At 69.2% G+C, this 55721-nt stretch carries 53 protein-coding genes and 1 tRNA gene (2 of these 54 only partly in view); 34 read left to right on the top strand and 20 right to left on the bottom strand.

The features are described from left to right. The 6 genes from hemA to BUE42_RS01520 all read left to right on the top strand — a co-directional run. Positions 1–75: the 3' portion of a glutamyl-tRNA reductase gene (gene hemA, locus BUE42_RS01545; RefSeq protein WP_073462327.1), read on the top strand. It extends 1218 nt beyond the left edge of the window; 75 of the gene's 1293 nt are visible here — the last part of the coding sequence; its start codon lies beyond the left edge, outside the window; it ends in the stop codon at positions 73–75. A gap of 95 nt (positions 76–170) precedes the next feature. Next, positions 171–1256 (top strand): peptide chain release factor 1, encoded by a 1086-nt coding sequence (gene prfA, locus BUE42_RS01540; RefSeq protein ID WP_073462326.1) that lies wholly within the window; start codon positions 171–173, stop codon positions 1254–1256. Continuing rightward, the gene (gene prmC / locus BUE42_RS01535; RefSeq protein ID WP_073462325.1) at positions 1253–2098 is read left to right on the top strand and encodes a peptide chain release factor N(5)-glutamine methyltransferase; all 846 of its coding nucleotides are present in this window, start codon (positions 1253–1255) and stop codon (positions 2096–2098) included. Before prfA ends, prmC begins: the two co-directional genes overlap by 4 nt. Positions 2099–2254: 156 nt before the next feature. Then, positions 2255–2833, top strand: coding sequence for a hypothetical protein (locus BUE42_RS01530; protein WP_073462324.1), 579 nt, complete (start codon positions 2255–2257; stop codon positions 2831–2833). Positions 2834–2956: 123 nt separating this feature from the next. After that, the gene (gene grxD, locus BUE42_RS01525) at positions 2957–3274 is read left to right on the top strand and encodes a Grx4 family monothiol glutaredoxin (RefSeq protein WP_047500156.1); all 318 of its coding nucleotides are present in this window, start codon (positions 2957–2959) and stop codon (positions 3272–3274) included. An 11-nt stretch (positions 3275–3285) separates the two neighbouring features. Beyond that, a complete protein-coding gene (locus tag BUE42_RS01520; RefSeq protein ID WP_073462401.1) occupies positions 3286–3849 on the top strand; it encodes a UbiX family flavin prenyltransferase in 564 nt (187 codons plus the stop codon). Positions 3850–3861: 12 nt separating this feature from the next. Here BUE42_RS01520 and BUE42_RS01515 read toward each other — a convergent pair whose 3' ends face one another. Together BUE42_RS01515 and BUE42_RS01510 are read right to left on the bottom strand one after the other, a co-directional pair. Next, complete coding sequence (locus tag BUE42_RS01515; RefSeq protein ID WP_073462323.1) at positions 3862–4521, bottom strand: lytic transglycosylase domain-containing protein; 660 nt, start codon at positions 4519–4521, stop codon at positions 3862–3864. Further along, on the bottom strand, positions 4518–6263 hold the full coding sequence (locus BUE42_RS01510; protein WP_073462322.1) for a proline--tRNA ligase: 1746 nt from the start codon (positions 6261–6263) through the stop codon (positions 4518–4520). The genes BUE42_RS01515 and BUE42_RS01510 overlap by 4 nt, the downstream gene beginning before the upstream one ends. Before the next feature lie 134 nt (positions 6264–6397). Here BUE42_RS01510 and BUE42_RS01505 point away from each other — a divergent pair, with 134 nt between their 5' ends. After that, positions 6398–6997 carry an RNA pyrophosphohydrolase gene (locus BUE42_RS01505; RefSeq protein WP_083613793.1) on the top strand — a complete coding sequence of 200 codons (600 nt, stop codon included), beginning with the start codon at positions 6398–6400 and terminating at the stop codon, positions 6995–6997. Between the two features lie 3 nt (positions 6998–7000). Here BUE42_RS01505 and proB read toward each other — a convergent pair whose 3' ends face one another. The 4 genes from proB to rplU form a co-directional block, all read right to left on the bottom strand. Next, on the bottom strand, positions 7001–8119 hold the full coding sequence (gene proB / locus BUE42_RS01500; protein WP_073462321.1) for a glutamate 5-kinase: 1119 nt from the start codon (positions 8117–8119) through the stop codon (positions 7001–7003). A gap of 18 nt (positions 8120–8137) precedes the next feature. Beyond that, a complete protein-coding gene (gene obgE, locus BUE42_RS01495; protein WP_073462400.1) occupies positions 8138–9229 on the bottom strand; it encodes a GTPase ObgE in 1092 nt (363 codons plus the stop codon). Between the two features lie 132 nt (positions 9230–9361). After that, positions 9362–9622 (bottom strand): 50S ribosomal protein L27, encoded by a 261-nt coding sequence (gene rpmA / locus BUE42_RS01490; RefSeq protein ID WP_073462320.1) that lies wholly within the window; start codon positions 9620–9622, stop codon positions 9362–9364. A 42-nt stretch (positions 9623–9664) separates the two neighbouring features. Then, positions 9665–9976, bottom strand: coding sequence for a 50S ribosomal protein L21 (gene rplU, locus BUE42_RS01485; RefSeq protein WP_073462319.1), 312 nt, complete (start codon positions 9974–9976; stop codon positions 9665–9667). 306 nt (positions 9977–10282) lie between these two features. Between rplU and ispB the strand changes: the two genes are divergently transcribed. From ispB to BUE42_RS01440, 9 genes are all read left to right on the top strand, one after another. After that, positions 10283–11224 carry an octaprenyl diphosphate synthase gene (gene ispB, locus BUE42_RS01480; protein ID WP_073462318.1) on the top strand — a complete coding sequence of 314 codons (942 nt, stop codon included), beginning with the start codon at positions 10283–10285 and terminating at the stop codon, positions 11222–11224. Positions 11225–11298: 74 nt separating this feature from the next. After that, positions 11299–11375 (top strand) — tRNA-Pro (locus tag BUE42_RS01475). Positions 11376–11544: 169 nt separating this feature from the next. After that, positions 11545–13272, top strand: a complete 1728-nt coding sequence (gene pilB, locus BUE42_RS01470) for a type IV-A pilus assembly ATPase PilB (protein WP_073462317.1) — start codon at positions 11545–11547, stop codon at positions 13270–13272. Between the two features lie 76 nt (positions 13273–13348). Next, positions 13349–14572, top strand: coding sequence for a type II secretion system F family protein (locus BUE42_RS01465; protein ID WP_073462316.1), 1224 nt, complete (start codon positions 13349–13351; stop codon positions 14570–14572). 9 nt (positions 14573–14581) lie between these two features. Beyond that, the gene (locus BUE42_RS01460; RefSeq protein ID WP_073462315.1) at positions 14582–15433 is read left to right on the top strand and encodes a prepilin peptidase; all 852 of its coding nucleotides are present in this window, start codon (positions 14582–14584) and stop codon (positions 15431–15433) included. 28 nt (positions 15434–15461) lie between these two features. Beyond that, positions 15462–16079, top strand: a complete 618-nt coding sequence (coaE, locus tag BUE42_RS01455; protein WP_073462314.1) for a dephospho-CoA kinase — start codon at positions 15462–15464, stop codon at positions 16077–16079. A 64-nt stretch (positions 16080–16143) separates the two neighbouring features. Further along, positions 16144–16902 (top strand): cell division protein ZapD, encoded by a 759-nt coding sequence (gene zapD, locus BUE42_RS01450; RefSeq protein ID WP_073462313.1) that lies wholly within the window; start codon positions 16144–16146, stop codon positions 16900–16902. Continuing rightward, positions 16899–17105, top strand: coding sequence for a DNA gyrase inhibitor YacG (locus BUE42_RS01445; protein ID WP_073462312.1), 207 nt, complete (start codon positions 16899–16901; stop codon positions 17103–17105). The genes zapD and BUE42_RS01445 overlap by 4 nt, the downstream gene beginning before the upstream one ends. Positions 17106–17248: 143 nt before the next feature. Then, the gene (locus tag BUE42_RS01440; protein ID WP_143171240.1) at positions 17249–17893 is read left to right on the top strand and encodes a hypothetical protein; all 645 of its coding nucleotides are present in this window, start codon (positions 17249–17251) and stop codon (positions 17891–17893) included. A gap of 16 nt (positions 17894–17909) precedes the next feature. Here BUE42_RS01440 and BUE42_RS01435 read toward each other — a convergent pair whose 3' ends face one another. Continuing rightward, positions 17910–18485: a TetR/AcrR family transcriptional regulator gene (locus BUE42_RS01435; protein WP_073462310.1), complete on the bottom strand. Its 576-nt coding sequence runs from the start codon at positions 18483–18485 to the stop codon at positions 17910–17912. A 92-nt stretch (positions 18486–18577) separates the two neighbouring features. On the opposite strand from BUE42_RS01435, the gene BUE42_RS01430 reads away from it, so the two are divergent. Further along, on the top strand, positions 18578–19789 hold the full coding sequence (locus BUE42_RS01430) for an MFS transporter (RefSeq protein WP_073462309.1): 1212 nt from the start codon (positions 18578–18580) through the stop codon (positions 19787–19789). Positions 19790–19793: 4 nt separating this feature from the next. On the opposite strand, the gene soxA is transcribed toward BUE42_RS01430, so the two are convergent. Genes soxA through BUE42_RS01400 form a run of 6 tightly spaced genes read right to left on the bottom strand, consistent with a single transcriptional unit; the run spans position 19794 to position 24444 of the window. After that, complete coding sequence (gene soxA / locus BUE42_RS01425) at positions 19794–20549, bottom strand: sulfur oxidation c-type cytochrome SoxA (protein WP_073462308.1); 756 nt, start codon at positions 20547–20549, stop codon at positions 19794–19796. Between the two features lie 3 nt (positions 20550–20552). After that, a complete protein-coding gene (gene soxZ / locus BUE42_RS01420; protein ID WP_073462307.1) occupies positions 20553–20873 on the bottom strand; it encodes a thiosulfate oxidation carrier complex protein SoxZ in 321 nt (106 codons plus the stop codon). 7 nt (positions 20874–20880) lie between these two features. Then, positions 20881–21330, bottom strand: coding sequence for a SoxY-related AACIE arm protein (locus BUE42_RS01415; protein ID WP_073462306.1), 450 nt, complete (start codon positions 21328–21330; stop codon positions 20881–20883). After that, on the bottom strand, positions 21327–21743 hold the full coding sequence (soxX, locus tag BUE42_RS01410) for a sulfur oxidation c-type cytochrome SoxX (RefSeq protein WP_083613792.1): 417 nt from the start codon (positions 21741–21743) through the stop codon (positions 21327–21329). Before soxX ends, BUE42_RS01415 begins: the two co-directional genes overlap by 4 nt. Beyond that, positions 21743–23944: a xanthine dehydrogenase family protein molybdopterin-binding subunit gene (locus BUE42_RS01405; protein WP_073462305.1), complete on the bottom strand. Its 2202-nt coding sequence runs from the start codon at positions 23942–23944 to the stop codon at positions 21743–21745. Before BUE42_RS01405 ends, soxX begins: the two co-directional genes overlap by 1 nt. After that, on the bottom strand, positions 23941–24444 hold the full coding sequence (locus BUE42_RS01400; protein WP_073462304.1) for a (2Fe-2S)-binding protein: 504 nt from the start codon (positions 24442–24444) through the stop codon (positions 23941–23943). Before BUE42_RS01400 ends, BUE42_RS01405 begins: the two co-directional genes overlap by 4 nt. A 135-nt stretch (positions 24445–24579) precedes the next feature. Between BUE42_RS01400 and BUE42_RS01395 the strand changes: the two genes are divergently transcribed. The 4 genes from BUE42_RS01395 to BUE42_RS01380 are packed head-to-tail and all read left to right on the top strand — an operon-like array spanning position 24580 to position 28864. Continuing rightward, entirely contained in the window at positions 24580–24897 is a 318-nt protein-coding gene (locus BUE42_RS01395; protein WP_200798884.1) for a c-type cytochrome, read from the top strand. After that, positions 24894–26171: an NAD(P)/FAD-dependent oxidoreductase gene (locus tag BUE42_RS01390; RefSeq protein ID WP_073462303.1), complete on the top strand. Its 1278-nt coding sequence runs from the start codon at positions 24894–24896 to the stop codon at positions 26169–26171. The genes BUE42_RS01395 and BUE42_RS01390 overlap by 4 nt, the downstream gene beginning before the upstream one ends. Further along, positions 26168–26818 (top strand): hypothetical protein, encoded by a 651-nt coding sequence (locus tag BUE42_RS01385; protein ID WP_073462302.1) that lies wholly within the window; start codon positions 26168–26170, stop codon positions 26816–26818. The genes BUE42_RS01390 and BUE42_RS01385 overlap by 4 nt, the downstream gene beginning before the upstream one ends. Positions 26819–26860: 42 nt before the next feature. After that, positions 26861–28864, top strand: a complete 2004-nt coding sequence (locus tag BUE42_RS01380; protein WP_143171239.1) for a TFIIB-type zinc ribbon-containing protein — start codon at positions 26861–26863, stop codon at positions 28862–28864. Here BUE42_RS01380 and BUE42_RS01375 read toward each other — a convergent pair. Beyond that, the gene (locus tag BUE42_RS01375; RefSeq protein ID WP_073462300.1) at positions 28861–29238 is read right to left on the bottom strand and encodes a hypothetical protein; all 378 of its coding nucleotides are present in this window, start codon (positions 29236–29238) and stop codon (positions 28861–28863) included. The two genes, BUE42_RS01380 and BUE42_RS01375, sit on opposite strands and share 4 nt — an antisense overlap. Before the next feature lie 306 nt (positions 29239–29544). On the opposite strand from BUE42_RS01375, the gene BUE42_RS01370 reads away from it, so the two are divergent. The 5 genes from BUE42_RS01370 to BUE42_RS01350 all read left to right on the top strand — a co-directional run bounded on the left by BUE42_RS01370 (position 29545) and on the right by BUE42_RS01350 (position 36472). Continuing rightward, a complete protein-coding gene (locus BUE42_RS01370) occupies positions 29545–29835 on the top strand; it encodes a co-chaperone GroES (protein WP_047500101.1) in 291 nt (96 codons plus the stop codon). Between the two features lie 51 nt (positions 29836–29886). Continuing rightward, the gene (gene groL, locus BUE42_RS01365; protein WP_073462299.1) at positions 29887–31539 is read left to right on the top strand and encodes a chaperonin GroEL; all 1653 of its coding nucleotides are present in this window, start codon (positions 29887–29889) and stop codon (positions 31537–31539) included. 82 nt (positions 31540–31621) lie between these two features. Further along, positions 31622–33808 carry a DUF1631 family protein gene (locus tag BUE42_RS01360; protein WP_073462298.1) on the top strand — a complete coding sequence of 729 codons (2187 nt, stop codon included), beginning with the start codon at positions 31622–31624 and terminating at the stop codon, positions 33806–33808. Between the two features lie 31 nt (positions 33809–33839). Next, positions 33840–36095 (top strand): patatin-like phospholipase family protein, encoded by a 2256-nt coding sequence (locus BUE42_RS01355; RefSeq protein ID WP_073462397.1) that lies wholly within the window; start codon positions 33840–33842, stop codon positions 36093–36095. A gap of 119 nt (positions 36096–36214) precedes the next feature. Continuing rightward, positions 36215–36472: a hypothetical protein gene (locus BUE42_RS01350; protein ID WP_073462297.1), complete on the top strand. Its 258-nt coding sequence runs from the start codon at positions 36215–36217 to the stop codon at positions 36470–36472. On the opposite strand, the gene BUE42_RS01345 is transcribed toward BUE42_RS01350, so the two are convergent. Both BUE42_RS01345 and yihA read right to left on the bottom strand, forming a co-directional pair. Continuing rightward, positions 36457–37368 (bottom strand): alpha/beta fold hydrolase, encoded by a 912-nt coding sequence (locus tag BUE42_RS01345; protein ID WP_073462296.1) that lies wholly within the window; start codon positions 37366–37368, stop codon positions 36457–36459. The two genes, BUE42_RS01350 and BUE42_RS01345, sit on opposite strands and share 16 nt — an antisense overlap. After that, the gene (yihA, locus tag BUE42_RS01340; RefSeq protein ID WP_083613791.1) at positions 37365–38072 is read right to left on the bottom strand and encodes a ribosome biogenesis GTP-binding protein YihA/YsxC; all 708 of its coding nucleotides are present in this window, start codon (positions 38070–38072) and stop codon (positions 37365–37367) included. The genes BUE42_RS01345 and yihA overlap by 4 nt, the downstream gene beginning before the upstream one ends. Positions 38073–38155: 83 nt before the next feature. On the opposite strand from yihA, the gene BUE42_RS01335 reads away from it, so the two are divergent. The 5 genes from BUE42_RS01335 (at position 38156) to BUE42_RS01315 (ending at position 42777) form a co-directional block, all read left to right on the top strand. Beyond that, entirely contained in the window at positions 38156–38782 is a 627-nt protein-coding gene (locus BUE42_RS01335) for a c-type cytochrome (RefSeq protein WP_073462295.1), read from the top strand. 113 nt (positions 38783–38895) lie between these two features. Further along, on the top strand, positions 38896–39255 hold the full coding sequence (locus tag BUE42_RS01330) for a hypothetical protein (protein WP_073462294.1): 360 nt from the start codon (positions 38896–38898) through the stop codon (positions 39253–39255). A gap of 87 nt (positions 39256–39342) precedes the next feature. After that, positions 39343–40335 (top strand): protein-methionine-sulfoxide reductase catalytic subunit MsrP, encoded by a 993-nt coding sequence (msrP, locus tag BUE42_RS01325; protein ID WP_073462293.1) that lies wholly within the window; start codon positions 39343–39345, stop codon positions 40333–40335. 13 nt (positions 40336–40348) lie between these two features. Further along, positions 40349–41002, top strand: coding sequence for a protein-methionine-sulfoxide reductase heme-binding subunit MsrQ (locus BUE42_RS01320; RefSeq protein WP_073462292.1), 654 nt, complete (start codon positions 40349–40351; stop codon positions 41000–41002). 83 nt (positions 41003–41085) lie between these two features. After that, positions 41086–42777, top strand: a complete 1692-nt coding sequence (locus BUE42_RS01315) for a tetratricopeptide repeat-containing diguanylate cyclase (protein ID WP_159445352.1) — start codon at positions 41086–41088, stop codon at positions 42775–42777. A gap of 254 nt (positions 42778–43031) precedes the next feature. Here the strand turns inward: BUE42_RS01315 and uvrA are convergent, their stop codons facing one another. After that, positions 43032–48770 carry an excinuclease ABC subunit UvrA gene (uvrA, locus tag BUE42_RS01310; RefSeq protein ID WP_073462290.1) on the bottom strand — a complete coding sequence of 1913 codons (5739 nt, stop codon included), beginning with the start codon at positions 48768–48770 and terminating at the stop codon, positions 43032–43034. A gap of 264 nt (positions 48771–49034) precedes the next feature. Between uvrA and BUE42_RS01305 the strand changes: the two genes are divergently transcribed. From BUE42_RS01305 to BUE42_RS01295, 3 genes are all read left to right on the top strand, one after another. Next, on the top strand, positions 49035–50948 hold the full coding sequence (locus tag BUE42_RS01305) for a PAS domain-containing hybrid sensor histidine kinase/response regulator (RefSeq protein ID WP_073462289.1): 1914 nt from the start codon (positions 49035–49037) through the stop codon (positions 50946–50948). 152 nt (positions 50949–51100) lie between these two features. Next, positions 51101–52204, top strand: coding sequence for an ABC transporter substrate-binding protein (locus tag BUE42_RS01300; protein WP_073462288.1), 1104 nt, complete (start codon positions 51101–51103; stop codon positions 52202–52204). A gap of 129 nt (positions 52205–52333) precedes the next feature. Beyond that, a complete protein-coding gene (locus tag BUE42_RS01295) occupies positions 52334–53449 on the top strand; it encodes an ABC transporter substrate-binding protein (RefSeq protein ID WP_073462287.1) in 1116 nt (371 codons plus the stop codon). Here BUE42_RS01295 and BUE42_RS01290 read toward each other — a convergent pair whose 3' ends face one another. The 3 genes from BUE42_RS01290 to BUE42_RS01280 form a co-directional block, all read right to left on the bottom strand. Beyond that, positions 53450–54226 carry a DUF1295 domain-containing protein gene (locus BUE42_RS01290; RefSeq protein WP_073462286.1) on the bottom strand — a complete coding sequence of 259 codons (777 nt, stop codon included), beginning with the start codon at positions 54224–54226 and terminating at the stop codon, positions 53450–53452. Continuing rightward, entirely contained in the window at positions 54223–55299 is a 1077-nt protein-coding gene (locus BUE42_RS01285) for an SAM-dependent methyltransferase (RefSeq protein WP_073462285.1), read from the bottom strand. The genes BUE42_RS01290 and BUE42_RS01285 overlap by 4 nt, the downstream gene beginning before the upstream one ends. Before the next feature lie 79 nt (positions 55300–55378). Continuing rightward, positions 55379–55721, bottom strand: the 3' portion of a protein-coding gene (locus tag BUE42_RS01280) for a wax ester/triacylglycerol synthase family O-acyltransferase (protein WP_235002009.1). The gene runs 1097 nt beyond the window's last position; 343 of the gene's 1440 nt are visible here — the last part of the coding sequence; the start codon falls outside the window, past its right edge — the gene reads right to left on this strand; it ends in the stop codon at positions 55379–55381.

Genomic DNA, 55721 nt, shown 5'->3' with positions numbered 1-55721 from the left:
GCTGCGCTCGCGCAGACGGTGTCCCGCCTGTTCCTGCGCGGTGCCCCCCGCAAGCCGGGCGACGGCCACCACTAGCGACGCGCCGTCGTCCGCCGCATGACGGCGGGGCGGGCGCATCCTGTTGCGGCTTCGGCCGCGCGCCGGCTCCGCGAAACTTTTCCGGAGCCCCGATGAAAGACACCCTCCGCCAGCAGTTCGAACGCCTCGCGATGCGGCTGAGCGAACTCGACGCGACGCTCGCCGACCCATCGGTGGTCAGCGACATGAACCGCTTCCGCGGCCTGACCCGCGAGCACGCCGAGGTCGACAGCGTGGTGCAGCGCTTTCGCCGCTACCAGCAGCGCGAGCGCGACCTGCTGGCCGCGCGCGACATGCTGGGCGACGCCGACCTCGCCGAGATGGCACGCGAGGAGATCACCGGCGCCGAGAGCGATCTCGAGCGGCTGCAGAACGAACTGCAGACCGCGCTGCTGCCGCGCGATCCGGACGACGGCCGCAACGCCTTCCTCGAGATCCGCGCCGGCACCGGCGGCGACGAATCGGCGCTGTTCGCGGCCGACCTCCTGCGCATGTACACCCGCTACGCGGAGCGCTGCGGCTGGCGCACCGAGCTGATGTCCGAGAGCATGTCCGACCTCGGCGGCTACAAGGAAGTGGTGCTGCGCGTCGACGGCGACGATGTGTATGCCCGGCTGAAGTTCGAATCGGGCGGCCACCGCGTGCAGCGCGTGCCGCAGACCGAGACGCAGGGGCGCATCCACACCAGCGCCTGCACCGTCGCGGCGATGCCGGAGCCCGACGAGGCCGAGGAGATCCAGCTGAACCCCGCCGACCTGCGCATCGACACCTTCCGCGCCAGCGGCGCGGGTGGCCAGCACGTCAACAAGACCGACAGCGCGATCCGCATCACCCACCTGCCGACCGGGCTGGTCGCCGAATGCCAGGACGACCGCTCGCAGCACCGCAACAAGGCCAAGGCGCTGGCGGTGCTGGCCGCACGGCTGCGCGAGAAGGACCGCAGCGAGCGTGCCGCCAAGGAAGCGGCCACGCGCAAGGGACTGATCGGCAGCGGCGACCGCAGCGACCGCATCCGCACCTACAACTTTCCGCAAGGGCGGCTGACCGATCACCGCATCAACCTGACGCTCTACAAGCTGCAGTCGGTGATGGAGGGCGAGCTCGACGACGTGGTGGCCGCCTTGCAGGCCGCCAGTGCCGCGGAGCAGCTGGCCGAGCTGGAAGGGCGCGGCGCGTGAGCGCCTCCACCGTCGATGGCGCGCTCGCCGGCGCACGTGGTGCGGGGCTGGACCGGCTCGACGCGCAGTTGCTGCTCGGCGCGGTGCTCGGCCGCGAGCGCAGCTGGCTGATCGCCCATGGCGACGATGCGCTGGCGCCTGGGCAGGCCGAGCACTTCGACGCGCTCGTCGCGCGCCGCAGCGCCGGTGAGCCGGTCGCCTACCTGCTGGGCCGCCAGGATTTCCATGGCCTGACGCTGCAGGTCTCACCCGCCGTGCTGGTGCCGCGGCCCGACACCGAGACGCTGGTCGACTGGGCACTGGAGTTGCTCGCCACCGAACTCGCCGGCACGGCCGCGCCACGGGTACTCGACCTGGGCACCGGCTCCGGTGCGATCGCGCTCGCGCTCAAGCACCGGTGCCCGCGCGCGGACCTGACCGCCGTCGACGCCAGCCCCGAGGCACTGGCGGTCGCCGAAGCCAATGCCGGCACCCTCGGCCTGGCGCTCGCGTTGCTGCCAGGCCACTGGTGGACGCCGGTCGCGGGCCGGCACTTCGACCTGGTCGTCAGCAACCCGCCCTACATCGCGGGCGACGACCACCACCTCGATGCGCTGCAGCACGAGCCCCTGCTGGCGCTGACCCCGGACGGCGACGGCCTGGATTCGCTGCGCGAAATCGTCGCTGGTGCCAGTGCCCACTTGCGCGACGGAAGCTGGCTCTTGCTGGAGCATGGCCACGACCAGGCCCGCGACGTGCAGGCCTTGCTGGCCGCAGCCGGCCTGCACCAGGTGGGCACCCGGCGCGACCTGGGCGGCAACGAGCGCTGCACCGGCGGCCGTTGGCGGCAAGCCACGCGCTGAGTTTGTTACTGGCACGACTGCACGCGCTGACGACTGTTGCCACTGGGTCACGGGGTGTCGGCCCCCAACGCGGCGCGGCCGGCGTAGCATGGTCTCGAGGCCTTCAGCGGGCCGCAGGTTCGTCTCCCGTCACACCCGTCGCAAGGAGAGGTCGCCATGTGGAACCCAAGGTGGAAGTGGATCGTCGCGGGCGCCCTGGCGCTCGTCGGCGCACAGGCTGCGATGGCCCTCGACGCCGGCGGCAACGGGCTGGGATGGCGCAAGCTGCAAGGCCGCATGAGCCTGGGCACCGCCAGCACCAGCCCCGGCCTGCGCAGCGAAACCCCCGGCTTCGACTCCACCAGCCTGAAGCTCAGCAGCCTGAGCCTGATGGCCGACTACTACCTGATGCCGGCCTTCAGCCAGGGCGCCCCGGCCGGCGGGCTGCGTGCCACCAGCGGCGTGCTGTTCGGGCCGCGCTCGTCGCCCTGGAGCGGCCCCGGCAGCGGCGCCCAGTTCAGCATCGACCGCCGCACGAGTCCCACCCCGCCCGACGGCAGCACCGACAGCGCCACCTCGCCCTACGTCGGCATCGGCTACACCGGCCTGTCGGTCAAGGGAGGCTGGGGCTTCTCCGCCGACGTCGGCGTGCTGGCCGGCCGCTTCGGACGCAGCCTCGGCCAGAGCCTGGACGACCAGGTGCGCGAACTGCGCCTGCAGCCGGTGCTGCAGCTCGGCGTGTCGTACTCGTTCTGACCGGGGCTGCGAAGTCGCATTTCTCCCGGGGGCATGCCGACCGCCGGCACGGGCGGCCTGCGGTTTGCCGTATAACGTCGGTCCTTCCACCCTGAACTTTGCCGGGCCCGCCGGCGCCAGACCATGAGCGACGTACAGCAACGCATCGATGACCTCGTCAAGCAGAACCGCGTGGTTCTGTTCATGAAGGGGACGGCGCAATTTCCGATGTGCGGTTTCTCCGGCCGCGCGGTGCAGGTGCTGAAGGCCTGCGGCGTGACCGACCTGAAGACCGTCAACGTCCTCGAGGACGAGGGCGTGCGCCAGGGCATCAAGGACTACGCGAACTGGCCGACCATCCCGCAGCTCTACGTGAACGGCGAGTTCGTCGGCGGCTCGGACATCATGATGGAGATGTACCAGGCGGGCGAGCTGCAGCAGGTGCTGGGCGCCAAAGTCTGAACCGCGTGACCGTGCCGCAGCGCATCGTCGTCGGCGTGACCGGCGCCAGCGGCGCGGTCTATGCCGTGCGGCTGCTCGAGCGCCTGAAGACGATCGGCTGCGAGACCCACCTGGTGGCGAGCTCGGCCGGCGTGCTGAACGTGCACCACGAGCTCGGCCTCGACCGGCGCGAACTCGAAGCGCTGGCCCACACCGCCTACAACCCGGCCGACATCGGTGCCGCGATCGCGAGCGGCTCGTTCCCGAGTTCGGCGATGGTGATCGCGCCATGCTCGATGAAGACGCTCGCCGCGGTGGCGCACGGCTTCTCCGACAGCCTGCTGGCCCGCGCCGCCGACGTGACGCTGAAGGAGCGCCGCCGCCTCGTGCTGATGGTGCGCGAGACGCCCTTCAACCTGGCGCACCTGCGCAACATGACCGCGGTGACCGAGATGGGCGGCGTGATCTTCCCGCCGCTGCCGGCGTTCTATCACCGGCCGACGACGATCGACGAGCTGGTGAACGAGACCGTGGAGCGGGTGCTGTCGCTGCTGGGGGTCGATGCCGCAGCACCCCGGCCGTGGACCGGCCTCTGAACGATCCCTCGATCAGCCGGGTTTGTAGTCCCAGTATTTCTTGGCGCCGAACACCAGGTTCGGATACTCCGGCTTGCCTCGGCTGCCGTTGTAGCGGCCCAGCGCCATGTACAGGTCGCCGCGCTCGACGTCGAGGTAGTGCCGCATGATCACGCAGCCGAAGCGCAGGTTGGTCTGCATGTGGAACAGCCGGCTCACGTCACCGTTGCCGATCACCCGGGCCCAGAACGGCATCACCTGCATGTAGCCGCGCGCACCGACGCTGCTGATCGCGTACTTGCGGAAACCGCTCTCCACCTGCACCAGGCCCAGCATCAGCGCCGGCTCCAGCCCGGCGCGCGTGCTCTCGTACCACAGCGTGTCGAGGAACTCGATGCGCGTGACGTGCTCGGCCTTGCGCTTCTTCAGGCGCGTGCTCATCTCGCCGAGCCAGCGCAGGTAGGCCAGGCGGGCGTCGGTGCTGACGAAAACAGGTTTCGGCGGCGCGCTGTTCGCGATGGCGGCCGCCAAGGCGCCGCGCACCGCATCGGCCAGCGGCTCTTCGACCTGTGCGCCCGCCCGGGCCTCGCGCATCGGCAGGGCGAGCCACGGGGCGGCCGCGGCAGCCAGCAGCCATCGCCGCCGCACGGCTCCCTCCACGCGGGGAGCCGCCGCGGGCCACTCGGCGGTCATGGCGCCAGCTTCGCCTTCACGAATTCGAGCACCTCGGCGGCGGGCACCGCCGTGGCCTGCGCGTCGGCGCGGCCCTGGTACTCGACCTTGCCTTCCTTCAGGCCGCGGTCGGACAGCACCACGCGGTGCGGCACGCCGATCAGTTCCCAGTCGGCGAACATCGCGCCCGGGCGTTCGCCGCGGTTGTCGAGCATCACGTCGATGCCGAGCGCTTCCAGTTGGTCGTGCAGCGCGTCGGCGGCGGCTTGCACCTCGGCCGAACGGTCGTAGCCGATCGGGCAGATCACGACGCTGAACGGCGCGATCGCGGTCGGCCACAGCATGCCGCGCTCATCGTGGCGCTGCTCGATCGCGGCGCCCAGGATGCGGGTGACGCCGATGCCGTAGCAGCCCATCATCATCAGCTGCGGCTTGCCGGACTCGTCGAGGTAGGTGGCGTTCATCGCCTTCGTGTAGTTCGTGCCGAGCAGGAACACGTGGCCGACCTCGATGCCGCGCTGGATCGCCAGCACGCCCTTGCCGTCGGGCGACGCGTCGCCCTCGAGCACGTTGCGGATGTCGGCCACCAGGTCGGGTTCGGGCAGGTCGCGGCCCCAGTTGACGCCGGTGAGGTGCACGTCGGGCTCGTTGCCGCCGCAGATGAAATCGCTCATGTTGGCGACCGTGCGGTCGGCGACGATCTTCACCGGCTTGCGCAGGCCGATGGGGCCGAGGAACCCGGGCTTGCAGCCGAAGTGGTCCTCGATCTCCGACACCGTGGCGAAGCGGTAGCCTTCCTTCAGGCCCGGCAGCTTGCCGGCCTTGACCTCGTTCAGCGAGTGATCGCCGCGCACCAGCAGCAGCCAGATCGTCGTCTGCTTCAGGTCGCCGGCGTCGTCTTTCTCGTCGGTGGCGAGCACCAGCGATTTCACCGTGGTCTGCAGCGGCACGCCGAGCAGCGCCGCCACATCGGCGCAGGTGCTGGCCTTGGGCGTGGGCGTGCGCTGGAGGGCGGCGCTGGCAGCAGCGCGCTGCGCGATGGCGGGCAGCGCTTCGGCAAGTTCGATGTTGGCGGCGAAGTCGGAGGTCGGGCAGTAGACCAGCGCGTCTTCGCCGGTGTCGGCGATGACCTGGAATTCCTGCGAGACCTCGCCGCCGATCGCGCCGGTGTCGGCAGCGACCGCGCGGAACTGCAGGCCCAGGCGCTCGAAGATGCGCACGTAGGCATCGAACATCGCCTGGTAGCTCTTGCGTGCGGATTCGAGGTCGCGGTCGAAGGAGTAGGCGTCCTTCATCGTGAACTCGCGCCCGCGCATCACGCCGAAGCGCGGGCGGCGCTCGTCGCGGAACTTGGTCTGGATGTGATAGAAATTCTTCGGCAGCGCCCGGTAGCTGCGCAGCTCCTGGCGCGCGATGTCGGTGATGACCTCTTCAGAGGTCGGCTGGATGATGAAGTCGCGGTCGTGCCGATCCTTCACCCGCAGCAGCTCCGGCCCCATCTTCTGGAAGCGCCCTGTTTCCTGCCACAGCTCGGCCGGTTGCACGACCGGCATCAGCAGCTCGATGCCACCAGCCCGGTTCATCTCTTCGCGGATGATGCCCTCGACCTTGCGGATCACCCGCAGCCCCATCGGCATGTAGGTGTAGATGCCCGCGCCCAGGCGCTTGATGAAGCCCGCACGCAGCATCAGCTTGTGGCTCATGACTTCCGCGTCGGCGGGCGCTTCCTTGAGGGTCGAGACGAAGAACTGGGAGGCTTTCATGGGGATGCGGGGGAGAACGCCGAAAAAGAACGCTGAAGAAAACAGCAGTCGGCAAGGCTTGAGGGAAAGCCACGGGGTTGATTCCCGTCATGCCGGTGCAATAATGAATTCAACTAAGGAATTTGAGGTTGATTATGCTCGACCGAGAAGGGTTCAGACCCAACGTCGGCATCATCCTGCTCAATACGAAGAACCAGGTTTTCTGGGGCAAACGGATCCGGACCCACTCCTGGCAGTTCCCGCAAGGGGGCATCAAATACGGCGAGACGCCCGAGCAGGCGATGTTCCGCGAGCTTCACGAGGAGGTGGGGCTGACGTCGGACCATGTTCGCATCATCGCGCGCACGCGTGACTGGCTGCGCTATGAAGTGCCCGACCATTTCATCCGGCGCGATGCCCGCGGCCACTACCGCGGGCAGAAGCAGATCTGGTTCCTGCTGCAACTGGTCGGCCGCGACACCGACATGAACCTGCGCGCCACCGACCACCCGGAGTTCGATGCCTGGCGCTGGAACGAGTACTGGGTGCCGCTCGAGGTCGTGATCGAGTTCAAGCGCGACGTCTACCAGATGGCGCTGACCGAACTCGCGCGCTTCCTGCCGCGCGGGAACCACCACAACCGCTACCTGCGCTCGGGCATGCGCCCGCATCACCGTGACGACGGATTCGAGGAATCGCGGCCAGCGACCGAACCGCAGGCGCTCGACGAGGAACCCGGCGCGCCGAAGGACTGAGCCTCAGCCGAGCACCAGGTTGTCGCGGTGGATCATCTCCGGCTCGCCGGTGAAACCGAGCAGCCGCTCGAATTCGCTCGACGGCTTGCGCGCGATCAGGCGCGCCTCCGAACTCGAATAGTTCGCCAGGCCACGGGCGATCTCGAGGCCCGCTCCAGAGCGCACCGCGATCACATCGCCACGCGCGAACTCGCCATGCACCTCGACCATGCCGATCGGCAGCAGGCTCTTGCCGTCATCGCGCAACTTCGCGACCGCACCGTCGTCGATCACGACAGCGCCACGCAACTGCAGGTGATCGGCCATCCATTGCTTGCGCGCGGCCATCTTCTGCGTCGGCGCGTTGAGCGCGGTGCCGATCGCCTCGCCCTGCACCAGGCGCATCAGCACGTCGGGCTCGCGGCCCCAGGCGATGACGGTCGAGGCGCCGCTGCGGGCCGCCCGCTTGGCCGCCAGGATCTTCGTGATCATGCCGCCGCGGCCGAGGCTGGAACCGGCACCGCCGGCCATGCGCTCCAGTTCGGGCGCCCCGGCCTGCGCTTCGTGGATGAAGATTGCTGATTCGTCCTTGCGCGGATCGGCCGAGTACAGGCCCTTCTGGTCGGTGAGGATCACCAGCGCGTCCGCCTCGATGAGGTTGGCCACCAGCGCACCCAGCGTGTCGTTGTCGCCGAACTTGATCTCGTCATTGACGACGGTGTCGTTCTCGTTGATGACCGGCACGACGCGCAGGCGCAGCAGCGTCAGCAGCGTCGAGCGTGCGTTCAGGTAGCGCTCCCGGTCGGCCAGATCGGCATGCGTCAGCAGCACCTGCGCGCTGCCCATGCCGTAGGCCCGCAGCTGGGTCTCGTAGATCTGCGCCAGGCCCATCTGCCCGACCGCGGCGGCGGCCTGCAGTTCATGGATTGCCTTCGGGCGCGCCGCCCAGCCGAGGCGCTTCATGCCTTCGGCGATCGCGCCGCTCGAGACCATCACGATCTCGCGGCCCTGGCCCGCGATGTGCGCCATCTGCCGGCACCAGTTGCCGACCGCTTCGGCATCGACACCCCGGCCTTCGTTCGTCACGAGGCTGGAGCCGACCTTGACGACGATGCGGCGGGCGTTCTTCAGCGCTTCACTCATGGGCGTCACTCATGCTGGTCACTCGTGGGCGGCGGCGGGGGACCCCTGGTCTTGCACGGGTGTGTCGAAACGAGGATCGGGATCGTCCGGCACGACGTTTTTCAGGGCCGCCACATGCTTGTAGATCGCATGCACCAGGTGCTCGCAGCCTTCGCGCGTCAATGCGGAAATCTGGAACACCGGGCCCTTCCACTTGAAGCGCTTGACGAAGTCTTTGACGCGCTTCTCGCGCTCGTCGAGCGGCACCATGTCGAGCTTGTTGAGGACCAGCCAGCGCGACTTGTCGTACAGCGACTGGTCGTACTTCTTCAGCTCGGTGACGATGGCCTTGGCCTGCGCGACCGGATCGACCGCGTCGTCGAACGGCGCCATGTCGACCATGTGCAGCAGCAGGTGGGTGCGCTGCAGGTGGCGCAGGAAGTAGTGGCCGAGGCCGGCGCCTTCGGCCGCACCTTCGATCAACCCGGGGATGTCGGCCACGACGAAGCTCTGCTCCGGCGCCACGCGGACCACGCCCAGGTTCGGATGCAGGGTCGTGAACGGGTAGTCGGCGATCTTCGGCTTGGCATTCGAGATCGCGGCGATCAGCGTCGACTTGCCGGCGTTCGGCATGCCGAGCAGGCCGACGTCGGCCAGCACGCGCAGTTCGAGCTTCAGCTTCTTCTGCTCGCCGGGCCAGCCGGGCGTCTTCTGGCGCGGCGCGCGGTTGGTGCTGGTCTTGAAATGCAGGTTGCCGAAGCCGCCATCGCCACCCTTGACCAGCAGCACCCGCTCGTCGGGCACCAGCAGCTCGGCCACCACCTGGCCGCTTTCGGTGTCGGTGATGATCGTGCCCATCGGCATGCGCAGCACGATGTCTTCGGCAGCGGCGCCGTACTGGTCGGAGCCGCGGCCGTTCTCGCCGCTGCGCGCTTCGTGCCGGCGTGCGTAGCGGAAATCGATCAGCGTGTTCAGGTTGCGGTCGCCGACGGCGTAGACGCTGCCGCCGCGCCCGCCGTCACCCCCGTTCGGCCCGCCGAAGGGAATGAACTTCTCGCGGCGAAAACTCATGCAGCCGTTGCCGCCATTGCCCGCCGCCACATCGATGGTCGCTTCGTCTACGAATTTCATGATCTCGCCCACAGGCCGCCGCACCGCCAGAGGCAGCATGGTAGGCCACCGGTCGACCGGCGACCGGAAAAAACAAAAGCCCCGGGTGACCGGGGCTCGGGATCAACGCCAGCTGCACGAGGCAGCCGCAGCTCACGCTGCCGTCTTGACGCTGACCGTCTGGCGGTTGCGCGGGCCCTTGATGGCGAAGGTGACTTCGCCATCGACCAGTGCGAACAGCGTGTGGTCCTTGCCGATGCCGACGTTCTGACCAGCGTGGAACTTCGTGCCGCGCTGGCGGACGATGATCGAACCGGCCGGAATCATCTGGCCACCGAAGGCCTTGACGCCGAGCATCTTGGGTTGGGAATCGCGGCCGTTCCGTGTGGAACCGCCGCCCTTTTTCTGTGCCATGGTTTAACTCCTGGAAGCTTGGGGAAGCAGGTCAGGCTTCGATCAGGCGGAGACCGCGCTGATCTCGATCTCGGTGAAGTTCTGGCGGTGACCTTGCCGCTTCTGGTAGTGCTTGCGACGACGCATCTTGAAGATGCGCACCTTGTCGTGCCTGCCTTGCGCCACCACGGTGGCCTTCACGCTTGCGCCCGCAACCAAGGGAGTCCCGACCTTCAGATCTGCGCCGTTTCCGACAGCAAGCACCTGGTCGATCGTGATCTCTTGGCCAACATCCGCAGCAATCTGTTCTATCTTGATCTTTTCGCCTGCAGCAACTTTGTATTGTTTGCCGCCGGTTTTTATGACCGCGTACATATCAGCCCTTTCGATGAATTCCGCCAGGGGCCTCGGCTCTCGATCTGCTGGATCTTTCGATCTGCTCGATTGCCATTGCCGGCACCCATGGGCGAACCCTGCAGGAAATGCAGAGCCCGCGAGTCTAGCACGCACTGCCAGACCTGGGAAAGCCCGTGCGGGCTGACGCGGCTTCGTCGGGGCCGGCAATCCTGCACAAATCGGTCGCGCGCCCTCGCTTCCTATAATTTCGCGCAAACACCCGAGCCCTCCGTGCAGACCCCCACCACTCATCCCACCAGTCCCGCGCCCGGTTTTGCGCAACTCATGGCTCCGGAAATGAGCGAGGTCGATCAGGTGATCCGGCAGCGCCTGTCATCGGACGTCGTGCTGATCAACCAGATCTCCAACTACATCATCAGCGCCGGCGGGAAACGGATCCGCCCGATGCTGGTGTTGCTGTTTGCCAACGCGCTGGGCTTTCGCGGGCCGGAGCGATTCGATCTGGCGGCCACCGTCGAGTTCATCCACACGGCCACGCTGCTGCACGACGATGTCGTCGACGAATCGGCGTTGCGTCGCGGGCGGGCCACGGCCAACGCATTGTTCGGCAACGCCGCCAGCGTGCTGGTCGGCGACTTCCTGTACTCGCGCGCCTTCCAGATGATGGTGTCGGTCAATCGCATGCGGGTACTCGAAGTGCTGGCCGATGCGACGAACGTGATCGCCGAAGGCGAAGTGCTGCAGCTGATGAACATGCACGACCCGGACCTCGCGGTGGAAGATTACCTGCGCGTCATCCGGTTCAAGACGGCCAAGCTGTTCGAGGCCAGCGCCAGACTGGGCGCCGTGCTGTCGGATGCGCCGCCACACATCGAGGATGCCTGCGCGAGCTACGGTCGCGCGCTCGGCACCGCCTTCCAGCTGGTCGACGACCTGCTGGACTACGAGGGTGCGACCGAGCAACTGGGCAAGAACGTCGGCGACGATCTCCGAGAAGGAAAGCCGACGCTGCCGCTCCTGTTGGCGATGGAGCGCGGCAGCGCCGAACAACGCGCCGTGGTGCGCCATGCCATCGAGCATGGCGAGGTGGCTCGCCTCGCAGAAATCGTCGAGATCGTTCGCCTCACCGGGGCGCTCGATGCCACGCGGCAAGCCGCTCGCGATGAAGCCGACAAGGCGCGCACGAGTCTCTTGTTGCTGCCGGACTCGAAACACCGCGAAGCTCTGCTAGAATTGTGTTTTCGATCGATCGACAGGTCGTTCTGAGACCCCCGAATCAGAACACTGCGGCTTGTTGTCATCAGGTGCCTCGCGATGCTCGCGGGTTCGCACCGAAAGATCGGGGTGTAGCTTAGCCTGGTAGAGCGCTACGTTCGGGACGTAGAGGCCGGAGGTTCGAATCCTCTCACCCCGACCAGTTTTTCCCGCAGTTCATTCCTTGCCCTCGCCGTCCGGACGCAATCTGTTGCAAGCCATCAGGTGGCTGGTTGTGACTTCTTGACCGCTCCAGGGCCGGCTTCGGTTTACAGTGCCACTCGAATCGGCGATCATCGTTTGATCGTCGACTAGTCTTTTTTGCACGAAACCTGCCTGTGGACACTCTTGCCGAAGCCCCTCACTCTGCCCTCTCCGGCGTCGCGCGGGTCCTGGTGCATGCAGGCAAGCTGAATGCGAAGACCGCCGAGGACCTGGTCAAGTCGTCGAAGGAGAAGAAGGCCAGCTTCGTTTCCGCGGCCATCGCCGCCGGCGCGGTCTCTTCCTCGGATCTGGCGCACACCCTGTCCACCGCGCTTGCGCTGCCGCTGCTCGACCTGAATGCGGTCGACCCCCAGAAACTGCCGAAAAACGTCATCGACGTCAAGCTGACGGTCCAGTACCAGGTGCTGGTACTCGGCAAGCGCGGCAACCGGCTGTTCATCGGCGGCGCCGATCCCACCGACCAGGAAGCGGCCGAGCGCATCAAGTTCGCGACGCAGCTGTCGCCGGAATGGATCATCGTCGAGCACGACAAGCTGGCGAAGATTCTCGAGAGCAGTGGCACCAGTGCCACCGAATCCCTCGAGAACATCGTCGGCGGCGAGTTCGAGTTCGACGTCTCCGACGAAGACACGACCGCGGCCCCCGAGAGCCAGGAAGTCACGACCGATGTCGAAGACGCCCCGGTCGTGCGCTTCCTGCAGAAGATGCTGATCGACGCGATCAATGCGCGTGCCTCCGACCTGCACTTCGAGCCCTACGAATACCACTACCGCGTGCGCTTCCGCGTCGACGGCGAGTTGCGTGAGATCACCCAGCCGCCGATCGCGATCAAGGAAAAGCTCGCGTCGCGCATCAAGGTGATCTCGCGTCTCGACATCTCCGAGAAGCGCGTGCCGCAAGACGGCCGGATGAAGCTCAAGTTCGGCAACAAGGCGATCGACTTCCGGGTCAGCACGCTGCCGACACTGTTCGGCGAAAAGATCGTGATCCGGATTCTCGACCCGTCCAGCGCCAAGCTCGGCATCGAGGCCCTCGGCTACGAAAAGATCGAGAAGGACCGCCTGCTGAAATGCATCGGCCGCCCCTACGGCATGATCCTCGTGACCGGTCCGACCGGCAGCGGCAAGACCGTGTCGCTCTACACCTGCCTGAACATCCTGAACCAGCCGGGCGTCAACATCTCGACCGTCGAAGACCCTGCGGAAATCAACCTCCCCGGCATCAACCAGGTCAATGTCAACGACAAGGCCGGGCTCACCTTCTCGGCCGCGCTGAAGTCGTTCCTGCGCCAGGATCCGGACGTGATCATGGTCGGCGAAATCCGCGACCTCGAAACCGCCGACATCGCGATCAAGGCCGCGCAGACCGGCCACATGGTGATGTCGACGCTGCACACGAACGACGCCCCCACCACGCTGACCCGCTTGCTGAACATGGGCGTCGCCCCGTTCAACATCGCGTCCAGCGTGTTGCTGATCACCGCCCAGCGGCTGGCGCGCCGCCTCTGCGAGGTCTGCAAGACACCCGCCGAGTACCCGCGCGAGGCAATGCTGAAGGCCGGCTACGCTGAAAAAGACATCGACGGCAGCTGGAAGCCGTACCGGGCTGTCGGCTGCTCGGCCTGCAGCAACGGCTACAAAGGTCGTGTCGGCATTTACCAAGTGATGCCCATCAGCGAAGAGATTCAGCGCATCATCCTGTCCGAAGGAACGGCGATGGACATCGCGGACCAGGCTCGCAGAGACGGCATCCGCGATCTGCGGCAGTCCGGCCTGATCAAGGTCCGCGCCGGCTTCACCACGCTGGAAGAGGTCATCTCCGTCACCAACGAGTGATGCAATCCGTGCCGCCGGCGGCACGTGTCGAACAACTATTCAACGGGACGAGGACCGGTGTGTCCTCGCAGGCATCATGGCAACTGCAACTGCGTCGAAAAGCAACGTCCGCGAATTCGTCTTCGAATGGGAAGGCAAGGACAAGAACGGCAAGATCGTCCGCGGCGAGATGCGCGCGGGCGGCGAGGCCGTGGTCAGCGCCAGCCTGCGCCGCCAGGGCATCCTCGTCAGCAAGGTCAAGAAGCGCCGCATGGGCGGTGGCCGATCGATCAAGCAAAAGGACATCGCGATCTTCACGCGCCAGCTGGCCACGATGATGCGTGCCGGCGTGCCGCTGCTGCAGGCCTTCGACATCGTCGCGCGGGGCAGTGCCAATCCCCGCCTGACCAAGCTGCTGACCGACATCCGCAACGACGTCGAGACGGGTACCAGCCTGTCGTCCGCCTTCCGCAAGCACCCGCTGTATTTCGACGCGCTCTATTGCAACCTGGTGGAGGCCGGCGAAGCCGGCGGTATCCTGGAAGCACTGCTTGATCGACTCGCCATCTATCAAGAAAAGACGATGGCGATCAAGAACAAGATCAAGTCGGCGCTGATGTACCCGGTCGCCGTGCTGGTCGTGGCCTTCGTCGTGATCGCGGTCATCATGATCTTCGTGATCCCGGCCTTCGAGGAAGTCTTCAAGTCCTTCGGCGCCGATCTCCCTGCGCCGACGCTCGTCGTGATCGCGTTGTCGAAGTTCTTCGTGAGCTATTGGTGGGCCATCTTCGGCTTCCTGGGCGGCGGCATCTATTTCTTCCTGGAATCCTGGAAGCGCTCCCTGAAGATGCAGAAGGCCATGGACCGCCTGATGCTGAAGGTTCCGGTGTTCGGCGACCTGGTCTACAAGTCGGCCGTCGCCCGCTGGACCCGCACGCTGTCGACCATGTTCGCGGCCGGCGTGCCGCTGGTCGAAGCACTCGACTCCGTCGGCGGCGCCTCCGGCAATGCGGTCTTCCAGGAGGCCACCGAACAGATCCAGAAGGACGTGTCGACCGGCGCCAGCCTGACGAACTCGATGTCGACCACCGGCATCTTCCCGACGATGGTGTTGCAGATGTGCGCGATCGGCGAAGAATCCGGCTCGCTCGACGGCATGCTCGGCAAGGCCGCCGAGTTCTTCGAGGACGAGGTCGACGAAGCCGTCAAGGGCCTGTCGAGCCTGATGGAGCCGTTCATCATCGTGATCCTGGGCGTCCTGATCGGCGGCATCGTGGTGTCGATGTACCTGCCCATCTTCAAGATCGGTCAAGTGGTGTGACCGGTCGCGATGAACAAGGACCTGCTTGACATCTTCCTGACCCCCGCTGCACTGGCCGTCTTCGGCCTGTGCATCGGCAGCTTCCTGAACGTCGTGATCCATCGCTTGCCGATGGCGCTGGAGCGTGGCTGGAAGATCGACAGTGCCGAGATGCTCGGCATCAAGATCGACGTGCCCGAGCCGATCACGCTGTCGAAGCCGCGTTCGCGCTGCCCGTCGTGCGGCCACATGATCACGTGGTACGAGAACATCCCGGTGCTGAGCTGGCTGTGGCTGCGCGGGCGCTGTTCGGCCTGCAAGACGCGCATCTCGGCCCGCTATCCGTTCATCGAGATCCTGACCGGCGCGCTGTTCGCGGCCGTCGGCTGGCGTTTCGGCGCGCAGCCGGTGGCCCTGCTGTGGTGCGGCATGGTGGCGGTGCTGATCGCGCTGGCCGGCATCGACTGGGACACCACGCTGCTGCCCGACAACCTGACGCTGCCGCTGCTGTGGGCCGGTCTCGTGGCCAGCCTGCTCGGCTGGACGATCCCGCTGCCGCAGGCGCTGTGGGGCGCGGTCGCCGGCTACCTGTCGCTGTGGTCGGTCTACTGGCTCTTCAAGCTGACCACCGGCAAGGAGGGCATGGGCTTCGGCGACTTCAAGCTGCTCGCGGCGCTGGGCGCGTGGCTGGGCTGGCAGATGGTGCTGCCGATCGTGCTCGGCGCCTCGGTGCTCGGGGCGGTGGTCGGCATCGGCATGAAGGCCATGAGCTCGTTGCGCGAAGGGCGCTACGTGCCCTTCGGCCCCTTCCTCGCCGGTGGCGGCATCGTCGTGCTGCTCGCGGGCCAGTCCCGCGTGCTGGGCTGGCTCGGCTGGGCCTGAGGGCCGGCCTGACCCCCGGGGCAAGCACATGGCCGCGCTGCGCATCGGCCTGACCGGCGGCATCGGCAGCGGCAAGAGCACGGTCGCCGGCATGCTCGCCGACCTGGGCGCGGCGGTGATCGACACCGATGCCATCGCCCGTTCGCTGGCAGCCCCCGGCGGCGCTGCCATCGATGCGTTGCGCGAGCAGTTCGGCACGGTGGCGATCGGTGCCGATGGCGGCCTCGACCGGGCCCGCATGCGCCAGCTCGTGTTCACCGACCCGGCGGCGAAATCTCGCCTCGAGGCCATCCTGCACCCGTTGATCGGCCTCGAGACCGATCGCCAGGCGAGCACGGCGGGCGACCGCCCGCGCGTCTTCGACGTTCCCTTGCTGGTGGAATCCGGGCGCTGGCGCGCGCGGGTCGACCGGGTGCTGGTGGTCGACTGCAGCGCCGCGACGCAGGTCGCCCGCGTCACGCGGCGATCCGACTGGGCGGTGGCGGCAGTGCAGGCCGTGATCGACCAGCAGGCGAGCCGCGAGGCCCGCCGCGCGGCCGCCGACGCCGTGATCTTCAACGAAGACCTGAGCTTGGCGGAACTTGCAGCCGACGTCAGCAGTCTGTGGACCAGCTGGATCGAAACGCGATCGATCACATCGCGCTGAAGCGCCACCCTGTGGAACAATCCGGCGTCACGTTGTCACATTGATCGCCCGGAAAGCCCCCGTTTTGGTCCTGTACGAATACCCGTTCAACGAGAGCATCCGCACGATGCTCCGGCTCGAACACCTGTTCGACCGCCTCGGGCGCCTGCTGCCGCGCGACGAGGCCGTCGACCACCACTACGCGCTGGCGACGATGTTCGAGATCATGGACGTCGCGTCGCGCGCCGACCTGAAGTCCGACCTGCTGAAGGAGCTCGAGCGCCAACGGGTGCTGCTGCAGAGCTACCGCGGCAACCCGGCCATTTCCGAAGGCGCGCTGCTCGAGGTGATGGCGCGCGTCGACCATGCCTTCAACGGGCTGAACCAGCTGCCCGGCAAGGCCGGTCACGTGCTGACGGCCAACGAATGGCTGATGAGCATCCGCAGCCGCATCAGCATTCCCGGCGGCACCTGCGAGTTCGACCTGCCGGCCTATTACGCCTGGCAGCAGCACGACCCCGCGAGCCGGCGCGCCGACCTGTCGGGCTGGATCGCGACGCTGACCCCGCTGGCCGAGGCGCTGAGCGTATTGCTCGGGCTGCTGCGCGATGCCGGCGTGCCGCACAAGGTCGTCACGCAGGGCGGGCAGTACCAGCAGAGCCTGCCTGCCGGCCGGGTGTACCAGCTGCTGCGGGTGCGCATCGACAATGGCAGCCGCCAGCTCGTGCCCGAGATCAGCGGCCACCGGCTGATGGTGATGGTCCGCCTGATGAAACAGGACGCCGAGGGCCGGCTGAAGCCCGCGGCCGTCGATGCCACCTTCGAACTGACGCTTTGCGCATGAACACCCCCGCCAAGCCCCGCCTCGTGCGCTGCCCGACCTGTGGCGGCGACAGCCTCTACGCCAGCGACAATCCGTACCGGCCGTTCTGCAGCGAGCGCTGCAAGAACGTCGACTTCGGCGCCTGGGCCAGCGAGAGCTACCGCGTCGCCGCGCCGCCGCCGCCCGGCAGCGGTGCGTCGCCGTCCCCGGACGCCGACGACTGATCGAATTCCCGCCCGGCGTGCGAACTGGCGCGCTTTCCCCGCGTTGATCGACCCCACAGCGGCGGCGGTTCCCGGTTCAATGGGAAGCCATGTGGAAGCGTGTTGTTCTTGTCCTGGGCCTCGTCTCGGCGGCCTGCACCCCGTTGCAAACCAGCGCCGCGGCGCTGACGCCGCTGGAGACCCGCTGGATGCAGGCGGCCTGGCCGGTGATCGCCTACGCGCGGGCGCAGGGCCTGCCGCTGGACATCGTCGCCCAGCCGGTGGCCGAGGGCGGTGAGCCCCCGATCGCGATGGGTTACGTCGACGGCCGCTGCAAGCTGGTGCTGACGATGCGCGGCAACCCCGCGGCCGAATCCACGCTCGACCAGATCCCTGCCGAACTCCGCGACACCGTCGTCGAAGCGATGACGGCGCACGAACTCGGGCACTGCTGGCGCTACGTGCAAGGCGCCTGGCACACGCCGCCGGTGGCCGGCTTCACCGACTCGCTCGACGCCAGCAATGCCCCGCAGGCCGACCTGGAGCGCGACATGCGCGCCACGCGCTGGGAAGAAGGGTTCGCCGACCTGGTCGGGCTCGCGTGGACGCGCACGCAGCATCCCGAGCGCTACCGCGCAGTGCACGACTGGTTCGAGCAGTTCCGCGCCGACCAGCCGCTGCCCGGTGCCCACCACGACACGCGGGCCTGGCTGAAGCGCGCGAAGGACCCGGCGGTGTTCGGCGCGGCCGCCACGCCGTTCGAGCAGGCCTTGCCGGTCTGGCGCAGCGAGCCCGACGCCGGCCGCTGAGTCGCCCGCGCAGGGCTCAGCGCGCGCTGGCCCCGTCCAGGCACTCCGCGACCCAGCGTTCCACCAGCGCCGCCGTGGCCGGCACCGGCCCCCACAGCGCACGGTAGATGATCGGCGCGACCACCACGTCCATCGCCCGCTGCACCTCGGGCACCGGTTCGCCACGCGCCATGCCGCGCTCGAAGATGAGGGCGATCTGCGCCGCGGTGAACTGCGCGCACTGGCACGACGCGGTGCCTTCGCCGTGGGCCTCGGTCGACAGCACGTCCTTCATCATCGCCAGCCCGATCGGCGACGACATCTCCTCATGGAACTGCTGCGCCCAGGCGACGAGGTCGCCGGCGACCGAGCCGGTATCGGCCGGCTGCGCATCCGGCTTCATCCGCTCGACCGACACATCGGCCAGCAGCTCGCCGAGATCGCCCCAGCGGCGGTAGATCGTCGACGGGGTGACCTCGGCACGCGCCGCGATCATCGGGACGGTCAGTTCCGCGCGCCCATGCAGCTCGATCAGCTCACGCGTGGCGCGGTGGACGGCCGCCTGGACGCGGGCGCTGCGGCCGCCCGGCCGCGGGGTGGTGCTTGCAGTCATGAAACCATGCTAACGCAAAGTATTTGCTTTAGCTTGAGAATGGGCACAGAATCCACTAACGCAATTTATTTGCGTTAGCTGAAGGAGCCGACATGACCACGCCCGCACTCACCCCTGCGCCCGCCGCCCTCCGCGCGCCCGGACTGCGCCTCGGCGCCACCGCCTCGCTGTGGCTGACGGTCTCGCTGGTCTCCAGCTTCCTGGCCGCCTCCAGCGCGCCATCGCCGCTGTACGCGCTGTACCGCGAGGCCTGGGGTTTCAGCCCGCTCGCGCTGACGGTGATCTTCTCCAGCTACGCCTTCGCGCTGCTCGCCGCCCTGCTGGTGTTCGGCCCCTTGTCCGACCACCTCGGCCGGCGTGCCGTGATCCTCGCCTCGCTGTTCATCGAGCTGCTGTCGATCGTGCTGTTCTGGCGCGCCGAATCGGCCGGCTGGCTGCTGGCGGCGCGCATCGTGCAGGGCTTCGCGACCGGCATCGCGACCAGCGCGCTGAGCGCGACGCTGCTCGACCTGAGCCCGAGCCGCGGCGCACTGTTCAACAGCGTCGCGCCGATGTTCGGCATGGCCGCCGGCGCACTCGGCGCGAGCGCGTTGGTGCAGTTTGCGCCGGCGCCGATGCACCTGGTGTTCGAGCTGCTGCTGGCGATCCTCGCCGCGCAGACCTTCGCCGCGCTGTTCCTGCCCGACACCGTGACGCGCCGGCCGGGCGTCTGGCAATCGCTGCGTCCGCGCATCGCGATTCCGGTGACGGCACGCGCCACGCTGTGGCGCATCCTGCCGCTCAACACCGCGAGCTGGGCGCTCGGTGGCTTCTACCTGTCGCTCGGGCCGACGCTCGCGAAGCTCGTGACCGGCACGCCCGCGCCGCTGACCGGCGGCGCGCTGATCGCGACGCTGGTGCTGGCCGGCGCCGCGGCGATCGGCTGGGTGCGTTTGCGCCCGGCACCCGCGGTGCTGACCGGCAGCGCGCTGGCGCTGGTGCTCGGCTTGTCGCTGACACTGGTCGGCGTGCACGCCGGCTCGGGGCTCGCGTTCTTCGGCGGCACGCTGGTGGCCGGACTCGGCTTCGGCGCCGGCTTCAACGGCGCGGTGCGCAGCCTGGTGCCGCTGGCCGCCGCGCATGAGCGTGCGGGGCTGATGGCCGGCTTCTTCGCGCTGAGCTACCTGGCGTTCAGCGTGCCGGCCATCATTGCCGGTCTGGGCACCGGCCTGTTCGGCCTGCACGCCACGACGCTCGCGTACGGTGGCCTGCTGGTCGTGATGGCGCTCGCCGCGCTGGTCGCCTCGCTGCGCGCCGCGCGCTGAGCCTTCAGGGGCGCACCGCGGGCGACTCCATCGGCATGCCGCGGTCGCGCCACGCGAGGTAGGCCGCGAGCGCGGCGAACTCCGGCGACTCGGCGGCCAGCGGCTGGGCGCGCACGCCGGTCATGCAATTGCGGATGCGCCGCAGCAGCGAGCCGACGCCCTGCCATTCCAGGCGGTACAGCGGGTAGCCGTTCGCATGGCCTTGCGGGATCAGGCCGCCGCCGAGCCGCAGTCCGGCCCGCTCGTCGTGGCACTGCGCGCACGACAGGTTCAACTGGCCGATGCGCGCGCGGTACAAGGTCTCGCCGCGCTCGCGCCACGGCAGCAGGCGCGCGTCGGCGGGCGGCTCGATCGGCAGCCCGCGCGACTGCAGCGCGAGGTGGCTTTCCAGCGCCAGCAGTTCCTGGCTGTCGGGTGCCCAGCGCGACGCGCCCTGGCGCGTCTCGCGGCACCGGTTGATGCGCGCGGCGAGGTCGACCGGCCGCGCGAGCGCGTCGTCATACGCCGGGTAGCGCGCCGCCACGCCGCGCATCGATTCGCGGGCATCGCCGTGGCAGCCCGCGCAGGCCTGTGCTGACGGCGATGGCGCGCGCGCCCACAGCGCCGCGCCGTCCTGGGCCCACAGCATCGCCGGGTTCTGCGCATCGTCGCGCTGCATCGCCTGCGTCGACGGGCTCATGTCGTCGAAGCCGGAGCGGCGCGCCGGCTGCGCGGACGCCGCCGTCGCCAGCAGCAGGATCAGCCACAGCACGCGCCGCATCGTTCAGGTCACGCTGAGCGACACGGTCTCGGTCTGCGCGAAACCGTGGTCGCCTTCCCAGCTGAAGCTCAGCGTGCCGCTCTCGGTCGCGGTGGTGAAGAACGCGATGTACGGATTCGCCGCCATCGCGGCATGCAGATCGGCGCTGAACACCAGCTCGCCGTTGTAGCGGCAGCTGAAGCGCGTGATCAGGTTGCGCGGCAGCAGCAGGCCGTCAGCACCCGGCCGGAAGCCGGTTTCCATCGGGTGCGCGATCAGCGTGCGCAACTCGATCACCTCGCCGCGCTTCGCGGTGCTCGGGGCGGTGATCAGCGTGCGGGCCATCGCGCGATCACTCCAGGCAGGCGGCCAGCGTGACCAGCACGTCGACGCCCTGCGACCAGAACGTGCCGTCGCTCAGCCGCGCCACCGCCACCAGTTGCTGCGAGGTCGCGAGCCGGATGCGCGTCGACACCACCGCGCGCCCGGCGCGCGGCCCCAGCGTGAAGCGCACCACGTCGCGCTGCGGGTTGCGCTCGTTGAACACCGCGATGCCGGTCACGTGCTCGGCCGCGGTCATCGGGCTGTCGACGCTGACGGTGATCGGCACGCCGTTGCCGTTCTCGACCAGCGGCGGGATCTCGAACGTGACGCGTCCCTTCTTCACCGGCGCGCCGGACGCGTAGTCGGCGATCGCCGACTGCATCTCGAAGCTGGTCGCGCGCGCCGGCCGCACCAGCAACAGGCCGCCGGCCGCGAGGCTGAGCCGCAACAGTTCGCGGCGATGCAGTGCGGGGTTCACTGCAGCGTCACCAGCCAGGCCACCACGTCCTCGACCTGCTGCGCGTCGAGCACCGCCCGGCCCTGCCACGCCGTGCCGACGCGCTGCAGCCCGTCGGTGTCGTGGTACGGCGGCATGATGGTCTGCGGGTTCAGCCGGCGCGCATCGACGACGCGCAACCGCAGTTGCGCCGCCGACCAGCGCGCGCCCGCACCGGCCAGGTCAGGCGCCAGGTTGCCCTGGAAGCGCTCCTCCGCGATCGGCGCCGGATGGCACAACAGGCACAGCCCGGCCTGCCGGCTCGCGACGATCGCGCGCCCCCGCACCGCATCGCCGGGCACCGCGGTGAGCGGCTGTGGCAGCGCATCCCGCGGCGGCGTTGCCGCGCACGCCGCCATCAGCACCGCCACCGAACCCATCGCCATCGCCCGCATCAGGCCTTCTTCAGCGAATGGTTCTTCAGCGGCAGCTCGCGGATGCGCTGCCCGGTGGCCGCGAAGATCGCGTTCAGCACCGCCGGCGCCGCGACCGCGATGGTCGGTTCGCCGACCCCGCCCCAGAAGCCGCCGGACGGCATCACCACCGTCTCGACCTTCGGCATCTCGTCGAGGTGCAGCACCGGGTAGGTGTCGAAATTCGTCTGCTCGATGCGGCCATCTTTCACCGTGCAGCCGCCGTACAGCGCGGCCGACAGCCCGTAGACGAACGAGCCCTCGACCTGCGCCTCGATCTGCTGCGGGTTGACGGCGTGCCCTGGGTCGGTGGCCGCGACGATGCGGTGCACCTTCAGCTTGCCCTCCTTGTCGACCGAGACCTCGGCCACCGCGGCGACATAGCTGCCGAAGCCCATCGTCTGCGCGATCCCGCGGTACACGCCCTTCGGGGCCGGCTTGCCCCAGCCGGCGCGCTCGGCCGCGGCGTTCAGCACCGCCAGGTGCTTCGGGTGCTGCGTCATCAGCTTGCGGCGGAACGCGAGCGGGTCCTGCTTCGTCGCGTGCGCCAACTCGTCGATGAAGCACTCGAGGTAGATCGTGTTCTGGTTCAGGTTCACGCCGCGCCAGAAGCCCGGCGGCACGTGCGGGTTGCGCATCGCATGGTCGATCAGCAGGTTCGGCACGCCGTAGCCGATCGACGCCTCGGGACCAGGCGCGTTCAGGCCCTGGAACACCACCGGGTCCTTGCCGTCGCGGATGTTCTGCGGGAACACGCCGGCCAGGATCGATTGGCCCGAGATCCGCATGTGCAGCGCCGTCAGGCTGCCGGCCGCATCGAAACCGGCGCGCAGCTTGCACTGCGTGATCGGGTGGTAGCGGCCGTGCGTCATGTCTTCTTCGCGCGACCAGATCAGCTTGACCGGCGTGCCCGGCATCTCCTTCGCGATCGCGACCACCTGGTGCACCCAGTCGTGCACCGCGCCACGCCGGCCGAAGCCACCGCCGAGCAGCAGCTTGTAGACCTCGCACTGGCTGGCCGGCAGACCCGATGCCTCGACCGTGGCGGCGTGCGCCGCCTCGCCGTTCTGCGTCGGCGTCCAGACCTCGCAGCGCGCCGGCACGCCGTCGGACGCGGGCGTGAACTTCGCCGTCGCGTTCATCGTCTCCATCGTCGCGTGGTTCTGGAACGGGTAGGCGTAGACCGCCTCGACGACGCGCGCGGCCGACGCCAGCGCCGCCCGCGCATCGCCGTTCGAATTGCCGACCGCCGCCTCCGGCGCATCGAGCCCGGCTTTCAGCGTCGCGGCGATCTCGGCGCTGCCGATCTTCGCGTTCGGGCCTTCGTCCCACACCACCGGCAGCGCATCGAGCGCCGACTTCGCGCGCCACCAGGTGTCTGCGACGACCGCGACTGCGCTGTCGCCGACGCGCAGCACCTTCTTCACGCCGGGTTTGCCGGCGATGGCCGCCGCGTCGAAGCTCGCGAGCTTGCCGCCGAACACCGGGCAGTCGCGGATCGCCGCGTTCAGCATGCCGGGCAGCTTCAGGTCGGAGCCGTAGACCTGCGAGCCGTCGAGCTTGCCGCGCGTGTCCAGCCGCGCGAGGCGCTTGCCGGCGAGCTTCCAGTCCTTCGGGTCCTTCAGCGCCACGTCGGCCGGCGGCGTCAGCTGGGCCGCCGCCAGCGCGACCTTGCCGTAGGTCGTCTTGCGGCCGCTCGCCGGGTGCGTGATCACGCCCTTGTCGACCTGGCACTGCGCGGCCGGCACCTGCCAACCGTCGGCCGCGGCCTGCACGAGCATCGTGCGGGCGATCGCGCCGCCCTTGCGCACGTAGTCGTGCGATTCGCGGATGCCGCGGCTGCCGCCGGTCGAGAAGTTGCCCCAGACGCGCTTGCGCGCGAGGCTCTGGCCCGGTGTCGGGTACTCGGTCTTCACGCGCGACCAGTCGCAGTCGAGCTCCTCGGCCACCAGCTGCGCGAGACCGGTCAGCGAGCCCTGGCCCATCTCCGAGCGGGCGATGCGGATCACGATGGTCTCGTCCGGCTGCACGACGACCCAGGCGTTGATCTCCGGCGTCGCGACGGCCGGCGTCGCGGCTTGCGCGGCGGCTTCGTCGGCGAACGGAATGTGGAACGCGACGACCAGCCCGGTCGCCGCCGACCCGGCGATGAAGCCGCGCCGCGACAGCACCGGCGCGCTCATGCCTTGCTCCCGACGATGTGCACGATGTTCAGCCCCGCCTGCTTCGGGTCGCCCCCCTGCGCGGCCGCCTTGATCGCCGCGCGCACCCGGTTGTAGGTGCCGCAGCGGCAGATGTTGGTCATCGCGTCGTCGATATCGGCATCGGTGGGCCGCGGCTTGGCTTTCAGCAGCGCGGCCGCCGCCATGATCATCCCGGACTGGCAGTAGCCGCACTGCGGCACGTCGAGCGCGGCCCAGGCCTTCTGGATCGGGTGCGAGGCGTTCGATGCCAGGCCTTCGATCGTCACGATCTTTTCGTCGGGCCCCAGCGTCGAGACCGGCCGCACGCAGCTGCGCGTGGGCACGCCGTCGAGGTGCACGGTGCAGGCGCCGCATTGCGCGATGCCGCAGCCGTACTTGGTGCCGGTCAGCTCCAGCTGCTCGCGCAGCACCCACAGCAACGGGGTGTCGGGCTCGGCATCGAACTCGCGGACGCTTCCGTTGACGTTCAATCGGGGCATGGTCTCTCCTGAGGTGGCGACGGAGCATCCCTCAGGAGCGCTTCAGGCCGAAGCCCCTGCTGTCCATAGGGGACGAAAACCGTAGGATTCTTCGCCGCGTCGAAGATGCGCGCTTCGCGTGGAGGAGACACCCGCATGACCTTGCAGCAATCCGCCTGGCTGGCGCTCGCGCTCGCTCCTGCCTGCAGCGCCGTGGCTCAACCGTCGGCCGACGAGCTCGCGCTGCGCTCGCTGGCCGCCACCTGCGCGGCCTGCCACGGCACCGACGGCCGCCCAGCGCCGGGCAGCGCGATCGTCGGCCTCGGTGGCCGCGACCGCGACGACCTGCTCGCGCGACTCATCGGGTTTCGCGATGGAAGCCGCCCCGGCACCGTGATGCCGCAGCTCGCCAAGGGCTACACGCCGGCGCAACTCTCGCAACTGGCCGGCTGGTTCGCCGCGCAAGCCCGATGAAGCGCCGCGACCTGCTCGCGACGGCCGGTGCGCTCGCGACCACCGGCGTGGTCGGCTGCGCCGCACCGGCCGCCGTGCCATCACGTGCACAGGTGGTGGTGATCGGCGGCGGCTTCGGCGGCGCCACCGCGGCGCGCTATGTGCGGCTGCTGTCGCAGCAGCGCATCGACGTGGTGATGATCGAACCGCAGCCGCGCTTCGTGTCCTGCCCCGGCTCCAACCTGGTGCTGGGCGGCACGCGCACGCTGGCCGAGCTGACGCTGTCGTACGACGCGCTCACCGGGCGCCACGGCGTGCGCTGGGTGCGCGACGAGGCCGCAGCGATCGACGCCGCGCGCAAGCAGGTGACGCTCGCGTCCGGCGCGACCATCGGCTACGACAAGCTGGTGCTGTCGCCCGGCATCGAGCTGATGTTCGACGAGGTCGACGGCTTGCGCCGCGCGCACGACGACGGCCGCGTGCTGCAGGCCTGGAAGGCCGGGCCCGAGACGCTGGCGCTGCGCCGCCAGCTCGAGGCGATGCCCGACGGCGGCGTGTTCGCGATCACCATTCCCGAGTCGCCGTACCGCTGCCCGCCCGGGCCGTACGAGCGGGCCTGCGTGGTGGCAGCGTACTTCCGGCGCGCGAAGCCGCGCTCGAAGCTGCTGATCCTCGACGCCAATGCCGACGTGGTCTCGAAGCCCGCGCTCTTCAAGGCCGCGTGGCGCGACCTGTACCCCGGCATCGTCGAGTACCGGCCGCAGCACAAGGTGATCGGCGTCGATGCCGCGGCCGGCACGCTGCGCATCGAGCTGCAGGATGCGGTGCGGGCCGACGTGCTGAACGTGCTGCCGCCGATGCGCGCCGGTGCGCTGGCGGTGAAGAGCGGGCTGGCCAATGCCGTCAACCGCTGGTGCCGGGTGAACTTCATCGACTTCGGCTCGACGGTCGCGCAGGACGTGCACGTGCTCGGCGATGCGATCCAGATCGCCCCCGGCATGCCGAAGAGCGCGCACATGGCGAACGCGCATGCCAAGGTGGCGGCCGCGGCGATCGTCGCGCAGCTGTCGGGCGTCGCGGTCGACGCGCACCCGATGCTGACGAACACCTGCTACAGCTTCGTCGACGAGACGAACGTGATCCACGTCGCGAGCGTGCACGAGTACGTCGCGGCGGAGTCGACCTTCAAGCCGGTGGCGGGCGCCGGCGGCGTCTCGGCGCAGCGCAATGAAGCCGAGGGCGCGTATGCCGGCGCGTGGGCGCGCAACATCTGGGCCGATACTTTGGGCACATGAGCCTTCCTGCCGAACTCGACCCCTGGTTTGCCCGCATCGCCGTCGGCGACTATGCCGGCCGGCTCGACGTCGAACTGAACCTGCTCGATCGCGCCCAGGCCACCGAATGGACCGGCCTGCTCACGTACCACCCGATCGTCGCGGCGCTCGGCGGCATCGTGCTCGACGACCCGGAGACCAGCAACCACCACGTCTACGCCAGCCGCTCGCCGCTCAAGGGCAGCGTGTTCTACCTGGCGCATGACGACGATTCGCGCATCGTCTACGCGTCGCTCGATGACTTCCTCGCGGCCGCCGACGAGGCGAAGCGGCAGCAGACCTGGCTCAGCGAACTGCACCCGGCGTGCTCGCCGGTCGCGGCCGACCAGGCCGGCCTGTCGCGCTGGATCGGCAAGCTGATCGGTGGCGGCGCCGGCCACGAGGTCGCGATGGCGCTGGTGCCGTCGCTGGACCTGAGCGACACGGCGTTGCTGCGCCGGCTGGTCACCGATCCGGATTTCTTCCTCGGCGAGGCGGTCGCGGTCGAGATCGAGAAGCGGCCCTCGCGCGCGCTCGGGGTCATCGCCGAGCTGTGCACGCTGCACCCGCATCCGCAGGTGGTGAGCGCCGGCCGGCTGGCGGCACGGGCGATCGCGAAACTGCGCTGAAGTGCACTGACGCGGCCGCGGCCGTCGTCGAGAATCGCAGCCGTGAGCGCCCTGCCCGAGACCACCGCCCCGACACCCGCCCGGCGCATCGCCTGCCCGCGCTGCAGCACGCCGATGCGCGTGCTGTCGCTGTCCTCGCACAAGGGGCAGCCGGTCACGGTGGAGCACTGCCTGGACTGCCGCCTGGTGTGGTTCGACGAGTTCGAATCGGTCCAGCTCGACAGCTTCGGCTGGGTGCGGCTGCTGCGCGAGATGGAAGCCGGCACCAGCCGCCCGCTGGCCGAGGCCCAGGTGGCGCACCCGGCCTGCCCGCGTTGCGCCGCGACGCTGAAGCGGGTGCAGAACCAGTCGCGCTTCGGCCTGTTCGCCGCGCTCGAATGCCCGCGCCGCCACGGCCACCTGCACAGCCACAGCGGCCTGCTGGCCGAGCGCGGCCTGGTGCGGCCGCTGGGTGTCGCCGAGCGGCAGGCGCTCGCGCAGGAGAAGCACGCGCTGCACTGCCTGAACTGCGGCGGTGCGGCCTCGGCGGGCGACGACCACTGCAGCTGGTGCGGCACCGCGCTGGTGGTGATCGACATGCCGCGGCTGGCGCATTCGCTGCGCCTGCAGCTGGACGGCATGGGGGCCTCGCCCCGGGCCATCGGCCATGCCACCGCGTGGCCGTGTCGCGCCTGCGGGTCCGCGCTCGACCCGGCACGCGACACGCAGTGCGGACACTGCGGCCACATCGTCGTCGCGCACAACCTGCCCGACATCGACCCGCTGCTCGAAGCGGCCGAGGCCGACCTCGCGGCGGCGGCAGACATCGAGGCGAAGCGGCTGGCGCGCTACCCCAGCACGCGCCGCCCGCGCTCGTCGCCCCCCGCATCGACCGAGGCTGCAGCACGTGGGGCACGCCGATCGATGCTGTCGGGGTGGACACCGCTGCTGATGATCCAGGCCGCGGCCTGGGCCGTCGCGGTGTTCATCCTCGCCGACCTGCACTGGCCGGGACGCGACCCGATGGAGGCCCTGCGCGCGCAGCGGCTGGGCGCCCGCCCGGGATCGGCGTGGGCCTTGCTGCCGGCGTGGCGCGACCTGGCGCCCGGCGACCGCAACGGCCTGCAGGCACTGCGCCGCGGGCTGTTCGCCGTTCACCTGCGGCAGCTCGGCGGCGAGCACCTGCCGGCCACCGCCACGCTGGGGCAGGTCATCGACGACACGCTGCCGCAGGCGGCGCGCCACCGCGACATCTCCGGCCGCTGGCATGCCGAGCTGTCGCGCAGCCTGAAGCCCGATCCGGTGGCCAACGAACCGCAGCTCGGCGACGAGGCCGCGGAATTCGGCGGCCGCCTCGCGCCGGCGGCGCCGAACGTGTGGATCCAGTCCCCGTCGCGCACCGCCGCGCTGTGGGCCTTGAGCGTGCAGAACGCCGGCAGCTTCACGATCGGGGCCCAGAAGCTCGCGGTGCGTATTCCGCTCAACCACCGGTCGGGCGTGAACTGGCGCTGCCACCCGGCGCGCGGCGCGAATCCGGTGCTGGCACCCGGCGCCAGCGTGACCCTGTTCTGCCGGACGACTGTGTCGCCATCGGACCAGGATGACACCTGGCGCACCGCGATGCAGAAGCTGCGCAGCGGTGAAGCCACGGATCTGCAGTGGACCGACGAGGGCCTGCAGACGCCGGGTGGCTTCGACGCCGTCACCGATCGCCTGGTCGCCGATGCGCTGAAGGGTCCTTCTGGCCCTTCAGCCAAGCCACCCAGGCTCACGTGGGGCGAACGGTGGTCGTCGCTGACGACGCCGCGCCGGCATGCGCTCGAACTCGTCGGCCTGGTCACGGTCTTCGCGGTCTTCTGCACGCTGGCCCGAGGGCTGGGCGAGCGCCGGGCGGTCATCGCCGCGCTGGCGGTCGGTGCCGTCGGCAGCTTCGTGGCCGGGCGCGGCGAAGGCGCGGCATCGGTGCTGCTGGTCGGCATGTACCTCGCGCTGTCGGTGCTGCTGATCTTCGGCTTCGCATTCGGCGCCCGGCTCTACGCCGGCTTGTTCTTCAAGCGCTTCGCTTAGTCAGCGCGGCGTCCGGAGGCCGCGGTGCCGATCGCGCCGAGCACGCCGCCCAGCACCAGCACGTACCACAGCGGGGCGGAGCCGGCCTCGCCGCCGATGGCCCACCAGCCGGCCGCACCGGCCACCAGCGCCACCGCGGCGGCCAGCGCCAGCAGCAACAGCGGCACGGCCAGCACGAGCGTCGGCAGCTTCACCGCCGGATCGCGGCTGCCTGCGACCAGCAGCGCATAGCCGACCAGCGTGAAGAGCGGGAACAGCACCCACAGCGTCAAGCCGGGCGACGTGGCGGACAAACCCAGCGGGGCCGCCACCAGCGCGACGGCAGACAGCAAACCCAGGGCGGCCAGCACGCCGCCGACGATCGCGATCAGCATGGTTGAAAGGGAGTCGTGAAGGAAGCGCCAAGGATAGCGCGGCGCCGGTACGGGTTCGCCTGCTTGTATTGGCAGCAGACCGAGGCTTCTGTCCTGCCGGGCTTGCGCAAGCTGCGCTGGCTGATGAAGACCCCGCCCCTTGAACCGTCACGCTCTGCCCCTATAATTCTGGTCTGCTAGCACTCATCCAACTTGAGTGCTAACGACATCCAGGTGCCTTCGGGTGCCGATGTTCTGCCAAGTCAATGAGCGCCAACTTGCCTCGTTGCCCACCAGAAGTCCCATTTGAGACATCAAGGAGAAGCCATGAAATTTCGCCCGTTGCACGATCGCGTGATTGTCGAGCGCGTTGAAGCAGAAACCAAGACCGCTTCCGGCATCGTCATCCCCGACGCCGCCACCGAGAAGCCCGAGCAAGGCATCGTGCTGGCCATCGGCCCCGGCAAGCGCAATGAAAAGGGCGACTTCGTGGCCCTGAACGTCAAGGTCGGCGACCGCGTGCTGTTCGGCAAGTACAGCGGCCAGGTCGTCAAGGACGGCGGCAAGGAACTGCTGGTGATGCGCGAAGAAGACCTCTTCGCCGTGGTCGAGAAGTAATTCTCCCGGCACTGGTTCCACCACCTCAACACTGAATTCGGAGAAAAGAACATGGCAGCAAAAGACGTAGTCTTCGGCGGCGAAGCCCGCGCACGCATGGTCGAGGGTGTCAACATCCTCGCCAACGCCGTCAAGGTGACCCTGGGCCCGAAGGGCCGCAACGTGGTCCTCGAGCGCTCGTTCGGCGCCCCCACCGTCACGAAGGACGGTGTCTCGGTCGCCAAGGAGATCGAGCTGAAGGACAAGCTCCAGAACATGGGCGCGCAGATGGTCAAGGAAGTCGCTTCCAAGACCAGCGACATCGCCGGTGACGGCACCACCACCGCCACCGTGCTGGCCCAGGCCATCATCCGCGAAGGCATGAAGTACGTGGCCGCCGGCATGAACCCGATGGACCTGAAGCGCGGCATCGACAAGGCCGTCACGGCCCTGGTCGAGCAGCTGAAGAAGGCCTCGAAGGCCACCACGACCTCGAAGGAAATCGCGCAAGTCGGCTCGATCTCGGCCAACAGCGACGAAACCATCGGCAAGATCATCGCTGACGCGATGGACAAGGTCGGCAAGGAAGGCGTCATCACCGTCGAAGACGGCAAGTCGCTCGAGAGCGAACTCGAAGTCGTCGAAGGCATGCAGTTCGACCGCGGCTACCTGTCGCCGTACTTCATCAACAACCCCGAGAAGCAATCGGCGTTGCTGGACAACCCGTTCGTGCTGCTGTTCGACAAGAAGATCAGCAACATCCGCGACCTGCTGCCGGTGCTGGAGCAAGTCGCCAAGGCCGGCCGTCCGCTGCTGATCATCGCTGAAGAAGTCGAAGGCGAAGCGCTGGCGACCCTGGTGGTCAACACGATCCGCGGCATCCTGAAGGTCGTCGCCGTCAAGGCTCCGGGCTTCGGCGACCGCCGCAAGGCCATGCTGGAAGACATCGCAATCCTGACCGGCGGCAAGGTCATCGCCGAAGAAGTCGGCCTGACGCTCGAGAAGGTCACGCTGGCCGACCTGGGCCAGGCCAAGCGCATCGAAGTGGGCAAGGAAAACACCACCATCATCGACGGCGCCGGTGCCGGTGCCGACATCGAAGCCCGCGTCAAGCAAGTGCGCGTGCAGATCGAGGAAGCCACCAGCGACTACGACCGTGAAAAGCTGCAAGAGCGCGTGGCCAAGCTGGCCGGCGGTGTTGCGGTGATCAAGGTCGGCGCTGCGACCGAAGTCGAGATGAAGGAAAAGAAGGCCCGCGTCGAAGATGCGCTGCACGCGACCCGTGCCGCCGTCGAAGAAGGCATCGTGGCCGGTGGCGGCGTGGCCCTGCTGCGCGCCAAGCAGGCGGCCGGCACCATCAAGGGTGACAACCCCGACCAGGAAGCCGGCATCAAGCTGGTGCTGCGCGCGATCGAAGCGCCGCTGCGCGAGATCGTCTACAACGCCGGCGGCGAAGCCAGCGTGGTCGTCAATGCCGTGCTGAACGGCAAGGGCAACTACGGTTTCAATGCAGCCAACGACACCTACGGCGACATGATCGAGATGGGCATCCTGGATCCGACCAAGGTGACCCGCACCGCGCTGCAGAACGCCGCGTCGGTGGCCTCGCTGATGCTGACGACCGAGGCGATGATCGCCGAGGCTCCGAAGGACGAAGCCGGCGCCGGTGGCGGCATGCCCGGTGGCGGCATGGGTGGCATGGGCGGCATGGGCATGGACATGTAAGTCCTGGCACCTCGCCAACTTGAAAGGGCTGCTTCGGCAGCCCTTTTCTTTTGGGGTTTCCAGGGGACCGCACAATACCGCCATGCCGATCGCTCCCCTGCTGAAACGCTTCATCGACGATGAGCTGGGCCGCGCGCCCGACCTGATCGCCCGCACGATGGCCGCGGTGGTCGAGCAATTGCGCCGCCCGCGCGATCAACTGCTCGCGAGCGAGCGCCAGCACCATTTCGATCTCGTCGAGCTGCTGCAGCAGCATGCCGGGCGTTTCCAGCGCGCCTTCGTCGACGCGCTGCGCCAGCGCGTGCTGGCCGACCTCGAACCCGCCGACACCGCCGCCCCCACGCCCTCCGGGCCGAGCAGCCTCTCGGGCCTGCAGCTGATGGACGAAGGCCGCGTCGAATCCGACATCGAGATCTCGCGCGCGGTGCAGCAGATCGACACCGGCACCGAATGGGAACTGCGCGAGCTGCAGACCTTCACCTCGACGCTGCGCGGCCAGGCCCACACCACCGCCGAGTCGAACCCGCTGCGCCCGCTCGCCTACGCGCACGCGCTGTGGGACGCCGCTGGCGACGTGACCGACAAGCCGGTGCAGCAGGCCATCCTGCTGCGCGTGGCCTCGACCGCGATGACGCCGCTGCTGCGCATGGCCTGGGCCGCCGCCTGCTCGCGCCTCGAATCGCAGGGCATCGAGCCGAGCATCTACCGCACCGTGGTGTTCGCGCCCGGCGCCGGTGCCGCGCGCAAGCCGGAGGTCGACGTGACGATGCCCGGCGCGCTCGAAGGGCTGGTGCGCAGCATGCCGGGTGGCGATCCCACCACCGCGCCGTCTTCGCCATCCGAACGGCCAGCCGCCGCCGGCCGCGGCACCGCGCTCGGCCCGGCACTCGAACAGGCGCTCGCTCGCATCGAGGCGATGCTGTCGCGCCTGCCGGCCGGCACCGGCACCGGCAACGACCCCGACGCGGCCGATCGCGCCGGCACGCCGTCGTCACGGTTGGCCGAGTTCCGCGGCTCGCTGCTCACGGCCGCCGACGAGACGATCGAGCGCCAGATCATCGAGCTGCTGTCGCGGCTGTTCGAGACCATCCTCGGCGACCCGATGCTGCCGCAGGCGCTGCGCACGCTGATGGGCCGGCTGCAGGTGTCGGCGCTGCGCGTCGCGCTGCGCGACCCGAAGATGATGGAGATCCACGACCACCCGGTGTGGCAGCTGATGGACCGCATCGCCGGCGCCGCCGTCGGCTATCCGCTGCCCGGCGACCCGCGGCTGGCGCAGGTCCTGGCGTTCTGCGACCGGCTGGTCGACGAGATGCTCGCCGAGCCGGTGCAGGACGCCGCGCTGTACCGCCGCAGCATCGCCCGCGTCGACGCCTGCACCGCCGAGCAGTTGCGCGACGCGCAGGTGGCCGCGCGCGGGGCGATCGCGACGCTGGTGATGGCCGCGCAGCGCGAGCGGCTGCAGCGCGAGCTGGCGCATCGGTTGACCGAGCAGATGGCGCCGGTTCGCACCACGCCCGTGATCCGCCGCTTCGTCACCGGTGCGTGGGCACGCGTGCTGGCCCAATCGTTCACGCTGTACGGCGAGGAGGCCGAATCCAGCCAGCGGGTGCTGAAGGCGACCGATCACCTGCTGTGGAGCCTGCGCCTGCCCGACCATCCGCAGAGCCGGCTGCGCCTGCTGGGCCTGCTGCCCGGGCTGCTGAAGGAGCTGCGTACCGGCATGGAATTGATCGCGCTGCCGGCCGGCGAGCAGCAGGCCGCGCTCGACGCGCTGGTCGAGGTCCACACCGAGGCGATGAAGCCGCGCGCCCGGCCGGCCGCTGCCGCCGCGGAGCCCGAGCCGACGCCGGAAGAGATCGTGCGCCGCATGCGCGACGAGACCGTCGAGCCGGTGCCCGAGACCGGCACACCGTTCAGCGATTCGCTGATCGACCTCGGCTCGATGGACACGGTGCCCGCCGAGTGGCTGCCGAGCGGCCCGGCCGCGGGCGGCGACGATGCGGCCGCCTGGGTCAACGCGATGGCGATCGGCCGGCACTACCGGGTGTTCCTGCTCGGCCGCTGGAGCCACCTGCAGCTGCTGTGGCGCAGCGACGGCGGGCAGTTGCTGCTGTTCGCCGGCGAGCAGGCGGGCAGCACGCATTCGGTGACGCTGCGCGCGCTCGAGCGGCTGCGCAGCGCCGACCTGCTGATCCCGCTGGCCGACTACTCGCTGGTGCAGCGCGCGGTCGACGGCATGCTGCGCAGCTTGGCGACGCTGCGCTGACCGGCCGCCGCGAGCCGGCAGAATGCCGGCCATGACATTCGGAGGCGGGACCCATCGGCGGGCATGGCTGTGCCTGCTCGCGTTCATCGGCACCACGGCGCTGGCGCAGCAGGCGCCAGCGCCACCCACTCGCCCGCGCATCGGCCTGGTGCTGTCCGGCGGCGGCGCGCGCGGCCTGTCGCACGTCGGCGTGCTGAAGGTGCTGGAGCGCGAGCGCATCCCGGTCGACGTGATCGCCGGCACCTCGATGGGCGCAATCATCGGCGGCCTGTACGCCAGCGGCATGGACGCCGAGACGCTGGAGCGCGAGCTGCTGAAGGTCAACTGGGACGCGGTGTTCGCCAACCGGGTCGACCGCCAGCTGCTGTCGCAGCGGCGCAAGGAAGAAGACTTCGAGATCTCGCCGTTGATCGAGTTCGGCATGCGCGACGGCGAACTGCGCGCGCCGCTCGGCGCGCTGTCGGGCCGCGGCCTCGAGACGCTGCTGCGGCGCTACACGCTGCCGGTGCGTTCGGTGCGCGATTTCGACCGGCTGCCGATCCCGTTCCGCGCCGTCGCCACCGACATGGAAGACGGCCGCGCGGTGATCCTGAGCCGGGGCGACCTGGCGCTCGCGCTGCGCTCCAGCATGAGCGTGCCGGGCGTGTTCCCGCCGACCGAGATCGACGACCGCATCCTCGGCGACGGCGGCCTGGTCGACAACGTGCCGGTCGGCGTGGCGCGCGCGATGGGCGCCGACATCGTGATCGTCGTCAACATCGGCACACCGCTGGCGCCGCGCAAGACGCTCGGCTCGGTCGGCGGCCTGACCGGCCAGATGATCAACATCCTGACCGAGCAGAACGTGCAGCGCAGCCTGGCGTCGCTCGGCGGGCGCGACCTGCTGATCTCGCCGCAGCTGGGCGACATCAGCTCGGGCGATTTCAACAGGACGCGCGAGCTGATCGCGCTCGGCGAGCAAGGCGCCGTGCAGCTCGCGCCGCGGCTGGCCGCGCTGTCGCTCGACGAGGCGGCCTATGCGCAATGGAAGGCCGGCCACCCGCGCGAACCCGCACCGCAGGCGACGCTCGCGTTCGTCGAGTTCGAAGGCAGCAGCCTGACCAACCCGAAGCGCTTCGCGGCGCAGATGGAATCGGCCGCCGGCCAGCCCTTCGACGCGGCCAAGGCGGAGCGCGATGCGCGGCGCCTGGCCGCCAGCGGCGACTACGTGCGCGCCGACTACGAGCTGGTGACGACCGGCCAGGGCGACGGGCTGGTCTTCGACCTGGAGGACAAGCCCTGGGGGCCGCACTACTTCCGCGTCGGGCTGGACCTGACCACCGACTTCAGCGGGCGCAGCGCCTTCAACCTGAAGATCAGCCACAACCGCCACTGGCTGGATGCCAACGGCACCGAATGGCGCAACCGCGTGCAGATCGGCGAGGTGCCGAAGCTGTTCTCCGAGATCTACCACCCGCTGAACTGGACGCTGGGGATCTCGAACGACTGGTTCGTCGCCGGCTACGGCGAGATCGAGCGCCGCAAGGTGGCCGTCTACAACGGCGTCACCGGCGACGAGCGCGGGCATTTCAACCGCTCGGCCGGCCGCTTCGGCGTCGACCTGGGCCAGCCCTGGGGCCAGTTCGGCGAGATCCGCATCGGCCTGACGCACCTGACGCTGCGCAACGAGCCGGAAATCCTGTCGGCCGACTACGTCGGACCGCGCGACACGGTGACGATCGACGAATCCGGCCTGCGCGTCGGCGTGGTGATCGACCAGCTCGACTTCGCGAACTTCCCGCTGCGCGGCTACCGCGTGCAGGGCGAGGTGGTCAGCGGGCGGCGCAGCGACAGCGTCACCGGCAGCGATTCCGACCGCTTCACGCGGATCGAGGGCGAGGGCTCGGCGGTCGGCACCTGGGGGCGGCACACGCTGAACGCGCTCGGGCGGGTGCAGCATGCCGACCAGCGCTCGATCGCCGGGCTCGGCCGCTACACGCTCGGCGGCTTCCAGCAGATGTCGGGCTACCTGCCGGGTCAGATCGAGGGCAACTACCTGCTGTTCGGGCGGCTCGCGTACTACCAGCGCCTGAGCTACGCGCCGGTGTTCACCCGTGGGCTGTTCGCCGGCGGCTCGCTGGAGGCCGGCAACGCCTGGGACTACAGCAGCCAGATGAAGCTGAACGACCTGCGCAGCGGCATGAGCCTGTTCGTCGGCGCGGACACCGGCATCGGTCCGCTCTACCTCGGCGTGACCTACGCGCCGCGGGGCGCGGCCGGCCTCTACCTGTTCATCGGCCGACCGTGACGGATAAGGCAATTGCCGGGGGCGGACTGCCGCGTTCGGGGGGATGCCAAGCGAGGAAGCGCTTCCTAAACTGGCTGCAAGGGTTGAAGAAGAGTCAGAGAAATTCGGCGAGGCGCGACATGACGGACAGCGAATTGATGCGGATCAGCGATGGCGGTGTCGAATCGTCCGAAGGCTGGGCGGTTCACTTCCTCGGGCCGGAGCTGCTGGAGTACTGCAGCGGGCCGGCCGCCTGCCTCGTCAACGTCGCGTATTCGCCGGCACACCGGGCGCGACAGATCTACGCGACCGAGTCGTCGTCGGACCTGTTCCCGATGCTGCGCGAGCACCTGCAGTCGGCGTCGCAGCTGCTCGAAGGCCGCTACGTCGTGGTCTGAGCAAGCGCCTGCTCGATCTCGGCCGCCACCAGCGCCGGCAGCTCGTGCACGATCCAGTGCGTGGCGCCGGGCACGCGGGTCAGCGTCAGCTTCGGCACGAAGGCCTCCAGCCCGTTCAGCAATGAAGCCGGCAAGGCCACGTCGGCCTCGCCCCACACCACATGCGTCGGCACCTGCACGGTGACGAACTCCGGCGGGAACTTCAGCGCCAGCACCGGTGAATCGGGCCCGGTCGGCGGGCGCAGCGGCGACGCGCGGTAGTAGTTCAGCGCACCGGTCAGCCCGTGCCGCCACACCGCGCGGTACTGTTCCTTCAGCGCCGGCGTCAGCCAGCCGCCGCCCGGGCGCGACGGGTCTTCGGCGCCCATGTGGGCAAACACCGCCCACAGCCGCGCGAAGTCGCCCGCCTCCAGCTCCGCCTCGGCCTCGGGCCGGCTCCAGGCATTCATGTAGGCACTGGCCGCCTGCTGCCGCGGATCGGTCTGCAGCGCCTTCAGGAAAACCCCCGGGTGCGGCGAATTGACGATCACCAGCCGCTGCAGCGCCTGCGGGTGCTGCACCGCGAAATTCCAGGCCACCGCGCCGCCCCAGTCGTGGGCGACCAGCGCCGCCAGCGGGCCGCTGCCCTGCTGCGCGATCAGCGCCAGCAGGTCCGCCACCAGGTGTTTCGCGCGGTAGGCCTCGACCTCGGCCGGCGCCGACGAGCGCTCGTAGCCGCGCAGGTTCGGCGCGATGCAGCGATAGCGGTCGCCGAAATGGCGCAGCATCGCGTCCCAGACGAAGGCACCTTCGGGAAAACCATGCAGGAACACGATCGCCGGCGCGCCGCGCGGCCCGCTGGCCCGGCAGCTCAGCGTGATGCCGTGCGGCAGCACCGCGTCGAAGGTCTCGATCATGGCGACGGGACGATCCAGTCGCGCAACACGCAGGCCGCGTCGCCGACGCCCTGCTTCTTCAGCGCCGAGAACAGCGTGATGCCGATGTCGGCGTGCTCGCTGGTCAGCTCGCCCAGCGCCGCCTGCGTGGTCGCCAGCGCGGTGGCGGCCTCGCTGCGGTTCAGCTTGTCGGATTTGGTCAGCAGCACCAGCAGGCGCACCTCGCCGGAGCCCACGCGGGGTGCCACGAACTCGAGCAGGTTGCGGTCGAGTTCGGTCAGCCCGAGCCGCGAATCGACCATCAACACCACGCCCGACAGGCTGCGGCGCACCTGCAGGTAGTTGGCCATCACCTCCTGCCAGCGCTGCTTGGCCGAGCGCGCCACCGCGGCGTAGCCGTAGCCCGGCAGGTCGGCGAACAGCGCATTCGGCGCGTCTTTCGGGCCCAGCTCGAACAGGTTGATGTGCTGCGTGCGGCCGGGCGTCTTCGACGCGAAGGCCAGGCGCTTCTGCTGCGTCAGCGTGTTGATCGCGGTCGATTTGCCGGCGTTCGAGCGCCCGACGAAGGCGATCTCGGGCAGCTCGGTCTGCGGCAGCTGGTTCAGCTGGCTGGCGGTCGTCAGGAAGCGGGCCGTGTGCGTCCAGGCCAGCGCCAGTTTCTCGGCTGCGGCCGCATCGCTGCTCGCGTCAGCGGCCGGCGCACCGGAATTGTTTTCGTCGGTCATGGAAGGCACCAAAAACTTGCATTGTAAAATCGCCGGGTTTTGCACCCACAAAACGCATCCAGCCACCTCACACACCACCCGCCATGATGCCTGTTGCTAGCTTGCTGTCGAGTCTGTTGTTGGCCGCCGCGTTGGTGGTGCCAGCCTCCGCAAACGAGGCGGCGAAGGCCAAGCCCGACGTCGCGAAAGGCCAGGCCATCTCGACCAACGTCTGCGCGGCCTGCCACTCGGCCGACGGCTCGCGCGGCAGCCCGGCCAACCCGATCCTGCAGGGCCAGCACCCTGAATACCTCGTCAAGCAGCTGGCCGAGTTCAAGGAAGGCAAGCGCGACAACCCGATCATGAAGGGCATGGCCTCGACGCTGAGCGAAGACGACATGCGCAATGTCGCCGCGTTCTACGCCTCGAAGGATGCGAAGCCCGGCTTCGCGAAGAACAAGGAATCGGTCGCCCTCGGCGAGAAGATCTACCGCGGCGGCATCGCCGACCGGGCCGTTCCGGCCTGCGCCGGCTGCCACAGCCCGACCGGCGCCGGCCTCCCGGCCCAGTACCCGCGCCTGCGCGGCCAGCACTCCGACTACACCGAAGCGCAGCTGGTGGCCTTCCGCGGCGGGCTGCGCAAGAACAGCGCGCAGATGACCGGCGTCACCGCGAAGATGAACGACAAGGAGATCAAGGCGGTGGCCGACTACATCGCCGGGCTGCGCTGAACGCGGCGAATCTCACGCTTCATCTGCAGGGGCCGGTCACTGACCGGCCTTTTTCATGCCCGGTCGGCGCGGGCGCGACTATAGTCATTCGACTCGCCACTGCGAACGCCCCCATGCCCCACATCCGACGCGGACCCGACGGACAGATCGACAGCCTGCACCGTCAACCGGGCGCCGGCACCGAGTTCATGGCGGACGGGCATCCGGAGCTGCTGGCCTTCATCGGCCACACGCCGGCCAGCAGCGATTTCGGCAAGCTCGACGCCGATTTCGTCCGCGTGATCGAGGACGTGATCGACACGCTGATCGTGCGCAACATCATCAACATCACCGATTTGCCGGGCGAGGCGCAGGCCAAGCTGTTCGCCCGCAAGAGCTTCCGGGAACGCACCGCGCGCAATTCGCTGCGGCTGTTTTCCGACACGCAATTCGGCACGGTGATCGACGACACCAATTTCGGTGAGCTGCCCTGACCCGGCCGGCCGGTGGAACCGGCTGTAAGGTCTGCCGCTCCAAGCCCGACTGACCGGCAACGCGCTTCGGCGCCCCCAGGAGTTTCCATGCACCACCGCCCGAACCGCGGCTTCGACCATGCCGTGCCGTCCGAGATCACGCCGCGCAGCGTCTACGAGCGCCGCCGCGAGCTGCTGAAGCTGATGGCGCTCGGCGCCGGCGGCGCCGCGCTGTCCGGCTGGGTCGCGCGCGACGCGATGGCGCAGGCCGCCCGCCCGAACAAGCTGGCGCCGCTGCCGGGCACGCGCAGCACCGTCCCTGGGGCGATCACGATGGAAAAGCTCACGTCCTACAACGACGTGACCAGCTACAACAACTACTACGAGTTCGGCACCGACAAGGCCGACCCGGCGCGCAACGCCGGCTCGCTGAAGACCCGGCCCTGGACGGTGGCGATCGAAGGCGAGGTCAAGAAGCCCAAGGTCTACGACCTCGACGAGCTGCTGAAGCTCGCCCCGATGGAGGAGCGCATCTACCGGCTGCGCTGCGTCGAGGGCTGGTCGATGGTGATCCCGTGGGTCGGCTATTCGCTGTCCGAGCTGATCAAGCGCGTCGAGCCTACCGGCAACGCGAAGTACGTTGAGTTCGTCACGCTGGGCGACGCGAAGCAGATGCCCTTCCTCGGTTCGCGCGTGCTGTCGTGGCCCTACGTCGAGGGCCTGCGCCTCGACGAGGCGATGAACCCGCTCGCGCTGCTGGCCTTCGGCCTGTACGGCGAGGTGCTGCCGAACCAGAACGGCGCGCCGGTGCGGCTGGCGGTGCCCTGGAAATACGGTTTCAAGAGCGGCAAGTCGATCGTCAAGATCCGCTTCACCGACAAGCAGCCGCTCACGTCCTGGAACCATGCGGCGGCCCAGGAGTACGGCTTCTTCTCGAACGTCAACCCGACGGTCGACCACCCGCGCTGGAGCCAGGCCACCGAGCGCCGCATCGGCGAAGACGGCCTGTTCGCGAAGAAGCGCGCCACGCTGATGTTCAACGGCTACGAAGCCCAGGTCGGCCAGCTCTATGCCGGCATGGACCTGAAGAAGCTGTTCTGACGGCGGCCCGACGATGAAGACCGCCGTGCTGTCGCCCGACACCGCCCCCCGCCCCGTTGCGCCGCGCCGGCGTTCGCCGCTGCTGCATCCGGCCGCCAAGCCGCTGCTGTTCGTCGCCGGCCTGCTGCCGTTCGCCTGGCTGTTCTACGGTGCGCTGATGAACACGCTGGGCGCGAACCCGGCCGAGGCGCTGATCCGCTCGACCGGCGACTGGACGCTGCGCCTGCTGTGCATCACGCTGGCGGTGACGCCGCTGCGGGTGATCGCGCACCAGCCGGCGCTGGCGCGCTTCCGGCGCATGCTGGGGCTGTTCGCGTTCTTCTACGTGGTGCTGCACTTCTTTTCATATGCGTGGCTCGACATGGGGCTCGACCTCGACGCCATCGTGCGCGACATCCCGAAGCGCCCGTTCGCGCTGGTCGGCTTCCTGGCCTTCGTGCTGATGATCCCGCTGGCCGCCACCTCGTTCAACCGGGCCATCAAGGCACTGGGCGCGAAACGCTGGCAGGCGCTGCACAAGAGCGTCTACGCGATCGTGCTGCTGGGTTTGCTGCACTTCTTCTGGATGAAGGCGGCGAAGAACAATTTCGCCGAGGTCGCGGTGTACGCCGCCATCATCGGCGTGCTGCTCGGCTGGCGCATCTGGCACGCGTTGCGCAAGAGTTGACGGCGTCGCGAAGGTGACGCCTGCGTGTCTGGCGCGCTCGCGCCGGGCCACGCACAATCGGGCCCTCCATGGTCGCCCACGCCTTGCCCCACTCCACGTCCACCGGCCCCGAGACGGTCGCCCGCCGCCTCGTCAGGCTGATCGCCGAATCGCAGGCCGCCCACGACGCCGGCCATCACCAGCAGGGCCTCGCGCTGGCCGAGCAAGCCCTGAATGGCGCCAGCGCGGTCGGCGAGCCGCTGATGCTGGCGCGCATCCACACGCTGATGGCCAACCACCGCTGGCGGCTCGGGCAGTTCGAGCCCTCGGTGCAGTCGGCGCGCGCGGCGCTGGCGCTCTGGAAGGCCGCCGAGCGCATCGACGAACAGTGCGACACGCTGTGCCTGCTGGCCATCTCGTTCAGCGAAATCGGCCTGCAGGAAGAAGCGCTGAAGCACGCCACCGCATCGTTCGAGCTGGCCCGCCAGCACGACCGCGGCTTGGCGATGGGCGTTGCGCTGAACCGCATCGGCATCTGCTACGACCGGCTCGGCGATTCGATCCAGGCCGAGAGCTTCCTGCTGCAATCCCTGGGCATGGCGCGCGAGCACGGCGGCCACGGCGACCGCATGCTGGCGCTTAACAACCTCACCGCGACCGCGATCAGCGCCTACTACCAGGCGCAGCTGCGCGCCGACGACGATGCCAGCCAGCAGGCGATCCAGCGGGCTCGCCAGTACGGCAGCCGGGCGCTGTCGCTGGCGCGCCGGCATGGCGACATCTACCGCGTCAGCGTCACGCAGGGCAACCTGGGCGAGGCGCTCGGGCTGGCCGGCGAGTTCGCCGAAGCCCGCTCGCTGCTGCAGGAGGCGCTGGCGAGCGCGCTGCAGAACGGCTTCCGCGCGGTCGTGCTGCGCATGCGGCACAACATCGCCGAGGTGCTGCTGCGCGAGGGCCGGAATGAAGAAGCCATCACCGAGCTCACAGCGACGCTGCAGTCGCTGACCGAGATGGACCACGAGACCACCCGCATGCGCGTGCACTCGGCCTTGCACCGTGCCTACAAGGCGACGCGCCAGTTCGAGCCGGCGCTGCTGCACTGCGAGGCGCACCACCAGATCGAGATGCAGCGCGTCGCGCTGCAGAGCAAGGCGCAGGCGCGGCTGATGGTGAACCGCATCGATGTCGAGCGCGCGCTGATGGACGGCGAGCGTTCGCGCCTCGAGGCCGAGCTGCACCGGCTGCGCACGCAGCAGTTGGAGGCCGAGAAAGAGCTGCTCGAGCAGCGCACCGCCGAGCTGCACCGCGAGACGCTCGAGGACCCGCTGACGGGCCTCGCGAACCGGCGCCATGTGGATGCGACCTTGCCGCTGCTGATCGAACGCTCGCGCGGCCAGGGCCAGCCGATGGCGCTGGCGATGGCCGACCTCGATCACTTCAAGCAGGTCAACGACCGCCACGGCCATGCGGTCGGCGACGAGGTGTTGCGCACGGTGGCGCGGCTGTTCGGCGACAAGACGCGGGCGCGCGACCTGCTCGGCCGCTGGGGCGGCGAGGAATTCGTGTTGGTGTTCGTCGACACGCCGCGCGAGACGGCGCACGAGATCTGCGAGCGGCTGCGCAGCGCGGTGCAGGCTTATCCGTGGAGCGCGATCGCGCCGGGGTTGCAGGTCACGCTGAGCCTGGGGCTGGCGGTCGCACAGCCGGGCGACAACGCGATCGAGCTGGTCGAGCGGGCTGATGCGGCCTTGTACGAGGCGAAGCGGCTGGGGCGCAATCGGCTGATGGAAGGTTGAGCCTTTGCCGCGATGGCGCAGCAAAGGCGGTGCCGTGCGTACACAAACCCCCGTTCGCCCTGAGCCTGTCGAAGGGCCTGCGCAAGGACCGAGCTTGTCGAGGGCCCGTCCGTCGAAGGGCTGTGCCCGACCCGCGCATGGCCTTCGACAAGCTCAGTCCGACCCTTCGACAAGCTCAGGGCGAACGGTGTTTCTTTGCCGCCACCCGATCCCTTCTCAGACCTGTTTTGCTCAGGCTTTTGCCGTGCCCGCACCTACGTCCGAGCCAACACCGGCTTCAACGCCGCGCCCGTGTGGCTCGCCTTGGTCTTGACCAGCAACTCCGGCACCCCGTTCGCCACCACCGTGCCACCGCGCACGCCGCCTTCCGGCCCCAGGTCGATGACCCAGTCGGCCTCGGCGATCACGTCCAGGTCGTGCTCGATCACCACCACGCTGTGCCCACCATCGACCAGCCGGTGCAGCACCCGAATGAGCCGCTCCACGTCGGCCATGTGCAACCCGACCGTCGGCTCGTCGAGCACGTACAGCGTGTGCGGCGCCTTGTTGCCGCGCCGGCCGACGTCGTCGCGCACCTTGGTCAGCTCGGTCACCAGCTTGATGCGCTGCGCCTCGCCGCCGCTCAGCGTCGGTGACGGCTGGCCCAGCGTCAGGTAACCCAGCCCCACGTCCTTCATCAGCTGCAGCGGGTGCGCGATGTTCGGCATCGACGCGAAGAACTCCACCGCCTCGTCGATCTCCATCTGCAGCACGTCGCCGATGCTCTTGCCGCGCCAGCTGACCGCCAGCGTCTCGGGACTGAAGCGCTGGCCGTGGCACACGTCGCACGGCACCTTCACGTCCGGCAGGAAGCTCATCTCGATCGTGCGCATGCCCTGCCCTTCGCAGGCCGGGCAGCGTCCGTCGCCGGTGTTGAAGCTGAAGCGCGCCGGCAGGTAGCCGCGCGCCCTCGACTCCAGCGTGTCGGCGAACAGCTTGCGGATGGTGTCCCAGAAGCCGATGTAGGTGGCCGGGCACGAACGCGGCGTCTTGCCGATCGGCGTCTGGTCGACTTCGAGCACGCGGTCGATGTACCCCCAGCCGTCGATCTTGTCGCAGCCCTGCCAGTTCGGCTTGCCGCCACGCACGTTGATGAACTGCAGGTTGGCCAGCAGCACGTCGCGCGCCAGCGTCGACTTGCCCGAGCCGCTGACGCCGGTGACCGCCACCAGCCGCTTCAGCGGCACGTCGACCGTCACCTGCTGCAGGTTGTGCAGCGACGCACCGTGGATCGTCAGCAAGCGGTTCGCCTCGCCTTCCTTCGCGACCTTGCTCGCCACCGACGCCAGGAAGGCCTCGACCTCGCGCCGCGCCTTCAGCGGGTGCACCAGCGGGTTCGCGAGGAAGCGGCCGGTCACCGAATCGGGGTGGCTCGCCAGGTCGGCCACCGTGCCCTCGGCCACCAGCCGGCCGCCGCGCTTGCCGGCCCCCGGTCCGATGTCGATGATGTGGTCGGCTCGGCGGATGGTGTCTTCGTCGTGCTCCACCACCACCAGCGTGTTGCCCTTGTCGCCCAGCTTGTGCAGCGCATCGAGCAGGATCTGGTTGTCGCGCGGATGCAGGCCGATGGTCGGCTCGTCGAGCACGTAGCAGACGCCCTGCAGGTTGCTGCCGAGCTGCGCCGCCAGGCGAATGCGCTGCGCCTCGCCACCCGACAGCGTCGGGGCCGCACGGTCCAGCGTCAGGTAGCCGAGGCCGACCTCTTCGAGGAACTCGAGCCGGCTCGCGATCTCGCTGACCACGTCGCGCGCGATCTCGGCATCGCGGCCATGCAGCTTCAAGGCCTGCACCCACTTGCGCGCATCGGTCACCGACCACTGCGCGATCCACGCGATCGAATGGGTGTCGAAGGTGACGCCGCGCGACACCGGGTTCAGCCGCGTCCCGCCGCAATCGGGACACGGCTCGTCGACCACGCCTTCGACTTCCGCCTCCTCCGACGGGAAGCTCTGCTCGCGGCCCTTGTTGTCGTCGTCCTGCACCGAATCGTCGTACGCCTTGCGCTGCTCGCGCGTCAGCGCCAAGCCGGTGCCGACGCAGGTGGTGCACCAGCCGTGCTTGCTGTTGTAGCTGAACATGCGCGGGTCCAGCTCGGGGTAGCTGGTGGCGCACACCGGGCAGGCGCGCTTGGTCGAGAACACCTTCACCTCGCCGAGCTTGCGGGTCGGCGTGCCGGCCAGCATCGCGCCGCGCAGGCCCTTCAGCGGGCTCAGCAGGTGCATCACGCCCTTGCCGACATCGAGCGCCTGCGCGAGCAGCATGCGCAGCTCGGCCTCGTTGTCCTTGCCGACCACCAGGTCGCCGACCGGCAGCTCGACGGTGTGCTCCTTGAAGCGGTCGAGACGCGGCCACGGATCGACCGGCAGGAAATCGCCATCCACGCGCAGGTGCGAGTGGCCGCGCGCCTTGGCCCATTTCGCGAGGTCGGTGTAGACGCCCTTGCGGTTGACGACCAGCGGCGCCAGCAGCCCGACGTGCACGCCCTGGTGGTCGCGCAGCAGCTGCGCGGCGATGCTCTCGACGCTCTGCGGCCGCACCGGCGCACCGTCGTTCACGCAGTGCTGGATGCCCAGCTTCACGTACAGCAGCCGCAGGAAGTGCCACACCTCGGTGGTCGTCGCGACCGTGCTCTTGCGCCCGCCGCGGCTCAGCCGCTGCTCGATCGCGACCGTCGGCGGGATGCCATACACCGCGTCCACTTCCGGCCGCCCCGCGGGCTGCACGATGCTGCGCGCATAGGCGTTCAGCGATTCGAGGTAGCGGCGCTGGCCCTCGTTGAACAGGATATCGAAGGCCAGCGTGCTCTTGCCGGAGCCCGACACGCCGGTCACCACGCTGAACTTGCCGCGCGGGATGCTGACGTCCAGCGACTTCAGGTTGTGCTCACGCGCGTTGACGATGCGGATCGATTCATCGCGCTTCACGTCGCGGGCCTTCTTGACGAGGTACTGCAGCGGCACGCCCTCTTCCACTTTGTGCTCGCCGAGGCGCATCGACACGTCGTACTCCGCCAGCGCGCGGCCGGTGTGCGACGTGGGATGCAGCTTCACGTCCTCCGGCGTGCCGGTGCACACCACCAGGCCGCCGCCCTCGCCGCCTTCCGGCCCGAGGTCGATCAGCCAGTCGGCCGCGCGGACCACGTCGAGGTTGTGCTCGATCACGACCAGCGAATGCCCGGCATCCAGCAGCTTGCGGAACGCGCGCATCAGCTTCGCGATGTCGTCGAAGTGCAGGCCGGTGGTCGGCTCGTCGAACATGAAGAGCGTGCCCTTCTTCGCGACCGGCTGGCGGCTCGCGGTCGTCGTCTGCGCCGCCTCGGCCAGGAAGCCGGCCAGCTTCAGCCGCTGCGCCTCGCCGCCCGACAGCGTCGGCACCGGCTGGCCCAGCTTCACGTACTCGAGGCCGACGTCGACGATCGGCTGCAGCACGCGCAGCACCTCGCGGTCCTGCGCGAACATCTGCACCGCCTCGCTGACGGTCAGCTCCAGCACGTCGGCCACGCTCAGCTCGCGCGCCACCTCGCCCGGCAGGCGGCGTTCGATCTTCACGTCGAGGATCTCGCCGCGGTAGCGGCGGCCGTCGCAATCGGGGCAGCGCAGGTACACGTCGGACAGGAACTGCATCTCGACATGCTCGAAGCCCGAGCCGCCGCAGGTCGGGCAGCGGCCGTCGCCGGCGTTGAAGCTGAACATGCCGGCGCCGTAGCCGCGCTGGCCGGCCAGCGGCGTCTGCGCGAACAGCTTGCGGATCTCGTCGAACGCGCCGACGTAGCTGGCCGGGTTCGAGCGCGCGGTCTTGCCGATCGGCGACTGGTCGACGAACACCGCGTCGGTCAGCCAGTCGGCGCCGAGCAGTCGGTCGTGCTCGCCGGGCGTCTCGGTGGCCTTGCCGAAATGCCGCGCGAGCGCCGGGAACAGCACGTCCTGCATCAGCGTGCTCTTGCCGGAGCCGGAGACGCCGGTCACGCAGACCAGGTGCTGCAGCGGGAACTCGACCGTCACGTTCTTCAGGTTGTGGTCGCGCGCGCCTTCGAGGATCAGCTTCGGCGTCGCCTCGGTGACCAGCCGCTTCAGCCCGCCCAGGCCGACCTGCTTGCGCGCGCCGAGGTAGGCGCCGGTCAGCGTGTCGGCATGGCGGATCTCTTCCGGCGTGCCGTCGAACACGATGTTGCCGCCGCGCTCGCCGGGGCCGGGGCCCATGTCGATCAGCCGGTCGGCGGCCAGCATCACCGCCGGGTCATGCTCCACGACGACCAGCGTGTTGCCGGCATCGCGCAGCCGGTGCATCGCCTCGACGATGCGGTTCATGTCGCGCGGATGCAGGCCGATGCTCGGCTCGTCGAGCACGAACATGGTGTTGACCAGCGAGGTGCCGAGCGCGGTGGTGAGGTTGATGCGCTGCACCTCGCCGCCGCTCAGCGTGCGGCTCTGGCGGTCCAGCGTCAGGTAGCCGAGGCCGACATCGCACAGGTATTTCAGGCGCGTGCGGATCTCGTCGAGCAGCAGCTTCAGCGCGTCGTCCAGCATCGTGCTGGGCAGCGTGATGCCGTCGAAGAAGCGGCGGATGCGTTCGATCGGCATCAGCATCAGGTCGTGCACCGTCAGGCCGGGCAGCACCTCGAGCTGGTCACGCGACCAGGTGGTGCCTTGCGGCAGGAAGCGCTTCGCGGGCGGCAGCACGCCGTCGGCATCGGGCTTGCTGCCCAGGCGCCACAGCAAGGCCTCGGTCTTCAGGCGCGCACCGCCGCAGGTGGTGCAAGGCGTGTAGCTGCGGTACTTCGACAGCAGCACGCGGATGTGCATCTTGTACGACTTCGATTCGAGGTACTCGAAGAAGCGCTTGATGCCGTACCACTGCTTGTTCCAGTTGCCCTTCCAGTGCGGCGAGCCGCTGATGACCCAGTCGCGCTGCGCCTCGCTGAGCTGCGACCACGCGGCGTCGCGCGGGATGCCGGCCTCGGCGGCGTACTTCAGCAGGTCGTCCTGCGAGTCTTTCCAGGCCGGCGTCTGGATGGTCTTGATCGCGCCGGAGCGCAGCGTCTTGCGGTGGTCCGGGATCACCAGGCCCCAGTCGACGCCGATCACGCGCCCGAAGCCGCGGCAGGTCTCGCAGGCGCCCATCGCGGAGTTGAACGAGAACAGCGCGGGCTGCGGCTCGCTGTAGCGCAGGTCGCTGTCGGGGCAGTGCAGGCCGGTGGAGAAACGCCAAAGTGCCGGTTCGCCTTCCTCGGCCACCACATACACATTCACCCGCCCGCTGCCGCGCTTCAGCGCCGTCTCGATCGCCTCGACCGCGCGCACCTTCTCGGTGTTCTGCAGCCGGAAGCGGTCCGCCACGACGTCCAGCACCTTGCGCGGACCGGTCGGCGTCGCCAGCTCGCGTTCGGCCTGCACGCGGGTGAAGCCGCTGGCAGCGAGCCATTGCTCGATCTCCTCGGGCGTCGTCACCGCCGGCAGCTCGACCGGGAAGGTCACGACCAGCCGCGGATCGCTCGCCGCCGTGCGACTCATCAACTCCGCATAGATCGTCTCCGGCGTGTCGTGCCGCACCGGCTGCGCGGTCTGCTTGTCGAACAGCGCGGCCGCCCGGGCGTACAGCAGCTTCAGGTGGTCGTTCAGCTCGGTCATCGTGCCGACCGTCGAGCGCGAGGTGCGCACCGGGTTGGTCTGGTCGATCGCGATCGCCGGCGGCACGCCGTCGACCCGGTCGACCGCCGGGCGGTCCATCCGGTCGAGGAACTGCCGCGCATAGGCGCTGAAGGTCTCCACGTAGCGCCGCTGCCCCTCGGCGTACAAGGTGTCGAACACCAGGCTCGACTTGCCCGAGCCCGACGGCCCGGTCACCACCGTCATCTCGCCGGTGCGGATGTCGAGGTCCAGGTTCTTCAGGTTGTGCTGGCGCGCGCCGCGGATGCGGATGACGCCGGTCGTGTCATCGGGGACGACATCGGACATGGGGAGGGCTTTCGGAATGCGGAGCCGAAGATTCTAGGGAGCCGGGCCGGGTGAGCACGGCGGCGGGCCATTGGTCAGTAGCCGTCAGCAACCCCGCTGACGTGGTGCAACACATCGAACATGCGAAGCGCATTGCCCAGATGGAGTCCATTGGCTACCATGCGCGACGCTTCACGCGTGCCGTGTGCGTGTGGCGCCATGAAAGCATCAGCAGTACCTCCGATTCCACCCCTCCCCCCCGACAGCGGCCGCGCAGCGCGGCTGATGGATGTCGTCGGCGAGGGCGTGTGGGAGCACGAACTCACCCCAGGAATCTCCCAGGAGCGCACGCTGCACCCGACACCGCAGCGCGCCTGGCATTCGCCGCGCTGCCGCGAGCTGCTCGGCGCCGACCTGGCCGACGAACCGTCCGCCATTCGCACACGCATCGACCCGCCCGACCTGCCGCGCTGGGATGCGCTGTGCGGCGCCGCGACGCGCGCACCGGGCCACACCGTCGACGGGCGCCTGCGCCTGCGCACGGCCGACGGCAGCCTGCGCTGGTTCCAGGTGCGCATGCGCGCCACCGTCGACAGCGGCGCCGCGGCCACCCGGCTGGCCGGCAGCCTGCGCGAACTCGACACCGACGCCGCGCCCACCCAGGCCAAGGCCGCCTTCCTGGCCCACATGAGCCACGAGCTGCGCACGCCGCTGAACGCGGTGCTCGGCATGACCGAACTGGCGCAGCGCCTGGCCACGCACAACGAGCAGCGCGGCTACCTCGAACTGGCGCAGCAATCCGGCCAGTCGCTGCTGCGCCTGATCGGCGACGTGATCGACTACGCCCGCGCCGAGGCCGGCGAACTCGCGCTGCGGCTCGAAACCTTCGACCTCTCGCAGCTGCTGGCCGAGACCTTCCGCGGCTTCATGCCGCAGGTGCACGGCCGCGGCCTGACGATGCTGTACGACTACCTCGGCGAGCAGACGCAGTTCCAGGGCGACCCGGCGCGCGTGCGCCAGATCGTCTCGAACCTGCTGGCCAATGCGGTCAAGTTCACCGCGCACGGCCATGTCGCGCTGGTCACCGAGCTGCGTGCCCAGGCCGACGGCCCGTGGCTGCTGCGCATCCAGGTGCACGACACCGGCACCGGCATGGACGCCGCCACCCTCGAGCGCGTGTTCAGGCCCTTCGAGCAGGGCGACAACAGCGCGCGCCGCCAGCACGGCGGCACCGGGCTCGGGCTGTCGCTCGCACGCAAGCTGGCCGCGCTGATGGCCGGCCGCGTGACGGCCAGCAGCGTGCCCGGCCGCGGCTCGGTGTTCACCGTCGAGCTGCGGCTCGCGGCGGTGGCCCAGCCGGCGCCCGCGCCGCACGCGCCCGGCCACGCCTGGCTGGTGGTGCGCAACGCGACGACCTCGCCGTGGCTGCCGCGCCGCATCGAGCGCCTGGGCTGGACCACCGAGCTGATCCCCGACCTGGCGCAGGCCACGCGGCGCGCGCTGCTCGGCGGCCGCGCGCCCGATTGCATCGTGCTGGCCGAGGACGGCCTCGACGACGCCAGCGACCTGGGAGCGCTGCGCCGCGCACTGCCTGAGGGCACGCGCGTCACGCTGCTGCTGCGCCCCGACTTCCACCAGCCGGTGCTGCTCGAGCGGGCCGCGCGCAGCGGCATGGCGGTGCTGCTGAAGCCGCTGACGCCGGCCGAGCTGCGCACGGTCGCCAGCGCCGAGGCGCGCCCGGCACCGGCACGGTCCGAGCCGTCGACGCCGATGCGCCCCGGCATGCACGTGCTGGTGGTCGAGGACAACCCGCTGAACCAACTGGTCGCGCGCGAGATGCTGATGGTGCTGGGCATGAAGGTCAGCGTCGCCGCCAGCGGCGAAGAGGCGCTCGCGCACTGCCTCGAGAAGGCGCCCGACCTGGTGCTGATGGACATCCAGATGCCGGGCATGGACGGCGTCGAGGCGACCCGCCGGCTGCGCGCGCTGCAGGCCGACGGCACGCTGCGGCCGTTCCCGATCGTCGCGCTGACCGCGCATGCGCTGGCCGCCGACCGCCAATCCAGCCTCGAGGCCGGCATGGACGAGCACCTGACCAAGCCGATGCAGTTCGAGAGCCTGCGCACGGTGCTGGATCAGTGGCGCCCTGATGACCCGGAGCTGACGGGCGACGACGAAAACGGGCCGACCGCGAACTAAGTCGCGCCGAACGCGACTGGGTGGACATTTCGTCCACTTGACGTGCTCGCGCAGTCGTTACATGTGAAAACATCCCGCCCTGCCGTGCGCCGTCGGGACAGTGAGTCGACACGGCCCGCGGCCCATGCCCCAGGGATAAAACCGGAGACTCCATGAAGAAGCTTCTTTGCGCGCTGGCCTTGTCCAGCCTCGCGGCCAGTGCGGCCGCCCAGATCATGATCGGCCAGACGGCAGGCTTCACCGGCGCGGTCGCCGCCGGCGTCAAGGAGACCACCGACGGCGCGAAGATGTACTTCGACGCGGTGAACGCGCGCGGCGGCATCAACGGCCAGCCCATCGAGTTGGTCTCGCTGGACGACAAGTTCGATCCGAAGCTCGCGGCCGAGAACGCTAAGAAGCTGATCACCGAGAAGAACGTGGTCGCGCTGTTCCTGGTGCGCGGCACGCCGCACACGCAGGCGATCGCGCCGCTGCTGGCCGAGTACCGGGTGCCGCTGGTCGCACCGTCGACCGGCGCGATGGTGCTGCACAAGCCGGTCAACCCGTACATCTTCAACGTGCGCGCCACCTACCAGCGCGAGGCCGAGCGCGCGATCCGCCACCTGAGCCTGATCGGCATGGAGCGCATCGCGGTGCTGCACGTCGACGACAGCTTCGGCACCGATGCGGTCGTCGGCGCCACGGCCGGCTTCACCGCGGTCGGCAAGCAGCCGGCAGCGGTCGAGAAGTTCGACCGCGCGAAACCCGACTTCAGCGCGATCGTGCCGAAGATGGTCAAGATGAACGTGCAGGCCGTGCTGTTCATCGCCTCGGGCGCCGTTGTCGCCGAAGGCACGAAGGCGCTGCGCGATGCCGGCAGCCCGGCGCAGATCGTCACGCTGTCGAACAACTCGGCCGGCGGCTTCATCACCTTGATGGGTGACAACGCGCGCGGCGTGATCGTCACGCAGGTGTTCCCGTACGAGCGCTCGATCGCGTCGCCGATCGTCAAGGAAGCGACCGAGCTCGCGAAGGCCAAGGGCTTCGATGCGGTGTCGCCCGCGATGATGGAAGGCTTTGCCGGCGCGAAGGTGCTGGTCGAAGGCCTGCGCCGCGGCGGCGGCACGCCGACGCGCGACAAGCTGCTCGCGGCGCTGAACAACCTGCACAAGTACGACATCGGCGGCATGGAGGTCAGCTACAGCACGACCGACCACAGCGGTCTCGATTTTGCAGATCTCTCCATCATTGGAGCCGACGGCAAGTTCCGCCGCTGAACACTCCGCGCAGCACGTCACGCCAGCCCCGGCGTGACGCGCAGACAGGCGTACTGCACGCAGGCACGCCCGCCCTGCCCGTGAAACCATGGATTTCCTTGAGTTTCACGAACAGAGCGGAGACACCTGATGAAGCAGTACCTCGGTGCGTTGGCCCTGGCGGCCACGATGATGTCGATCGGCGCCCCCGCCGCAGCCCAGCTCCTGATCGGACAGACCGCCGGCTTCACCGGACCGGTGGCGGCCGGCGTGAAGGAGAACACCGACGGCGCGAAGCTCTACATCGACTCGATCAATGCCCAGGGCGGCGTGCACGGCCAGCAGATCCAGCTGGTCTCCACCGATGACCAGTTCGACCCCGCGCTCAGCGCCGAGAACGCGAAGACGCTGATCGTCGAGAAGCGCGTGCTGGCGATGTTCCTCGGCCGCGGCACGCCGCATGCGCAGGCCCTCCTGCCGCTGCTGACCGAGCACCGGGTGCCGATGATCGCGCCGTCGACCGGCGCGATGGCGCTGCACAAGCCGGTGCACCCCTACGTCTTCAACGTACGCGCCACCTACCAGCGCGAGGCCGAGCGCATGATCCGCCATCTGAGCCTGGTCAGCGTCGACCGCATCGCGGTGCTGCAGGTCGACGACAGCTTCGGCGCCGATGCGGTGCAGGGCGCGGTGGCCGGCTTCGAGGCCATCGGCAAGAACCCGGCGATGCTCGCGAAGTTCGATCGCAGCCAACCCGATTTCAGCCAGCTGGCGCCGCAGGTGGCGAAGTCCGGCGCGCAAGCGGTGCTGTTCATCGGCTCGGCCGGCGCGGTGGCCGAGGGCACGATGGCGCTGCGCAAGGCCGGCTCGATGGCGCAGGTGGTGACGCTGTCGAACAACGCCTCCAGCGGCTTCATCAGGGCGATGGGCGACTACGGCCGCGGCACCATCGTCTCGCAGGTGTTCCCGTACGAGCGCTCGATCGCGTCGCCGCTCGTCAAGGAAGCGCTGGAACTCGCGCGGGCACGCAAGCTCGACGGCGTCTCGCCCGCGATGATGGAAGGCTTTGCCGCCGCGAAGGTGCTGGTCGAAGGCCTGCGCCGCGCCGGCCCGAACCCGACGCGCGAACGGCTGGTGGCCGCGCTGAACGGCATCAACCACTACGACGTGGGCGGCATGGACATCAGCTACAGCACCACCGACCACACCGGGCTCGATTTCGCCGACCTGTCGATCATCGGCCCGGACGGCAAGTTCCGGCGCTGATCAGCGCTTCGGCCACCACGGCACGAACGCGCTGGTGCGCAGGATGTAGTCGCGGTAGGCGGGGCGGCGCTCGCCGATGTCCTGCTCGAGCAGCGTGACGCCGGACACCTTCAGCAGCAGCGTCGTCATCACGAGCGGCGAAACGATGCTCCAGGCGCCGCCGGCCGGCACCGCCATCAGCCACAGACCCCACCAGGCGCAAGCCTCGCCGAAGTAGTTCGGGTGGCGGCTCAGCCGCCACAGGCCGCGGTCCATCACCTGGCCCCGGTTCGCCGGGTCAGCCTGGAAGCGCGCCATCTGCGCATCGGCAACCGCTTCGAACACGATGCCGAAGGCAGCCAGCGCAGCGCCGATGCCACCGGCGACGCCGAACGGCGCATCGATCGCGAAGCCGGCGAGGAAGGGCATCGCGACGATCCACGCGATCGCCGCCTGCAGCCCGAACACCAGGTAGAGGCTCTTGAACGCGAAGTTCGGCTGGTTGCGCGCACGGATCGCCTGGTAGCGGCGGTCTTCGCCATGGCCCCAGTTGCGCCAGCTGATGTAGATCGCCAGCCGCAGCGCCCACACCAGCAGCAGCGCACCCATCGCGAGGGCGCGCGAGCCCGAAGCCGGCAGCACGACGGCATACGCCAGCGCCGAGGCTGCGATCAACGCCGACCACCAGCGATCGACCAGGCTCGCATCGTGGCGCATCACGCTGCCCGCCCACGCGACCCCTGCGAGCGTGGCACTCGCCGCCAGGCCCCATGGCGCCACCGGCAGCAGGTCGGTCATGCGCGCCGCTCGAACAGCGCATGGCTGACGAACCACTGCTGCCCGTCATCGTGGCCGAACAGCTCGGCGCAGGACATGAAGAACAGCCGCCAGCGCACCCACCACAGCGCCGATTGCTGCGCGCCGTAGCAGCCGTCGAACACCGGCTGCAGCGTGGCGCGGCGGGCGTCCATGTTCTGCAGCCAGGCCTCGGCGGTGCGCTGGTAGTGGGTGCCGTCCCAGCGCCAGCGCTGCAGCAGCCGCAGGTCGTCCTGGAAGTTCAGCGCCAGGTCGTCGCTCGGCATCATGCCGCCGGCGAAGAAGTGCTCGCTCATCCAGTCGCTCGCATCGCGCGCGACGAACGCATACGGCGTGCTGCGGTGCGCGAACACGTGCATGAAGAAGCGCCCGCCGGGCCGCAGCCAGCCGGCAACGCGGCGGAACGCCTCGGGCCAGTTGCGCAGGTGCTCGAACATCTCGACCGACACCACGCGATCGAAGCGGTCGATGATGCCGAAATCCGCCGGATCGAACTCGTTCATGTCCTGCGTGACGACGCGCAGGTTCGACAGCCCGCGCTGCGCCGCCTGGGCCTCGATGTGGGCGCGCTGCGAGTGCGAGTTGGAGACCGCGGTGATGCGGCTGCCCGGGAAGCGCTCCGCCATCCACAGCGACAGCGAGCCCCAGCCGCAGCCGAGCTCGAGCACGTCCTGCCCGTCGAACAGGCCGGCGCGCTCGCAGGTGAGGGTCAGCGCGGCGGCCTCGGCGGCGTCCAGCGTGGTGATGGCGGCGTCGGACGGCTCGCCCCACCAGCAGCTGCTGTATTTGCGATGGCTGCCCAGCACGCTGCCGAAGAACGCGGCCGGCAGTTCGTAGTGCTGTTCGTTGGCCTTCTCGGGCAGCAGGGCCAGCGGCGCGCGCCGCATGCCGGCGATGAACTCGGCCGTGAGTTCGGCCGACGCGGCGACGTCATCGGCCCGGATCTCGTGCAGGCGCTCCTTCAGCAGGCGGCGAATGCCGAGCCGGACGACGCGGTCGGGCACGAGCCCCTGCTCGACCCAGTTGACGACACGGGCCGTGGACGAAGCGGACATGCGGAATCTCCTGGAAAGCACCGGGGAAACCACTCCATACGCAGCGACCGCCTGTCCGGATGCACGGAGCCCGGATGCCTCACTCCCACGGGAGCATCAGCGTGACCATCAACAGCTTCTCGAACTCCGGCTCGAAGCGCTCGACGATCGCCTGCGGGTCCTTGCACAGCGCATCGTCCGTCACCAGCCCGAACTGCACGCCGCCGCCGTAGCTCAGGATGCTGACGCCCACGCCGATGTGCCCCGACTGCGGCACCCAGAACATCGTCTGGCGCAGCGTCGAGCCGCAGAACTTCAGCGGCGCGGCCGGCCCCGGCACGTTGGTCATCACCGCGGTCGCCTTCTTCGCGAACAGGTTCAGCAGCGCATCCTGGGCCGGCTTGATCAGCAGCCCGGCCACCGACAGCACCGCGAACGCGAGC

This window comes from Rhizobacter sp. OV335 (assembly GCF_900142965.1).
Classification (GTDB): Bacteria; Pseudomonadota; Gammaproteobacteria; order Burkholderiales; family Burkholderiaceae_C; genus Rhizobacter.
This window is presented reverse-complemented; position numbering and strand designations above follow the sequence as displayed.

What these genes read in the sequence shown, in the direction of transcription:
- BUE42_RS01465 (WP_073462316.1), top strand. Translation starts at nt 13,349, where the DNA reads ATGGCAACTGCAACTGCGTCGAAAAGCAACGTCCGCGAATTCGTCTTC.
- BUE42_RS01390 (WP_073462303.1), top strand. Translation starts at nt 24,894, where the DNA reads ATGAAGCGCCGCGACCTGCTCGCGACGGCCGGTGCGCTCGCGACCACC.
- BUE42_RS01350 (WP_073462297.1), top strand. Translation starts at nt 36,215, where the DNA reads ATGACGGACAGCGAATTGATGCGGATCAGCGATGGCGGTGTCGAATCG.
- BUE42_RS01505 (WP_083613793.1), top strand. Translation starts at nt 6,398, where the DNA reads ATGCTCGACCGAGAAGGGTTCAGACCCAACGTCGGCATCATCCTGCTC.
- BUE42_RS01375 (WP_073462300.1), bottom strand. Translation starts at nt 29,238, where the DNA reads ATGCTGATCGCGATCGTCGGCGGCGTGCTGGCCGCCCTGGGTTTGCTG.
- BUE42_RS01445 (WP_073462312.1), top strand. Translation starts at nt 16,899, where the DNA reads ATGAACACCCCCGCCAAGCCCCGCCTCGTGCGCTGCCCGACCTGTGGC.
- grxD (WP_047500156.1), top strand. Translation starts at nt 2,957, where the DNA reads ATGAGCGACGTACAGCAACGCATCGATGACCTCGTCAAGCAGAACCGC.
- obgE (WP_073462400.1), bottom strand. Translation starts at nt 9,229, where the DNA reads ATGAAATTCGTAGACGAAGCGACCATCGATGTGGCGGCGGGCAATGGC.
- BUE42_RS01460 (WP_073462315.1), top strand. Translation starts at nt 14,582, where the DNA reads ATGAACAAGGACCTGCTTGACATCTTCCTGACCCCCGCTGCACTGGCC.
- BUE42_RS01345 (WP_073462296.1), bottom strand. Translation starts at nt 37,368, where the DNA reads ATGATCGAGACCTTCGACGCGGTGCTGCCGCACGGCATCACGCTGAGC.
- BUE42_RS01530 (WP_073462324.1), top strand. Translation starts at nt 2,255, where the DNA reads ATGTGGAACCCAAGGTGGAAGTGGATCGTCGCGGGCGCCCTGGCGCTC.
- BUE42_RS01385 (WP_073462302.1), top strand. Translation starts at nt 26,168, where the DNA reads ATGAGCCTTCCTGCCGAACTCGACCCCTGGTTTGCCCGCATCGCCGTC.
- ispB (WP_073462318.1), top strand. Translation starts at nt 10,283, where the DNA reads ATGGCTCCGGAAATGAGCGAGGTCGATCAGGTGATCCGGCAGCGCCTG.
- BUE42_RS01320 (WP_073462292.1), top strand. Translation starts at nt 40,349, where the DNA reads ATGAAGACCGCCGTGCTGTCGCCCGACACCGCCCCCCGCCCCGTTGCG.
- rplU (WP_073462319.1), bottom strand. Translation starts at nt 9,976, where the DNA reads ATGTACGCGGTCATAAAAACCGGCGGCAAACAATACAAAGTTGCTGCA.
- coaE (WP_073462314.1), top strand. Translation starts at nt 15,462, where the DNA reads ATGGCCGCGCTGCGCATCGGCCTGACCGGCGGCATCGGCAGCGGCAAG.
- proB (WP_073462321.1), bottom strand. Translation starts at nt 8,119, where the DNA reads ATGAGTGAAGCGCTGAAGAACGCCCGCCGCATCGTCGTCAAGGTCGGC.
- soxZ (WP_073462307.1), bottom strand. Translation starts at nt 20,873, where the DNA reads ATGGCCCGCACGCTGATCACCGCCCCGAGCACCGCGAAGCGCGGCGAG.
- BUE42_RS01370 (WP_047500101.1), top strand. Translation starts at nt 29,545, where the DNA reads ATGAAATTTCGCCCGTTGCACGATCGCGTGATTGTCGAGCGCGTTGAA.
- yihA (WP_083613791.1), bottom strand. Translation starts at nt 38,072, where the DNA reads ATGACCGACGAAAACAATTCCGGTGCGCCGGCCGCTGACGCGAGCAGC.
- BUE42_RS01330 (WP_073462294.1), top strand. Translation starts at nt 38,896, where the DNA reads ATGCCCCACATCCGACGCGGACCCGACGGACAGATCGACAGCCTGCAC.
- BUE42_RS01290 (WP_073462286.1), bottom strand. Translation starts at nt 54,226, where the DNA reads ATGACCGACCTGCTGCCGGTGGCGCCATGGGGCCTGGCGGCGAGTGCC.
- BUE42_RS01335 (WP_073462295.1), top strand. Translation starts at nt 38,156, where the DNA reads ATGATGCCTGTTGCTAGCTTGCTGTCGAGTCTGTTGTTGGCCGCCGCG.
- BUE42_RS01285 (WP_073462285.1), bottom strand. Translation starts at nt 55,299, where the DNA reads ATGTCCGCTTCGTCCACGGCCCGTGTCGTCAACTGGGTCGAGCAGGGG.
- BUE42_RS01300 (WP_073462288.1), top strand. Translation starts at nt 51,101, where the DNA reads ATGAAGAAGCTTCTTTGCGCGCTGGCCTTGTCCAGCCTCGCGGCCAGT.
- BUE42_RS01515 (WP_073462323.1), bottom strand. Translation starts at nt 4,521, where the DNA reads ATGACCGCCGAGTGGCCCGCGGCGGCTCCCCGCGTGGAGGGAGCCGTG.
- BUE42_RS01435 (WP_073462310.1), bottom strand. Translation starts at nt 18,485, where the DNA reads ATGACTGCAAGCACCACCCCGCGGCCGGGCGGCCGCAGCGCCCGCGTC.
- uvrA (WP_073462290.1), bottom strand. Translation starts at nt 48,770, where the DNA reads ATGTCCGATGTCGTCCCCGATGACACGACCGGCGTCATCCGCATCCGC.
- BUE42_RS01295 (WP_073462287.1), top strand. Translation starts at nt 52,334, where the DNA reads ATGAAGCAGTACCTCGGTGCGTTGGCCCTGGCGGCCACGATGATGTCG.
- BUE42_RS01395 (WP_200798884.1), top strand. Translation starts at nt 24,580, where the DNA reads ATGACCTTGCAGCAATCCGCCTGGCTGGCGCTCGCGCTCGCTCCTGCC.
- soxX (WP_083613792.1), bottom strand. Translation starts at nt 21,743, where the DNA reads ATGCGGGCGATGGCGATGGGTTCGGTGGCGGTGCTGATGGCGGCGTGC.
- soxA (WP_073462308.1), bottom strand. Translation starts at nt 20,549, where the DNA reads ATGCGGCGCGTGCTGTGGCTGATCCTGCTGCTGGCGACGGCGGCGTCC.
- BUE42_RS01355 (WP_073462397.1), top strand. Translation starts at nt 33,840, where the DNA reads ATGACATTCGGAGGCGGGACCCATCGGCGGGCATGGCTGTGCCTGCTC.
- rpmA (WP_073462320.1), bottom strand. Translation starts at nt 9,622, where the DNA reads ATGGCACAGAAAAAGGGCGGCGGTTCCACACGGAACGGCCGCGATTCC.
- BUE42_RS01430 (WP_073462309.1), top strand. Translation starts at nt 18,578, where the DNA reads ATGACCACGCCCGCACTCACCCCTGCGCCCGCCGCCCTCCGCGCGCCC.
- BUE42_RS01360 (WP_073462298.1), top strand. Translation starts at nt 31,622, where the DNA reads ATGCCGATCGCTCCCCTGCTGAAACGCTTCATCGACGATGAGCTGGGC.
- msrP (WP_073462293.1), top strand. Translation starts at nt 39,343, where the DNA reads ATGCACCACCGCCCGAACCGCGGCTTCGACCATGCCGTGCCGTCCGAG.
- BUE42_RS01510 (WP_073462322.1), bottom strand. Translation starts at nt 6,263, where the DNA reads ATGAAAGCCTCCCAGTTCTTCGTCTCGACCCTCAAGGAAGCGCCCGCC.
- prfA (WP_073462326.1), top strand. Translation starts at nt 171, where the DNA reads ATGAAAGACACCCTCCGCCAGCAGTTCGAACGCCTCGCGATGCGGCTG.
- BUE42_RS01400 (WP_073462304.1), bottom strand. Translation starts at nt 24,444, where the DNA reads ATGCCCCGATTGAACGTCAACGGAAGCGTCCGCGAGTTCGATGCCGAG.
- groL (WP_073462299.1), top strand. Translation starts at nt 29,887, where the DNA reads ATGGCAGCAAAAGACGTAGTCTTCGGCGGCGAAGCCCGCGCACGCATG.
- BUE42_RS01405 (WP_073462305.1), bottom strand. Translation starts at nt 23,944, where the DNA reads ATGAGCGCGCCGGTGCTGTCGCGGCGCGGCTTCATCGCCGGGTCGGCG.
- BUE42_RS01305 (WP_073462289.1), top strand. Translation starts at nt 49,035, where the DNA reads ATGGATGTCGTCGGCGAGGGCGTGTGGGAGCACGAACTCACCCCAGGA.